Annotated in this window: 64 protein-coding genes and 1 tRNA gene (1 of these 65 running past the window's edge); 43 read left to right on the forward strand and 22 right to left on the reverse strand. The window is 34.7% G+C overall.

What is annotated here, in order from left to right:
• The 8 genes from P178_RS23335 to P178_RS0100040 form a co-directional block, all read left to right on the forward strand.
• Positions 1–234: hypothetical protein (locus P178_RS23335; protein WP_036145380.1), on the forward strand; the 234-nt coding region annotated here is incomplete at its 5' end.
• Between the two features lie 99 nt (positions 235–333).
• The gene (locus tag P178_RS23085) at positions 334–480 is read left to right on the forward strand and encodes a hypothetical protein (protein WP_155941548.1); all 147 of its coding nucleotides are present in this window, start codon (positions 334–336) and stop codon (positions 478–480) included.
• An 80-nt stretch (positions 481–560) separates the two neighbouring features.
• Positions 561–995, forward strand: coding sequence for a phage tail tape measure protein (locus tag P178_RS0100015; RefSeq protein ID WP_081819365.1), 435 nt, complete (start codon positions 561–563; stop codon positions 993–995).
• Entirely contained in the window at positions 917–2,656 is a 1,740-nt protein-coding gene (locus P178_RS0100020; RefSeq protein ID WP_155941549.1) for a hypothetical protein, read from the forward strand. The genes P178_RS0100015 and P178_RS0100020 overlap by 79 nt, the downstream gene beginning before the upstream one ends.
• On the forward strand, positions 2,623–3,504 hold the full coding sequence (locus P178_RS0100025) for a hypothetical protein (RefSeq protein ID WP_027064301.1): 882 nt from the start codon (positions 2,623–2,625) through the stop codon (positions 3,502–3,504). Before P178_RS0100020 ends, P178_RS0100025 begins: the two co-directional genes overlap by 34 nt.
• On the forward strand, positions 3,504–4,367 hold the full coding sequence (locus P178_RS0100030) for a hypothetical protein (RefSeq protein ID WP_027064302.1): 864 nt from the start codon (positions 3,504–3,506) through the stop codon (positions 4,365–4,367). Before P178_RS0100025 ends, P178_RS0100030 begins: the two co-directional genes overlap by 1 nt.
• Entirely contained in the window at positions 4,367–6,103 is a 1,737-nt protein-coding gene (locus P178_RS0100035; RefSeq protein WP_027064303.1) for a BACON domain-containing protein, read from the forward strand. Before P178_RS0100030 ends, P178_RS0100035 begins: the two co-directional genes overlap by 1 nt.
• Complete coding sequence (locus P178_RS0100040) at positions 6,081–7,958, forward strand: hypothetical protein (RefSeq protein ID WP_197026764.1); 1,878 nt, start codon at positions 6,081–6,083, stop codon at positions 7,956–7,958. Before P178_RS0100035 ends, P178_RS0100040 begins: the two co-directional genes overlap by 23 nt.
• On the opposite strand, the gene P178_RS0100045 is transcribed toward P178_RS0100040, so the two are convergent.
• Positions 7,950–9,083, reverse strand: a complete 1,134-nt coding sequence (locus P178_RS0100045; protein WP_197026765.1) for a tyrosine-type recombinase/integrase — start codon at positions 9,081–9,083, stop codon at positions 7,950–7,952. The two genes, P178_RS0100040 and P178_RS0100045, sit on opposite strands and share 9 nt — an antisense overlap.
• A 132-nt stretch (positions 9,084–9,215) precedes the next feature.
• Positions 9,216–9,289: transfer RNA gene (locus P178_RS0100050), tRNA-Arg, on the reverse strand.
• Between the two features lie 75 nt (positions 9,290–9,364).
• On the opposite strand from P178_RS0100050, the gene P178_RS0100055 reads away from it, so the two are divergent.
• Positions 9,365–9,877 (forward strand): adenine phosphoribosyltransferase, encoded by a 513-nt coding sequence (locus tag P178_RS0100055; protein ID WP_027064306.1) that lies wholly within the window; start codon positions 9,365–9,367, stop codon positions 9,875–9,877.
• Here the strand turns inward: P178_RS0100055 and P178_RS0100060 are convergent.
• Entirely contained in the window at positions 9,874–10,026 is a 153-nt protein-coding gene (locus tag P178_RS0100060; protein ID WP_027064307.1) for a hypothetical protein, read from the reverse strand. The genes P178_RS0100055 and P178_RS0100060 overlap by 4 nt on opposite strands.
• Before the next feature lie 583 nt (positions 10,027–10,609).
• On the opposite strand from P178_RS0100060, the gene P178_RS0100065 reads away from it, so the two are divergent.
• Positions 10,610–11,548: a calcium/sodium antiporter gene (locus P178_RS0100065; protein WP_027064308.1), complete on the forward strand. Its 939-nt coding sequence runs from the start codon at positions 10,610–10,612 to the stop codon at positions 11,546–11,548.
• A gap of 86 nt (positions 11,549–11,634) precedes the next feature.
• On the opposite strand, the gene P178_RS0100070 is transcribed toward P178_RS0100065, so the two are convergent.
• Positions 11,635–12,657, reverse strand: coding sequence for a glutamine synthetase beta-grasp domain-containing protein (locus P178_RS0100070; RefSeq protein WP_027064309.1), 1,023 nt, complete (start codon positions 12,655–12,657; stop codon positions 11,635–11,637).
• 187 nt (positions 12,658–12,844) lie between these two features.
• Between P178_RS0100070 and P178_RS0100075 the strand changes: the two genes are divergently transcribed.
• From P178_RS0100075 to pyrF, 6 genes are all read left to right on the forward strand, one after another.
• Positions 12,845–15,031, forward strand: a complete 2,187-nt coding sequence (locus P178_RS0100075) for a glutamine synthetase III (protein WP_027064310.1) — start codon at positions 12,845–12,847, stop codon at positions 15,029–15,031.
• Between the two features lie 94 nt (positions 15,032–15,125).
• Positions 15,126–16,304 (forward strand): AIR synthase related protein, encoded by a 1,179-nt coding sequence (locus P178_RS0100080; protein WP_027064311.1) that lies wholly within the window; start codon positions 15,126–15,128, stop codon positions 16,302–16,304.
• 52 nt (positions 16,305–16,356) lie between these two features.
• Positions 16,357–16,800, forward strand: coding sequence for a ubiquinol-cytochrome c reductase iron-sulfur subunit (locus P178_RS0100085; RefSeq protein ID WP_027064312.1), 444 nt, complete (start codon positions 16,357–16,359; stop codon positions 16,798–16,800).
• Positions 16,801–16,915: 115 nt separating this feature from the next.
• Positions 16,916–17,872, forward strand: coding sequence for an FAD:protein FMN transferase (locus P178_RS0100090; RefSeq protein ID WP_027064313.1), 957 nt, complete (start codon positions 16,916–16,918; stop codon positions 17,870–17,872).
• Positions 17,873–17,984: 112 nt separating this feature from the next.
• A complete protein-coding gene (gene prfA, locus P178_RS0100095) occupies positions 17,985–19,061 on the forward strand; it encodes a peptide chain release factor 1 (protein WP_027064314.1) in 1,077 nt (358 codons plus the stop codon).
• Between the two features lie 3 nt (positions 19,062–19,064).
• Complete coding sequence (gene pyrF / locus P178_RS0100100) at positions 19,065–19,886, forward strand: orotidine-5'-phosphate decarboxylase (RefSeq protein ID WP_027064315.1); 822 nt, start codon at positions 19,065–19,067, stop codon at positions 19,884–19,886.
• Here the strand turns inward: pyrF and P178_RS0100105 are convergent.
• Positions 19,878–20,072 carry a hypothetical protein gene (locus P178_RS0100105; RefSeq protein ID WP_231500491.1) on the reverse strand — a complete coding sequence of 65 codons (195 nt, stop codon included), beginning with the start codon at positions 20,070–20,072 and terminating at the stop codon, positions 19,878–19,880. The two genes, pyrF and P178_RS0100105, sit on opposite strands and share 9 nt — an antisense overlap.
• 223 nt (positions 20,073–20,295) lie before the next feature.
• Between P178_RS0100105 and P178_RS0100110 the strand changes: the two genes are divergently transcribed.
• Positions 20,296–21,078 (forward strand): alpha/beta fold hydrolase, encoded by a 783-nt coding sequence (locus P178_RS0100110; protein ID WP_027064317.1) that lies wholly within the window; start codon positions 20,296–20,298, stop codon positions 21,076–21,078.
• A gap of 211 nt (positions 21,079–21,289) precedes the next feature.
• Here the strand turns inward: P178_RS0100110 and P178_RS0100115 are convergent, their stop codons facing one another.
• From P178_RS0100115 to P178_RS0100125, 3 genes are all read right to left on the reverse strand, one after another.
• The gene (locus tag P178_RS0100115; RefSeq protein WP_027064318.1) at positions 21,290–22,006 is read right to left on the reverse strand and encodes a DUF4197 domain-containing protein; all 717 of its coding nucleotides are present in this window, start codon (positions 22,004–22,006) and stop codon (positions 21,290–21,292) included.
• A gap of 31 nt (positions 22,007–22,037) precedes the next feature.
• Positions 22,038–22,889: a formyltetrahydrofolate deformylase gene (gene purU / locus P178_RS0100120; RefSeq protein WP_027064319.1), complete on the reverse strand. Its 852-nt coding sequence runs from the start codon at positions 22,887–22,889 to the stop codon at positions 22,038–22,040.
• Positions 22,890–22,974: 85 nt separating this feature from the next.
• Entirely contained in the window at positions 22,975–23,364 is a 390-nt protein-coding gene (locus tag P178_RS0100125) for a hypothetical protein (RefSeq protein WP_027064320.1), read from the reverse strand.
• Positions 23,365–23,482: 118 nt separating this feature from the next.
• Between P178_RS0100125 and P178_RS0100130 the strand changes: the two genes are divergently transcribed.
• Positions 23,483–23,932 (forward strand): Lrp/AsnC family transcriptional regulator, encoded by a 450-nt coding sequence (locus P178_RS0100130; RefSeq protein ID WP_027064321.1) that lies wholly within the window; start codon positions 23,483–23,485, stop codon positions 23,930–23,932.
• Between the two features lie 131 nt (positions 23,933–24,063).
• Positions 24,064–25,476: a hypothetical protein gene (locus P178_RS0100135; protein WP_027064322.1), complete on the forward strand. Its 1,413-nt coding sequence runs from the start codon at positions 24,064–24,066 to the stop codon at positions 25,474–25,476.
• Here the strand turns inward: P178_RS0100135 and P178_RS0100140 are convergent.
• The gene (locus P178_RS0100140; protein ID WP_027064323.1) at positions 25,463–26,203 is read right to left on the reverse strand and encodes a DJ-1/PfpI family protein; all 741 of its coding nucleotides are present in this window, start codon (positions 26,201–26,203) and stop codon (positions 25,463–25,465) included. The two genes, P178_RS0100135 and P178_RS0100140, sit on opposite strands and share 14 nt — an antisense overlap.
• A gap of 88 nt (positions 26,204–26,291) precedes the next feature.
• Between P178_RS0100140 and P178_RS0100145 the strand changes: the two genes are divergently transcribed.
• Positions 26,292–26,936, forward strand: coding sequence for a DUF1684 domain-containing protein (locus tag P178_RS0100145; protein WP_027064324.1), 645 nt, complete (start codon positions 26,292–26,294; stop codon positions 26,934–26,936).
• Positions 26,937–27,020: 84 nt separating this feature from the next.
• Here the strand turns inward: P178_RS0100145 and P178_RS0100150 are convergent, their stop codons facing one another.
• The 5 genes from P178_RS0100150 to P178_RS0100170 all read right to left on the reverse strand — a co-directional run bounded on the left by P178_RS0100150 (position 27,021) and on the right by P178_RS0100170 (position 30,668).
• Complete coding sequence (locus tag P178_RS0100150; protein ID WP_027064325.1) at positions 27,021–28,094, reverse strand: outer membrane beta-barrel protein; 1,074 nt, start codon at positions 28,092–28,094, stop codon at positions 27,021–27,023.
• Positions 28,095–28,194: 100 nt separating this feature from the next.
• Positions 28,195–29,439, reverse strand: a complete 1,245-nt coding sequence (locus P178_RS0100155; protein WP_027064326.1) for an ammonium transporter — start codon at positions 29,437–29,439, stop codon at positions 28,195–28,197.
• 29 nt (positions 29,440–29,468) lie between these two features.
• The gene (locus P178_RS0100160; RefSeq protein WP_027064327.1) at positions 29,469–29,807 is read right to left on the reverse strand and encodes a P-II family nitrogen regulator; all 339 of its coding nucleotides are present in this window, start codon (positions 29,805–29,807) and stop codon (positions 29,469–29,471) included.
• Positions 29,808–30,098: 291 nt separating this feature from the next.
• Complete coding sequence (gene crcB / locus P178_RS0100165; protein ID WP_027064328.1) at positions 30,099–30,470, reverse strand: fluoride efflux transporter CrcB; 372 nt, start codon at positions 30,468–30,470, stop codon at positions 30,099–30,101.
• An 18-nt stretch (positions 30,471–30,488) separates the two neighbouring features.
• Complete coding sequence (locus tag P178_RS0100170; protein ID WP_027064329.1) at positions 30,489–30,668, reverse strand: hypothetical protein; 180 nt, start codon at positions 30,666–30,668, stop codon at positions 30,489–30,491.
• A gap of 351 nt (positions 30,669–31,019) precedes the next feature.
• Between P178_RS0100170 and P178_RS0100180 the strand changes: the two genes are divergently transcribed.
• Positions 31,020–31,406: a nucleoside triphosphate pyrophosphohydrolase family protein gene (locus tag P178_RS0100180; RefSeq protein WP_027064331.1), complete on the forward strand. Its 387-nt coding sequence runs from the start codon at positions 31,020–31,022 to the stop codon at positions 31,404–31,406.
• A 25-nt stretch (positions 31,407–31,431) separates the two neighbouring features.
• On the opposite strand, the gene P178_RS0100185 is transcribed toward P178_RS0100180, so the two are convergent.
• The gene (locus P178_RS0100185) at positions 31,432–32,502 is read right to left on the reverse strand and encodes a branched-chain amino acid aminotransferase (RefSeq protein ID WP_027064332.1); all 1,071 of its coding nucleotides are present in this window, start codon (positions 32,500–32,502) and stop codon (positions 31,432–31,434) included.
• 108 nt (positions 32,503–32,610) lie between these two features.
• Here P178_RS0100185 and P178_RS0100190 point away from each other — a divergent pair, with 108 nt between their 5' ends.
• The 10 genes from P178_RS0100190 (at position 32,611) to P178_RS0100235 (ending at position 42,143) form a co-directional block, all read left to right on the forward strand.
• Positions 32,611–33,090, forward strand: coding sequence for a DUF4920 domain-containing protein (locus tag P178_RS0100190; protein ID WP_027064333.1), 480 nt, complete (start codon positions 32,611–32,613; stop codon positions 33,088–33,090).
• A 1-nt stretch (position 33,091) separates the two neighbouring features.
• Entirely contained in the window at positions 33,092–33,754 is a 663-nt protein-coding gene (mnmD, locus tag P178_RS0100195) for a tRNA (5-methylaminomethyl-2-thiouridine)(34)-methyltransferase MnmD (RefSeq protein ID WP_027064334.1), read from the forward strand.
• A gap of 113 nt (positions 33,755–33,867) precedes the next feature.
• The gene (locus P178_RS0100200) at positions 33,868–34,830 is read left to right on the forward strand and encodes a TIGR01777 family oxidoreductase (protein ID WP_027064335.1); all 963 of its coding nucleotides are present in this window, start codon (positions 33,868–33,870) and stop codon (positions 34,828–34,830) included.
• A gap of 138 nt (positions 34,831–34,968) precedes the next feature.
• Positions 34,969–35,526 carry a nucleotide exchange factor GrpE gene (locus P178_RS0100205; RefSeq protein WP_027064336.1) on the forward strand — a complete coding sequence of 186 codons (558 nt, stop codon included), beginning with the start codon at positions 34,969–34,971 and terminating at the stop codon, positions 35,524–35,526.
• Between the two features lie 9 nt (positions 35,527–35,535).
• A complete protein-coding gene (dnaJ, locus tag P178_RS0100210) occupies positions 35,536–36,654 on the forward strand; it encodes a molecular chaperone DnaJ (RefSeq protein ID WP_027064337.1) in 1,119 nt (372 codons plus the stop codon).
• 238 nt (positions 36,655–36,892) lie between these two features.
• Complete coding sequence (locus tag P178_RS0100215) at positions 36,893–37,831, forward strand: ABC transporter ATP-binding protein (RefSeq protein ID WP_027064338.1); 939 nt, start codon at positions 36,893–36,895, stop codon at positions 37,829–37,831.
• A complete protein-coding gene (locus P178_RS0100220) occupies positions 37,824–39,167 on the forward strand; it encodes an ABC transporter permease (protein ID WP_027064339.1) in 1,344 nt (447 codons plus the stop codon). The genes P178_RS0100215 and P178_RS0100220 overlap by 8 nt, the downstream gene beginning before the upstream one ends.
• Positions 39,167–40,102 (forward strand): mechanosensitive ion channel family protein, encoded by a 936-nt coding sequence (locus P178_RS0100225; protein WP_027064340.1) that lies wholly within the window; start codon positions 39,167–39,169, stop codon positions 40,100–40,102. Before P178_RS0100220 ends, P178_RS0100225 begins: the two co-directional genes overlap by 1 nt.
• The gene (locus P178_RS0100230; RefSeq protein WP_051638126.1) at positions 40,077–40,970 is read left to right on the forward strand and encodes a DUF6268 family outer membrane beta-barrel protein; all 894 of its coding nucleotides are present in this window, start codon (positions 40,077–40,079) and stop codon (positions 40,968–40,970) included. Before P178_RS0100225 ends, P178_RS0100230 begins: the two co-directional genes overlap by 26 nt.
• A gap of 9 nt (positions 40,971–40,979) precedes the next feature.
• Entirely contained in the window at positions 40,980–42,143 is a 1,164-nt protein-coding gene (locus P178_RS0100235; protein WP_027064342.1) for a sigma-54-dependent transcriptional regulator, read from the forward strand.
• A gap of 10 nt (positions 42,144–42,153) precedes the next feature.
• Here P178_RS0100235 and P178_RS0100240 read toward each other — a convergent pair whose 3' ends face one another.
• On the reverse strand, positions 42,154–42,846 hold the full coding sequence (locus P178_RS0100240) for a hypothetical protein (RefSeq protein WP_027064343.1): 693 nt from the start codon (positions 42,844–42,846) through the stop codon (positions 42,154–42,156).
• Positions 42,847–43,030: 184 nt separating this feature from the next.
• Between P178_RS0100240 and P178_RS0100250 the strand changes: the two genes are divergently transcribed.
• The 3 genes from P178_RS0100250 to P178_RS0100260 all read left to right on the forward strand — a co-directional run bounded on the left by P178_RS0100250 (position 43,031) and on the right by P178_RS0100260 (position 46,352).
• Positions 43,031–43,912, forward strand: coding sequence for a PPK2 family polyphosphate kinase (locus P178_RS0100250; protein WP_027064344.1), 882 nt, complete (start codon positions 43,031–43,033; stop codon positions 43,910–43,912).
• Positions 43,884–45,278, forward strand: coding sequence for a M20/M25/M40 family metallo-hydrolase (locus tag P178_RS0100255; RefSeq protein ID WP_027064345.1), 1,395 nt, complete (start codon positions 43,884–43,886; stop codon positions 45,276–45,278). The genes P178_RS0100250 and P178_RS0100255 overlap by 29 nt, the downstream gene beginning before the upstream one ends.
• Before the next feature lie 141 nt (positions 45,279–45,419).
• Positions 45,420–46,352 carry a peptidylprolyl isomerase gene (locus tag P178_RS0100260; RefSeq protein ID WP_027064346.1) on the forward strand — a complete coding sequence of 311 codons (933 nt, stop codon included), beginning with the start codon at positions 45,420–45,422 and terminating at the stop codon, positions 46,350–46,352.
• Positions 46,353–46,664: 312 nt separating this feature from the next.
• Here the strand turns inward: P178_RS0100260 and P178_RS0100265 are convergent, their stop codons facing one another.
• Together P178_RS0100265 and P178_RS0100270 are read right to left on the reverse strand one after the other, a co-directional pair.
• On the reverse strand, positions 46,665–46,859 hold the full coding sequence (locus P178_RS0100265; RefSeq protein ID WP_027064347.1) for a cold-shock protein: 195 nt from the start codon (positions 46,857–46,859) through the stop codon (positions 46,665–46,667).
• Between the two features lie 129 nt (positions 46,860–46,988).
• A complete protein-coding gene (locus P178_RS0100270) occupies positions 46,989–47,627 on the reverse strand; it encodes a peroxiredoxin (RefSeq protein ID WP_027064348.1) in 639 nt (212 codons plus the stop codon).
• A gap of 110 nt (positions 47,628–47,737) precedes the next feature.
• Between P178_RS0100270 and P178_RS0100275 the strand changes: the two genes are divergently transcribed.
• A complete protein-coding gene (locus P178_RS0100275) occupies positions 47,738–48,274 on the forward strand; it encodes a YfiT family bacillithiol transferase (protein ID WP_027064349.1) in 537 nt (178 codons plus the stop codon).
• A gap of 5 nt (positions 48,275–48,279) precedes the next feature.
• Here the strand turns inward: P178_RS0100275 and P178_RS0100280 are convergent, their stop codons facing one another.
• Entirely contained in the window at positions 48,280–48,807 is a 528-nt protein-coding gene (locus P178_RS0100280) for a GNAT family N-acetyltransferase (protein WP_027064350.1), read from the reverse strand.
• A gap of 25 nt (positions 48,808–48,832) precedes the next feature.
• The gene (locus P178_RS0100285; protein WP_027064351.1) at positions 48,833–49,396 is read right to left on the reverse strand and encodes a thioredoxin family protein; all 564 of its coding nucleotides are present in this window, start codon (positions 49,394–49,396) and stop codon (positions 48,833–48,835) included.
• A gap of 98 nt (positions 49,397–49,494) precedes the next feature.
• Between P178_RS0100285 and P178_RS0100290 the strand changes: the two genes are divergently transcribed.
• The 4 genes from P178_RS0100290 to P178_RS0100305 are packed head-to-tail and all read left to right on the forward strand — an operon-like array spanning position 49,495 to position 52,109.
• Positions 49,495–49,797, forward strand: coding sequence for a hypothetical protein (locus P178_RS0100290; protein ID WP_027064352.1), 303 nt, complete (start codon positions 49,495–49,497; stop codon positions 49,795–49,797).
• Positions 49,797–50,135 carry a tRNA-binding protein gene (locus P178_RS0100295; RefSeq protein WP_027064353.1) on the forward strand — a complete coding sequence of 113 codons (339 nt, stop codon included), beginning with the start codon at positions 49,797–49,799 and terminating at the stop codon, positions 50,133–50,135. Before P178_RS0100290 ends, P178_RS0100295 begins: the two co-directional genes overlap by 1 nt.
• Before the next feature lie 4 nt (positions 50,136–50,139).
• A complete protein-coding gene (locus P178_RS0100300; RefSeq protein WP_027064354.1) occupies positions 50,140–51,060 on the forward strand; it encodes a bile acid:sodium symporter family protein in 921 nt (306 codons plus the stop codon).
• Complete coding sequence (locus tag P178_RS0100305) at positions 51,057–52,109, forward strand: lysophospholipid acyltransferase family protein (RefSeq protein ID WP_051638127.1); 1,053 nt, start codon at positions 51,057–51,059, stop codon at positions 52,107–52,109. Before P178_RS0100300 ends, P178_RS0100305 begins: the two co-directional genes overlap by 4 nt.
• 80 nt (positions 52,110–52,189) lie before the next feature.
• Here P178_RS0100305 and P178_RS0100310 read toward each other — a convergent pair whose 3' ends face one another.
• Positions 52,190–52,573 carry a PUR family DNA/RNA-binding protein gene (locus P178_RS0100310; protein WP_027064356.1) on the reverse strand — a complete coding sequence of 128 codons (384 nt, stop codon included), beginning with the start codon at positions 52,571–52,573 and terminating at the stop codon, positions 52,190–52,192.
• A 65-nt stretch (positions 52,574–52,638) separates the two neighbouring features.
• Complete coding sequence (locus P178_RS0100315; protein ID WP_027064357.1) at positions 52,639–54,390, reverse strand: ABC transporter ATP-binding protein; 1,752 nt, start codon at positions 54,388–54,390, stop codon at positions 52,639–52,641.
• 171 nt (positions 54,391–54,561) lie between these two features.
• Here P178_RS0100315 and nusB point away from each other — a divergent pair, with 171 nt between their 5' ends.
• The 4 genes from nusB to P178_RS0100335 all read left to right on the forward strand — a co-directional run.
• Positions 54,562–55,509: a transcription antitermination factor NusB gene (gene nusB, locus P178_RS0100320; RefSeq protein WP_027064358.1), complete on the forward strand. Its 948-nt coding sequence runs from the start codon at positions 54,562–54,564 to the stop codon at positions 55,507–55,509.
• A gap of 43 nt (positions 55,510–55,552) precedes the next feature.
• Positions 55,553–56,023, forward strand: coding sequence for a DUF1573 domain-containing protein (locus tag P178_RS0100325; protein ID WP_027064359.1), 471 nt, complete (start codon positions 55,553–55,555; stop codon positions 56,021–56,023).
• Positions 56,024–56,047: 24 nt separating this feature from the next.
• On the forward strand, positions 56,048–56,335 hold the full coding sequence (gene yajC, locus P178_RS0100330) for a preprotein translocase subunit YajC (RefSeq protein ID WP_027064360.1): 288 nt from the start codon (positions 56,048–56,050) through the stop codon (positions 56,333–56,335).
• Between the two features lie 95 nt (positions 56,336–56,430).
• Positions 56,431–57,671 carry the 5' portion of a Gfo/Idh/MocA family protein gene (locus tag P178_RS0100335; protein WP_027064361.1) on the forward strand. Its footprint extends 109 nt past the window's final position, so the window shows 1,241 of its 1,350 coding nt (coding positions 1–1,241); its start codon is at positions 56,431–56,433; its stop codon lies beyond the right edge, outside the window.

Here is a 57,671-nt window from a genome sequence, read left to right on the forward strand (position 1 = left end):
AAAGCTGCAGAACTTCGGTTGCAGTTGCATAACATGGTGCCGGGCTCCGCTCAATTTAAAAAGTTCAATACTGAATTAGGGGCGGTCAATACCAGATTATCTGAGCTTCGTAATCAAAGCAAGGCATCTCAGTTCTCTTTGGGCAGTCTCGCCAACGGCTTCAATAAATACGCTGCACTTGGTGCATCTGCCATTGCTACGGTTACCGTTTGGTATTCAGTATGCAAAAGTTGATAGCATCAACGGTAAACTGTCAGATGCCCAGTCAGATGTGCAAAAAACTACGGGGCTTAACAAAGAAGAAGTAGACGAACTTACCAAGTCCTTTGGGCTTTGGATAGCCGTACCAGTCGTATCAACAAATTAAAGATTGCCGAAGAGGGTGGTCGTATCGGTATCGCCAAAGATGAAATTGAAGATTTTGTCGAAGTTATGGATAAAGCGGTTGTTGCTTTGGGCGATTCTTTCCCTGGTGGGTAGAAGAAACGGCTTCAAACTCGGTAAACTAAAGTGCTGTTCAAGGAGACAAAGAACAAAGTGTCGATGAAGCTTACAATGCCATAGGTAGTGCCATTAATGAGCTTGGTGCAAATGGTGTGGCTACAGAGAGTAATATTGCCAATTTTGCTACCCGTGTAGGTTCGTTGCCAGATGCGCTAAAACCGAGCATTGCAGATGCGCTGGCATTGGGTGCAGGTTTTGAGGAAAGCGGTATTCAAGCGGAAATTGCCGGGCGTGCCTATAGTATTCTCTTGAACCAAGCGGCTACCAATACCGAAAAGTTTGGCGAGGTAATGGGTATTACTGCAGATGAAGTGGCAAGACTCATTAACGATGACCCGTTGGAGTTCATGATCAAATTTGCAGAGGGGCTAGATGGTATGAACGCTACCGATACCGCCGAGACCTTAATTATTTGGGCGTACAGGCAGACGGTGCCAATAAAGTGTTGGGTGCCCTGTCCAGTAATACAGATAGGTTCAGGGGTTTGCTAAACCTTAGTAACGATGCTATGCGCGAGGGTACTTCGCTCGTTAATGAATACAATATTAAGAATACCAATTTTGCCGCTACCTTAGATAAGTTGCAGAAATATTTCATGGGTATTTTTGTTAGCGGTCCCATAGTTGGGGGCGTGAAAGGTCTCATCATGAGCCTTGCTGATTTATTAGGTATTGCCGATGATTTGAACGAAGCTTTTGATAAAGAAAGCAAACAGCTTTTTGAGAATACCAAGGCGAACAGGGCATTGGCTGAATCTAGTTCCGATTTATTAGAAGAGTATGAAGCTTTGATGGATGAAGGTGTGGACCCCACCACCGAATCGAAGAAAAGATTGGACGAAATTACCTTGATATTGTCCGATAACCTGGGCGATTCGGTTATTGCCATCGATAAAGAGACAGGTGCGCTTACCTTAAATACCGAGGCGGTACGGGAACAGATAAAATTAAAGCGCTTTGCTGCAGATGAAGATGCCGCTACCATTGCCAGTCGTTTAAAAGGTGCTCAAGATGAGATTAAACTTTTAGAGCAAAGACAAAAAGCATTGCAGCCTACATTAGAAGGTAGAACCAGGTTGGCTAGAAAAGCATTGGCACCGTTCGGCACTACCGTTCCTCAAGATGATTTTCAAAGAGGGTTGCCAGAAGTACAAGAACTCAATAAAGTTTCTACTGCTTATATCAAATTATCCGATGATATCGAAACACAGAAAGAACGTGTTGCCGAATTCTTGGTACAATTAAAAGAACTTAATTTCTCTGAAGCCGATGTAGATAACCTCTTCAAGACCAATAACGGAGATGAAGCTGCAGCGGGTCCGTTATTAGGCACGTTCAATGCAGGCGGGTTGGATAATGGCGATAAGTTTAAAACACCCTCAGGTGGTACACCTGCCCAAAAAGAAGCCCGAAAGTCATTACTTGATTTTCAGCGCGAGACAGAAGATGCTCGTCTTGAACTCATATCAGATAGCTATTTAAAAGAACTGGAGCTACAGCGTATTGCCCATGAGCGTAAAATTGCCGATCTGCAGTCGCAAAAACAGACAGGGACCGCAGGCGCTACAGAGGTCAATGCCGAAATCAATAGGCAGATTGCCGTACAGAACGAAATCAACAACCTAAAGGTTGGTACCATTGTAGAGAACGGCATACAGGATCGTATTGAAAAACTGGGCGATGGCTATGAGCGCGAAAAGCAATTGCGATTGGTACAGCACAACCAACAGCTTGCCGCCTTGGGCGATAACGAGAAAAAGAAACTTGCCCTTCAAGAAGATTACAACAAGCGAGAGCTGGTCGAAGAAGAAAAGCAGTTGCAAGAGCTCTTGCGCATTGTCGATGAGATTAAGGATAGTGGTTATTTTGGCGGTGTAAATCTAGATTTGTTGACGCCTGAGCAAATACAGGTGTTTGAGTCGCTTGCCGATGACCTTATCTTAAAGCTTTCTGAAATTGGAGTTGCCAAGGCAGCGCTGGGTAAACCCAGTGCAGGCTCTGAAAGTGATGTTGATGCCGTAATTCGTTGGCGCAAAGTTTTGAAAGTACCGATATATTTGGCTTTACGCCCCAACAATGGAGCGAAACCTTTGATAGTCTCGATACCGTTAACGAAAAAATGCAGGCTGCAGTTGTGGTTGCTACAGCAATGAGCAATGCCTTTGGACAGTATAACGATTTTGTAAATAACAAAACACAGATAGAGCTTGCCAATTTCGAAAAGGCACAGCAAAAAAAGAAAGATGCCCTAGAGCGTAATCTAGAATCGGGCTATGTAAACCAACGCCAGTATAATGAAAGTGTACGTGCTATAGAACAGGAAACTGAGGCTCGTAGGGCAGAGGCAGAATATCAACAGGCGAAAAGAAACAAGGTGCAGGCTCTGGCGAATATTGCGATCAATACCGCAGCTGCTATTATGGGTATATGGGCACAGGTACCGAAATTCGATTTTGGTATTTCTGCAGGTCTTATGACGGCGTTCGTTGGCGGACTCGGACTCTTACAGGCGGGTATGGTAGCTGCTACACCGTTACCCGCTAAAGGCTATGAAATGGGGTATTATGGCAATATGCCCGTGCAACGTGAACAAGATGGTAAAGTATTCAATGCCGGTTACGGTGGCAAGCCTTCTACCCAGTTGGTAGACCAGCCAAAATATTTCTTGGCAGGTGAGGGCGGTAAAGATTTCCCGGAAATGATTATCGACGGTAGGGCGTTCAAAAATTTCAATCCAGAATTTAAAAATTCATTGTACAGAGAAATCGCCCGTGTAAAAGGGTATGAAGGTGGGTATTATCAAAATGAAGGATCTCAGGCATCGTCTTCTGGTAGCAACGATGTAATGCTAATGGCAACATTGGCACGTACCAATGAGGTGTTGGACAGGATTCAGAGAGAAGGTATTGAGGCGTTCTTGGTACGTAGTTTCCGTACCGCCAAAGATTTACAGGAAGATATAAACGATTACAACAAACTCAGAAATAAAAACAAAAAGTAATGGGGTATAACGCATATAATAATTCAATTTTTGAATCTGCAGCGGCTACAACTGCTTGTAATAAGATAATAGAAGCGTTGCAAGTTAAATTTGGTTTGGTTACAACAAACGAAGCTTTTGTGTTATCTGGTGCAGCGGCTTCATATTTGCAAGTGCCCACCGAAAATAAGAATATTAGAAATATTTCTTTTGTAACTACAGATGAAGATATGTATGCTTTTTTGGTGGGTAGGTTGTCAAGTTTGTTGTCTCCTTCAGGTATTATCGCCTATAAAGAAGTAATTCAGGTAGTGCTTACCGGTAATGTATATATAGAAATATGGTTGATTACCACTGTTTTAAATAGAGAGGTGCGTTATGGTATAGAAATGCAAGAGCGAGATGAAATACCAGCAAACCTGTTAACGTATTATCAACCATCGGGAGATTTGGCAATTGGTACACCGCCAATGGTGCATAACTATGATCAAATATTTAATCCGGGCAGTACGGTGCTATACAACCAATCGTGGCTGTTTAGTCCAAATAAGGTAAATGTGAGATGGACACAAGGTGAGGCGGTTCCTGCCGACATAGATGTCGCTACCATTATTAAAAATTATAAGACCGATGATAAATTTTCGAATTATTCCGATTATCAGGTTGAAGTTATAAGCAATATTGGTAAAGGTAACGGATTGATTTCTCCTTTTTTTAGTGCAGATATTGGTGGCAATACAGTGCATCAAATTAGTGGTAATCCATTAGATCAGACACTTAATATTTCTTTTGTCAATTTTCAGTTGATCGATCCCGGTAAGTATAGCGCCAATGTCGGTTTTCAAGTTTCGGGCATAGATGCTCGTACAGGTAGTAGGGGTTAATGGATAGAATTGTATTACCCATTGAACTTACGGTGGTAGCACCTAGTGCTGTTTACGTGAAACCTACTGAGCTTTATTTTGAACATGTTATTGGTGAGGCGTTGCCGGCAACCCAAGAGGTGGTGATAAACGATACGGGTAATTATACCATAAAATATGCCAAAGAGTTGATTGTAAATGGCAGCGGACTCATTGATCGTAGTACGCGAGATATTAATATTAAAAGTGGCTCGGGCATAAAAACGATAAACGTTGGTTTAGATCGATCTATTGAGAACAACGGTGCCCGTAATCAGAGTTATGCCATTTCGGTAGTTACTTTTGATGGTACTAAAATAGTGGAAACGGTCGTTTCGGTGTTAGATAGTAGAGAAATAAAGGTGGTGCCATCTTCTTTTAGTTTTGAGGCTATTCAAGGCGTGGAGGAATCGCCGTCTCAGGCAATACGTATCAGTTCGCCATTGCCGTACACGTACGAGATATCGGGTTGGTTAACCATCAATAGGGTGTCGGGTGTGTTGGGCAGTTCCTTTTCGGGTTTGATAGACCCTGCAGATTCAGAAAACTTTTCGCCTGGTGTGTATTCCGGTGAAATTAAACTGACATCAGATGAAGGTACGGTAGTTGTTCCGGTTACCTACACCATCAAGGCAAATTCATTCACGGAGCTGCAGCCCAACAAAATTAACTTTACCAAAGATCAGCTATTCGTTAATTTGGCTACGAAAAATACCGGGGTGTATCTTCGTGCCGTGCTAGGGCTTACCTGGTATAATTTTAAGGATGTGGCAACGGTGACCGAATATCCGCAGCATATACCAATTTTTAACGGTCAGGCAGAATTCCATCCGGGGGAATTTATTCATAGTATTATGGATAGCCTTACCGATATTGAACAGTTTATACCTGCCGATTTAGAAAGTAGGGTAGATAAACCTTTTGATTATTATACACCTGCAAGTTTGGATATCTCAATGGAGCAACGCAACTATTCAGATGGCGGTTTAGTGGAGACAAAGGAAATCAATAACCTTTTGTTTGTAAAAGGTACCAAGCCCAATCAATTTGCCAATGATGCAGGGGTTATGCTCAGTGATTATCCAGTGCGTGTTACGCCTAATAGTTATGGCATCATAAACTTTATAAAACGTAGCGGTGTACATAATATAGAGGTGCATGTTAACGGAGTGCTGAAAAGAAACATAGTTCACGATACCGTTAATGATAGTGTATTTGGCATGATATTCAGCTTTCATACCTATAAGCCTGGCGATTTGGTCTACTTGAAAATTGAAAATGAGAATGAAGGATTCTTTGAACGCCGTTTCTATGTATTTCCCGAAAACAAAGAATCGTATCATCTCGCTTGGGTTACGGAACATGAACAGTTGGATCTGTTGGAATTTACGGGCGGGTATTCGATTGAAACGGAATATGAACGTATAGAGAATAACGTTTATAAAAATCTGGTGAACGTAAAAGAAATACTGCAGACGGATAAATCACAACCATTGGTAGCGAATACCGGCTGGATATTAAAGGACAACCATGTGTTGCTCGATAGTCTTATGCGTAGTAAACGGGTGTGGCTGTTCTTGCCGAATACCGATTACAAGATTGCTCTGGTACCACAAGGTAAAAAGCTGTCAAATTATGATAGCGACCAGGCAACCTATGCTTATGATATAGAATTCACTATTAACCCAGACAATGATGCAAAAGTTTATCCACGATAATTTTATGCTGGACCTAACCAGTTATCAAATAGATAGGGTAGAGGAGAACCAATGGTTTTCAGATGATTTCTTTACCAAATATACCTTTCCGTTCGAGCTAAAGATAACCGATGAAATCAATCGTTATTTTGGCGGCATTTTAGATTATAATATTGAATCGCCGGTGACTGTATACAACGGATATTTCTTTATTGACGGCGGTCATGAAGAGGCTGTGTTGGAGATTAAAGATGTAAAAGGTAAAACCGCTACTATAGAAATTAGCTACGGCTTGGATGAGTTTCCTAATTGGGATACCAGGCTAAGCGAATTGCCGTTACAGAAGCAAGAGCTTGGCGAATCGTTATTTGACCATGCAGAGGGTATTATAACGCAGACCTATCCGGCGGTCAACTATAATTTTGTACAAGTGCATACAGATAGTTTCAATGCGGAGGAAGATAGGTGGTTAGGTTTTGAAGGTATCATCAACAATAGAAAAGCAGGGGTGTTTTTATTGAACGAATTTGATGTTGCCGAAGACCTTACCTACAACAGAAATATCATGATACCCTTTCCCTATCTCATGCATGTATTGATAGCAGGTTTTCAAGATGCTGGTTATGAACTGAAGGGTGATGTATTGACCGATCCAGAATTGTTGAAAATTGTTTTCGTCAAAGAAGCTGAAGAATATATCAATGCTAGAATAGAGGGTGAAGAGTATGTAACCACTACAGATGAATACCAAAACTTGTATCAACAGCGTTATACCTTCGGTTTTTTAAGTGCTAGTTCAATTACTACTACTTTGGGCAGGTACGAGCATGAATATACTTTTCCGAAAAGAGGTAGATATAAAATTACCGGTAATATTTATTTACGTAGAGATGATTCTGAGGCAGAAGCAAAAATATATTTTAAAAATGCTCAGATGTGGCGGGCGTATGAAGGATTGTTGCGGTCGGGGTTTTCAGAGAAAATAAAATATGTGGATCTGGTAATCGATGTCGATAATTTAAATGATAAGTTAATCATAGAATCGAACCAAATTAATTACGGATTCACCAATGATCAGGTAGACCGCCAATTGAATATGGTAGACTTAACAATTACACCATTGGCTATTTACGATGAGAACGGTGATTTGATTCCACCATTGATTACGACCGAAAAGCTCGACCTTACCCATTGTGTTCCTGATAAAACGTTTGGTGAGCTGGTGAAAATGGTAAAGAATTGGAAGAATATGGATTTCCGCATCTATGGTAATGAGGTGCATATGAATTACATAGAACCTCAATTGAATGTCAGTGAGGCAATTGATTTCGGTAATTTCAATTTGCGTGAGCCGCGTAGAAGATATGATCAGGGAGATTCTTTTTTGTTGCAATTTAAAGATGTGGACAATGAAAATTATACCAGGGGACAATTGTTCGTAGATATCGATGGTGTACAGACTTCAGGTTTTACTACAGATGATAAGACCAACGAAATTGATATAGATGCAATACCATTGCCATTGGTGTATAGGGGCGATGTTACCACGGCATTGGCGGTGAACGACGGTAAGAGCGATTTCTGTACCGTGTTATATAATGGTGCTACAGGTATCGATAATATTGCACAAGAAGATACCGATGTCATGTTACCTGCTGTTTATGAGAATCATTGGAGCAAATGGCTATCGTTCCGTTTGCGTTCACAAGGGTTCACCACACAATTTAATGTAGCTAAACAACGAATGCAGGGAGTTACCACTTATGATAAGGTGTTCATGTACAACAATTTTCACCTTATTAAAACGCTTAATAAGGTGAATTTGCCGGGTAAAGATGTGTTTCAAGTGGAGTTGGAACTGGAGAGCCTAAAATAGTTTATCCATCAAAGCCATGTCTTCATTGGCTTCTTGTTCTACAATATGTACGTAGATCATGGTGGTCTTTATATCTGAATGCCCCATAATTTCTTTGAGCTTCATTAAACCGCCCTTCATGCGAATAAAATTGGTAGCAAAAGTATGTCGGGCAACATGGAAGCTTATCTTATGGTTATAGCCTAAATGTTTGGCAATTTTTTTGATTTCTCGGTTCATATGAACATCACTTATTTCATTCACGAACAATTGAGGATGGTGAGAAACAATATTGAGTGCCTTTTCATTTATGATAATTGTCTGTAAATTGTTCGTTTTGCTTACGTGAAAGCGAACAAAGCGATGCTCGATAATATCTTGCCGTTTTAAATCCATGATATTGCCCCATCTAATACTGGTAAAGCATGAAAATAAAAAGTAACCGAGTATCAATTTCCATTCATCTGTGATGAATTCAGAAAAATAATACTTGTAAAATCGCTCAAGCTCATGCGGTTTTAGGTCCATGCGGTTGCCGTGGGTTCTACCAACTTTAACATCTGTAGCTTCTATTGGTAATTTAATACCTGCTTTCTGGGCTTTTAAGAGAAACTTTTTAATTGTTGCTAGATTCGAGTTAACGGTTGTCGAAATATTTCCTTTCGATGCCAGATATATTCTGTACTTGTTTTCGAATTCAGGAGTAATATCAGAGAACATTATCTCATGGGGGTACTTCTGAAGTTTATTAAGAACCGTATTCATCCGTTTCAAATAGCCTTTGCTATATAATTTAGCTTCTTTCGCTAGTTGTTTTTTAAAGAATATCTTGAAATCTACACGTTCGGTGGTCTCTTTTAGTTCTTCTGCAAGTTTTGTGGCTGTCAGCGGTTTTTCATTTAGTAAGTACACCGTTTTAATTTTAGAAACCTTGGCTTCTAAATTTTCAAGAATAAGATTATAGGTCTCGGAATTATGAGCGGTAGATTTTACCCGTTCAGTTTTCTGGTCCCAGTCTTTAGGGTAGAATTCAAGCTCTGTTTTAGGTCTTTTGCGGTCTCCAGGGGAGCTAATGAACATATATAGCGGACTTTTACCGCTTTGGTTTACGTAATCCCTAAGGATAAATTTGGTTTTGATTGTCACAAAGATTTTTTTTGTGTCCAATTCTGTGTCAAAACTCGTCGAAAAGTGGCTCATAATAGAAAAAATAAAGGCGTGTGATACCAGTTAGTTAACTGTTGCACACGCCTTTAACTATTATACAATAGATTTTTGTGACCTCGACAGGATTCAAACCTGTAACCTCTTGAGCCGTAATCAAGTGCGCTATTCAGTTGCGCCACGAGGCCATTATTTGTTTCCCTTAACGGGGTGCAAATATATTTCTTTTTACATTTACCACAAAATTAAGGAGATAATATTAAATGGATTTTAAAAGTTTTATTAGAGATGTGCCCAATTTCCCTAAAGAGGGAGTCATTTTTAAGGACATAACGTTGTTATTGCAAAACCCAAATGCATTAAAAGAAACTACTAGTGCTTTATTTGAGTTGTTAGAAGGGCAAAAAATTGATAAAGTTGTGGGTATGGAAAGCAGGGGATTCATTTTTGGTCCTTTACTAGCACAAAAGCTAAATGCTGGTTTTGTACCAATTCGTAAGCCAGGCAAACTACCATCAGAAACTTTAAGTGAAACCTATGACCTGGAATATGGCACAGATACACTAGAAATACATTTTGATGCAATAAAGAAGGGGGATAAGGTTCTAGTGCACGATGATGTTTTAGCAACTGGTGGCACAGCGAATGCCGCTTGTAAATTGATTGAAAGGTTAGGTGGTGTAATAGTGCAATGCAACTTTTTGATAGAACTAATTTTTCTTAACGGAGTTTCTAAGGTTGAAGATTACCCGGTAAAATCTTTAATGAAGTATTAATCTAATGCTTTAGTGGTAATAAAATAGCGCCAACCTATAAGTGCCATTTGTAATTTACTTGCCTTGGCTAAATCTAATCGTTGTTTGCTGAAAGAAGGCAAAATTGCCTTATTAAGTTTTGCTAGTAGTTTATAGAATGATTTTTTCAAGATAAATTTTTGGTAAAAATACATAAATAATAAAGCGATTGATCAAGTCGCAGTATTTGTATGTATTGTATCTGTTGAAAAAATAATTTAATTATATAAGGGTAATGACAATACTTATGAGCATGTAAATTAAAAGTTCTAATAAAGCTATCATATGTTCGATTTAGTTGGTTAAAAGTTTTTTTTCTTGCTTGTTGATGAAAGGTAGAATGCTAGTTGTATTTCTGCAAATGTAATTTGTTAAAACAATGTATTTGAATATGGTTGTATAAGTAAAAACATGAGTTGTATTATAATTTGTAACAATAACTCTACAGAAGTGTTTTAATCTATAAGTGAAGTATTAGATTGAGTTACATTTGAAAAGAAGTGTAGCGGGTTTTTAGATGCTTTTCAGAAATCGTAGGCTCGGAATCCATTAAAATAGTAGAAAAAGAACTGTTTCATCCTTTAACTAAAAAATTATCTGATGTTTTAGATGTATCTGGGTAACATAAAAATTGAATTGTTTTAAGTTTTTATAACACATCAATTGTCATATGCTAAGAGATTTCTTCTATTTATATTTGTACAAATTCATTTAATGCTAAACTTTTTATTTATTCTGGGGGGGCTAGTTTTATTGATAGCCGGTGGTAATTGGCTGTTAAAAGCTGCGGTCGATTTATCTTTAAAATTGAAAATCCCAAAAATTGTTATAGGAATGACGGTAGTATCTTTTGCTACATCTGCACCAGAGCTTATTGTAAGCATTAATGCTGCTTTAGATGGTTTTCCAGATTTGGCACTAGGAAATGTAGTGGGGTCAAATATTGCCAATTTAGGCTTGGTACTTGCTATAACTATTTTGTTGAGTCCTATAGATGTCAGTAAAAGCTTTTATACGACTGATTGGCCTGTAATGATGATTGCCTCTTTACTATTCTTCATCTTTATTTACTTTGATGGTGTATTGGAGCAATATGAAGGTATTGTAATGGTAGTGTTCCTATTTCTGTTTTTAGTGTACTTACTCCGTTTTCAAAAACCAGCGGTTATAGATGAAGAAGACGAACCAGATGTGATGTTGCCAACATATAAAACAGCATTATTTTTAGGATTAGGTGGTGGTGCTCTTTGGGGTGGGTCTGAATTATTGATTAGTGGTGCTGTTGGTATGGCAACCGTATTTGGAGTAAGCGAACGTGTAATAGCAATTACTATAGTTTCTGTAGGGACTAGTATACCTGAATTGGCGGCATCTATTATTGCAGTGATCAAAAAGGAAAAAGCGATATCTTTAGGAAACCTAATAGGTTCCAACATTTTTAATTTGTTAGCGGTTTTAGGTATTACTTCTATAATTACCCCTATCACCGTTATGGATCAAGGTCTATTGACGAATGATATTTTTTGGATGCTAGGTATCTCTTTCCTTATTCTACCTCTAGTATTTATACCAAAAGGATTGCGATTGGGGTGGAGAGATGGTTTGGTGCTAATTAGTATATACTTAGCATTTATATACGTTACTATCGGATAATTAAAAGAATATAAAAATTAAACCAATAAAAAACGCCTTGGATATTTTCCAAGGCGTTTTTAGTATAATCGACAATTAATTTGCTATTAAAACTTAGCTGTTTTCACAGTTTTGATAATTCTCGCTGCAATCTTGTATGGATCACCATTAGAAGCTGGTCTTCTATCTTCTAACCAACCTTTATAACCTTTTTCAACAGCAATAATTGGAATACGTATTGATGCACCTCTGTCAGAAACACCCCAAGAGAAATCATTTATTGAAGCAGTTTCGTGTAAACCAGTTAAACGCTGGTCGTTAAACTCACCGTAAACGGCAATATGTTCTTTTACAAATGGTCTAAAAGACTCACAGATTGCTGCGTAAACTTCTTTGCTACCACTAGTTCTTAATGCAGTATTTGAGAAGTTAGCATGCATACCTGATCCATTCCAATCCATATCTTTTCCTAATGGTTTTGGGTGGTACTCTATATAGTATCCGTATTTTTCGGTTAATCTGTCAAGAAGGTATCTTGCAATCCAGATTTCATCACCTGCTTTTTTAGCGCCTTTTGCAAACAATTGAAATTCCCATTGTCCAGAAGCAACTTCTTGGTTAATTCCCTCAAAGTTCAAACCTGCTTCGATACATAAATCAGCATGTTCTTCAACTAGATCTCTACCATGAGTATGTAGACCACCAACTGAACAGTAGTACATACCCTGTGGTGCAGGATATCCTCCAATAGGGAAACCTAATGGCAATTGAGTTTTGGTATCCATAATGAAATACTCTTGCTCAAAACCGAACCAGAAATCATCATCCTCATCGTCAATTGTTGCTCTTCCATTAGAAACATGAGGTGTTCCATCGGCATTCATTACTTCGGTCATTACTAAATAACCGTTGATTCTGTCTGGGTCAGGGTAAATTGCTACAGGCACTAATAAACAATCAGAAGCTCCACCTGAAGCTTGTCTAGTAGAAGATCCGTCAAAAGACCAATTACCTAACTCTTCAATAGTTCCTTTAAAATCTTCATGCTCTTCAACTTTCGTTTTGCTTCGCATGTTTTGTGTTGGAAAGTATCCATCTAACCAGATGTATTCTAATTTAATTTTGGCCATAATATGTTCGTTATTTTTTAATAAAAGACAAACAAAAATATGTTTTTTATCAATCTGTACGAATTTTTGAGGGGGTTAATCTTTAAAAATTAAATTTTTTGTTATCTACCCCTATTTTTTATTGGGTATTTTATCATATTTCTATTTATAGAACGTAATTTTGTCAAATTAACAATGTATTTATATTATGATGTCATCAAGATTTGCTGCAATTGCCGAAAGTCAGAAGAGAGCCAGTATCGCCATAGAAGAAAAAGGTAGGCGGTCTGAGTTGTTCGGTATCAATGTGTTTAATGAAAGTAAGATGTTGCAATATCTTACTAAAGATGCATTGGAAAGTTTGAAAGGTGCAATGGTTTCGGGTTCTAAAATTGACAGGAAAATTGCTGATCAAGTAGCTGAGGCTATTAAAGGTTGGGCCATTACTATGGGTGCTACACATTACACACATTGGTTTCAGCCATTAACAGGTGCTACGGCAGAAAAACACGATGCCTTTTTTGATCTATTACCTGATGGTAGGGCTTTAGAGAAGTTTGGTGGCGGACAATTAGTTCAGCAAGAACCAGACGCTTCTAGTTTTCCAAGTGGTGGTATCAGAAACACCTTTGAAGCAAGAGGTTATACCGCATGGGATCCTTCTTCACCGGCATTTATATATGGTACTACCTTATGCATACCTACTATTTTTGTTTCCTATACGGGAGAGGCTTTAGATAATAAGGCTCCGTTATTAAGGGCCTTAAGTGCTGTTGATGATGCAGCTACCGCTGTTGCAAAGTACTTTGATAAAACTGTATCCAAGGTCAATGCAACTTTAGGATGGGAGCAAGAATATTTTTTGATAGATAAGGCTCTTGCACATTCTAGACCAGATATTATGATGACTGGGCGTACCTTAGTTGGTGAGACACCTGCAAAAGGACAACAGTTAGATGATCATTATTTTGGAGTAATTCCGAGTCGCGTTCTTAGTTTTATGAGCGATTTGGAAAAGGAGTGTACCAAGTTGGGAATTCCTGTTAAAACCAGACATAATGAGGTTGCTCCTAATCAATTTGAGCTTGCACCGGTTTTTGAGGAAGCAAACTTAGCAATAGACCATAACCTACTTTTAATGGATGTGATGGATAAAATTGCTGACAAACATCATTTTAAGGTTTTGTTTCATGAAAAACCATTTGCAGGTATAAATGGTTCTGGCAAGCATAACAACTGGTCATTGGCAACAGATACGGGTGTTAATCTTCTTAGTCCTGGTTCTACGCCAATGAAAAATTTACAATTTCTAACTTTTTTTATAAACACAATTAAAGCGGTTGATACTTATGAGGAGCTATTACGTTCTTCAATTGCATCGGCAGGTAACGATTATCGTTTAGGGGCAAATGAAGCTCCGCCGGCAATATTTTCAATATTCGTAGGTACACAATTAAGTAATGTTTTAGATGAATTAGAGGGTGTTTCAAAAGGAAAATTATCTCCAGAGGAAAAAACGGAATTGAAATTAAATGTGGTTGGTAAGATTCCAGAAATTTTAATGGATAACACCGATCGTAATAGAACATCACCTTTTGCATTTACCGGAAATAAATTTGAAATGCGCGGCGTTGGGGCAAAAACAAATTGTGCCAAGCCAATGACCATTTTAAATACTATAGTTGCTAAGCAATTACGAGATTTTAAAAAGGAGGTAGATTTATTGGTCGATAAGAAAAGCTTGAAAAAGGATGAGGCCGTTTTTAATGTACTTCGTGAATATATAAAAACATCTAAACGTATTCGATTTGATGGTGACGGGTATAGTGCAGAATGGGAAAATGAAGCTAAGAGAAGAAAACTTAGCAATAACCGCAATACCCCAGAAGCTCTTGAAGTATTGACATCAAAAAATAGTATTGAACTTTTTGAGTCAATGAACGTAATGAGCAAGATTGAGGTAAGCGCTCGCCAAGAAGTAGATTTAGAGAATTATATATTACGTGTGCAAATTGAGGGTAGGGTGTATAATGAATTGGTATATGGGTATATAATGCCTTCAGCATTAGAATATCAGAATATGTTGATCAAGAACGTATCTGGACTAAAGGAAATTTACGGAGCTGCCCATAAGAAATTCTCAGAAGGTCAATTGACCATGATCGAGGAAATTGCAGAGCACATAGTAGGTATCAAAAAAATGGTGGATGCTATGGCAGATGCACGTAAAAAAGCAAATGCATTAAAAGATACTAAGAAGAAGGCCGAAGCTTACTGCTATAATGTAAAGCCATATTTTTCTGATATTAGATTGCATAGCGATAAGTTAGAAAAGCTCATGGATAACAATCTATGGCCGTTAACAAAATATCGAGAATTGCTATTTATTGAGTAAGTCTTAATAAGTAATTGAAAAAATGAGGGAATATTAAGCTGTTCTAAGGTTACAGTTTTAATGATTCCCTTATTTTTGCCACAAATTTTTAATTATGTCCACATCAAGCAGTGAAAGATATCAGCAACGCGGAGTGTCTGCCTCAAAGGAAGATGTACACAATGCTATAAAGAATATTGATAAAGGTCTTTTTCCAAAGGCATTTTGTAAAATAGTTCCTGATTATTTGACGGGAAATGAAGAGTATTGCTTGGTAATGCATGCAGATGGAGCTGGAACCAAATCTTCTTTGGCATACATGTATTGGAAAGAAACCGGAGATATATCTGTTTGGAAAGGTATTGCTCAAGATGCTTTGATCATGAATATAGATGATTTAATCTGTGTTGGGGCTACTGATAATATTATGCTTTCTTCTACCATAGGTAGGAATAAGAATAAAATTCCGGGTGAAGTTCTTTCGGCAATAATTAATGGTACAGAAGAACTGATTAACGATTTAGGTGAGTTTGGTATTACTATACACTCAACGGGTGGCGAAACTGCAGATGTTGGAGATTTAGTAAGGACTATAATTGTAGATTCTACTGTTACGGCTCGTTTAAGAAGGAGTGATGTTATTGACAATGCCAATATAAAAGCTGGTGATGTAATTGTTGGTTTAGAGTCTTTTGGTCAAGCTAACTATGAAAAGGAATATAATGGTGGTATGGGAAGTAACGGACTTACTTCTGCTAGACATGATGTGTTTTCGAATTATTTAGCTGAAAAATTTCCTGAAAGTTTTGATGCAGAAGTGCCTCAAGATTTAGTGTATTCTGGTAATGTGAAATTAACCGATAAGGTTGAAAATTCACCAATCGATGCAGGTAAATTGGTGCTTTCACCAACAAGAACATATGCACCAATCGTTAAAAAAATACTTTCAAAATATAGCTCAAACGAAATTCACGGAATGATACACTGTAGTGGTGGGGCGCAAACTAAAATTCTTCATTTTATTGATGAATTACATGTAGTTAAAGATAATTTATTTGATGTGCCGCCATTGTTTAAACTCATTCAAGAACAGTCTGGTACAGATTGGAAGGAGATGTATAAGGTGTTTAATTGTGGTCATAGATTAGAATTTTATCTACCTGAGGAAATAGCAAACGACATTATTGAAATTTCTAAAAGTTTTGGTGTAAATGCTCAAATTATAGGCAGGGTAGAGGCATCAGATTCAAAAAAACTAACAATTTCAAGTAAGTATGGAACCTTTGTATATTAAGATATACGATTAGAGTAAATAAATCGTTCTTTTTGTATAAACCTATCTTGCTATGGAAAGAAAAGAATTTTTACGAACGTTGGGTGCAGGTGCTGCCTTTGCAATTACTTTTCCTTGTTTAGGAAGCTGTTCAAAAGATAGTACTGTTGAAGGTGATATTGTTACGCCGCCAACAGATGTAGATTTCACTATCGATTTAGAGTCTGCGGAAGCTGCAAAACTTGCTAACAATGGCGGATTCATTCTTAAAAATCTCGTAGTTGTCGTTAAGAATTTAGAGGGCGAGTTTGTTGCCGCAACCCAAATTTGTAGTCACGAACAATACGATCAGGTTAGATTTATTAATCAAGACGGAGGCTTTTTCTATTGTGATGTTCATGGTTCAAAATTTTCACAGACCGGTACTCCTTTAAATGAAATCCCTAACAGCACTTCAAAAGCATTAAAAATATATAATACAGCATTAGAAGGGTCTATATTAAGGGTCTACGAGTAGCTATTGTATTTTAATTAAATCAAATCACCACCAACCTAACTTATTATTCTTTATGTCAATGTCTATCTTTAATTAGAGAAAGTAAGTGAGAAAAATTTGTGCCTTAATATTCTGTATGTTGACCTGCTATATGTATGGTCAAGATGAGAAGTACGTGACTGTAAAAAAATCCTACGAAGTAATGGGTGGCGATTTTGATATCACCGTAATTTCTGAAGATGAAGAGTTAGGGTTTATTTATATACAAGAAGCTCTAGCAGAGGTTCAGAGAATTGAAAAATTAATATCATCTTGGGATGAAAATTCTGAAACTAGTTTAATTAATAGAAATGCAGGAATTAAACCTGTACCCGTAAGTTGGGAGCTATTTAAATTAATTGAACGTTCTATTCAAATATCAGAAATAACAAATGGTGCTTTTGATATCACTTTTACCGCTCTTAATGATATCTGGAAATTAGACGGTTCTATGGAGGCTATGCCTGCAAAAAACGATGTTGAGGTTCATAAGTCTAAGATAGGATACAAAAACATTATACTAAATAGTAAAGATCAAACTGTCTATCTAAGCAAAAAAGGTATGCGTATTTCTTTTGGAGGAATAGGTAAAGGGTTCGCAGCCGATAAGGCAAAAGCTTTGTTGGTTTCTAATGAAGTAAAAGCAGGGATTATTAATATAGATGGCGACATCACTACTTGGGGTACAAAAATTACGGGAGATAAATGGTTAATTGGTGTAGTTAATCCAGATTTAAAAGGAGGTATATCCTCGTGGATACCCATTTTAGAATCTTCGGTGGCCACAACAGGTGGTGATGGTAATTTTATTATTTCAGAGAATAAAAAATACACCCATATTTTAAATCCTAAAACAGGCTACCCGGCAACGGGAATAAATAGTGTGTCCGTTTTTGCCAAAAGTGCAGAATTATCGGATGCTTTGGCAACCGCTATTTTTGTAATGGGGTTGGATCGCGGTTTGGCGCTAATTAATCAACTTGGAGATACTGAGGTGATTATTGTTGATAGCACTAATAAAATGTATAAGAGCAATGGAGTCTTACTTAAATAGATTCAAAATTTCAGGTTTTACCTCTCAAATATAATTTTAATTCTTACCCTAATAATCGCTTTAGTGTGTCTGTAAATTTATTGTAAATTTGCCATACAAGTGAAGTAAGCATATGATAGACAAGTTAAACATCGTAAAACAACGTTTTGATGAGGTTTCAGACCTTATAATTCAACCGGATATTATTACCGATCAGGAAAGATATGTGAAACTCACAAAAGAGTATAAGGATCTTAAAGATTTAATGGAAAAACGAGAGGAATACCTTGAGTTGACCAATAATATCGCGGAGGCTGAAGAAATTATTGCTGATGGTAGTGATGCAGAAATGCTAGAGATGGCAAAAATGCAAATGGAGGAAGCTAAAGGTGCGATTCCAAAACTTGAAGAGGATATAAAGCTCATGTTGATTCCTAAAGATCCGGAAGATGCAAAAGATGTAGTTGTTGAGATAAGAGCAGGAACTGGTGGAGATGAAGCTAGTATTTTTGCTGGTGATCTTTTTAGAATGTATACCAAATACTGTGAGTCTAGAGGATGGAAAACTAATGTAATTGACCTTAGTGAAGGTACTAATGGTGGTTATAAAGAAATTCAGTTCGAAGTGACGGGTACAGATGTATACGGTACTTTAAAATTTGAAGCAGGCGTTCACCGTGTGCAACGTGTGCCACAAACAGAAACTCAGGGTAGAGTGCATACCAGTGCGGCTACTGTTATGGTTTTGCCTGAGGCAGAAGATTTTGACGTTCAAATAGACCCTAAAGATGTACGTATAGATTTTTTCTGTTCTTCTGGTCCTGGTGGTCAGTCGGTGAATACAACGTATTCGGCTGTGCGTTTAACGCATATCCCTACCGGATTGGTAGCGCAATGTCAAGATCAAAAATCTCAGCATAAAAATAAAGACAAGGCATTTAGAGTATTGCGTTCCAGATTATATGATATGGAATTGGCAAAGAAACAAGAAGAAGATGCTGCTAAGAGAAATTCACAAGTAAGTAGTGGTGACCGTTCTGCGAAAATTAGAACTTATAATTACCCACAAGGTAGGGTTACGGATCACCGTGTTGGTTTAACTTTATATGATTTATCTAATATTATTGATGGTGATATTCAGAGAATTATAGATGAATTAAGTTTTGTAGAAAATACAGAGAAATTGAGGGAAGCCTCAGAGATTTTTTAGCATATGACTACCCAAGAGTTAGTTGCCCAAATTCATAAAAAACAGTCCTTTTTATGTATTGGTTTGGATACCGATTTAGAGAAGATTCCTGCATTTTTGTTGGAAGAGGAAGATCCAATTTTTGCATTTAACAAAGCTATTATTGATGCAACGCATGATTTGTGCGTTTCCTATAAACCAAACATAGCTTTTTATGAAGCATATGGTGTGCAGGGTTGGTCAGCTTTGCGTAAAACGATTAAGTATTTAAATAAGGAATATCCTGAGATTTTTACGATTGCAGATGCTAAACGTGGAGATATAGGTAATACCTCTACAAGATATGCAAAGGCATTTTTTGAAGATTTAAATTTTGACTCCATAACAATTGCACCCTATATGGGTCGTGATTCTGTGGAGCCATTTTTACAATTTAAGGATAAACACACTATTTTGCTTGCCTTAACATCTAACCAAGGTGCATTTGATTTTCAAATAAAAAAAGTTGATGGAAATGAGCTTTATAAAGAAGTACTATCTGTATCTACTACTTATGAAGGGGCAGAGAATTTGATGTACGTGGTTGGTGCAACCAAGGCTGAATATCTTAAAGAAATTAGAGAAATTGTTCCTGAAAGCTTCTTGTTAGTTCCTGGTGTAGGTGCGCAAGGTGGAAGTTTAGAAGACGTTTGTAAGTATGGAATGACCAAAGGTGTTGGTCTACTTATAAATTCTTCACGTGGAATAATATATGCGTCAAATCAGGAGGATTTTGCAAGTGCCGCCAGAATCAATGCAAAAAAATTGCAAGTTTCAATGGAGAAAGAATTAGAAAGGTTAAACTAAACCTTCTAAAGTTCTTTTAATTTTCTGTGCTTTTTGTTCAAAGAAATCTCCAAATTGAGCATTGGATTGCATGCTTGAAGCTTTCTCTAAAAATGTTTGATATTGATATTCCAATAAGCTAATAATGTCTGTGTTAGCATCCATTGGTGTTACTGATCCTACTTTGCAATATTGTTTGTTCATCATTCTGATATTATGTTCTTACAAATATACGTTCAGATTTAAGTTTTGGATGTCGACATGTGGAGCCATACATCTAATTATTAGGTAATATGTCTTTTTTTTAACATTTATGTAGGTGATTATCTAAAAGACCGCTCTTTTTTGGTGAATTCCATTTATCGTAAAGGGTATATCAAAAAGAATTGATACATTGTAAATTAACTGAATTTTAAAAGAAGAATATAAATTGCTTCATTATATAACGTATCGTCATAAATCTTCTACTAAATGGGTGACATTTGTGCATGGCGCAGGTGGCAGCTCGTCAATTTGGTATAAGCAAATACGCGAGTTCAAAAAACATTTTAATGTATTGCTTTTAGATTTAAGGGGGCATGGTAATTCTAAACCTAGTCTAAAAAATGTTTTTGACGATAAATATACCTTTGATGTAATAACTAACGATATCGTTGAGGTAATTGATTTTGAGCACATCAAAAAATCTCACTTTGTAGGTATTTCATTAGGTACTATTCTTATTAGAAATTTAGCGGAGAATTATCCAGAAAGGGTAGAGAGTATGGTTATGGGAGGTGCAATTATGAAATTGAATCTGCGTTCTCAAATTTTAATGAAGCTTGGTATTATATTTAAAACTGTTATTCCATATCTATGGTTATATAAGTTTTTTGCATTTATTATTATGCCAAATAAAAATCATAAAGAGTCTAGATTGCTTTTTGTTCGTGAAGCTAAAAAGTTATATCAAAAAGAATTTATTAGATGGTTTAAGCTTACTTCAGAGATAAATCCTTTGCTTCGTTTTTTTAGATCGGCAGATATAAAAATACCAACCTTATATATAATGGGTGAAGAAGATTATTTGTTTTTACCCAGTATTCGTAAAATTGTAAAATTTCATCAAAATTCAGAACTCTTGGTAGTTGAAGATTGTGGTCATGTAGTTAATGTGGAACAACCTAGGTATTTTAATGAAAAAGTAATTGATTATTTAGCACAACAGAATTGATGCTTAATAGAATTATATTCCTATAATTCAAGTTTCTGCTTGTATGTAGTTTCGTGTTAAAACAAAAAAAAACCGATGCTCCCACCGGTTTTAACTAACTAACTAACTCAAAAAATAACTAACTCAAAAAATTGAAAATGAATGCTTTAATACTGTTCTGTTTAGTTTTTAACGCATAACTTTTTAAGATATTGTTGTTGTTTGTAAAAATCTACTTTTTATCTTGAAGTGCGAATACCTTTTTAAGGACATCTGTTGTTCTTGAAGATAATTTTGTTCTAATATCTTCCTCTTCTACAGCTATCATTTTATAGACACCAGACAAAGCTTCTTCAGTAACATAATCAGTTAAATCTGGATTAATATTATTGGTAAGTGGAATTGCGTTGTATTTAGTAATGATGGAACTCCAAATTTTATCAGCACCAACTTTTTTGAAAGAGTTGCTAATTACCGGATTAAATTTTGCGTATAATTCAGTATTAGTTTTTGTTTCTAAATACGTTGTAGCCGCATTATTACTTCCTAAAAGAATATCCTTGGCATCTGTAAAAGACATTTCTTTTACTGCATTAACAAAAATAGGTGTCGCCTCAGATACTGCATCTTCAGCTGCACGATTTAAAACTTTTAAGCCTTCATCTGCTAAATTACCCAATCCTATATCGCGTAATGTTTTGTCTACCTTCTGTAAATCTTCAGGTAATAAAATTTTCACTAATTCATTTTTATAAAAGCCGTCGGTTTGTGTTAATTTACTAACCTGCTTTTCAATACCTTGATCAAGAGCTTCTTTAAGTCCGTTTGCAATGGCTTCGTTACTTAAAACTGAATTTGTAGATCCAGGTAATTGATTTACTACTTGTTGTAATTCATTACATGAAATAGCTAAGAACATGCAAAGGACTAAACTTATTTTTTTTATCATTATAATTTAATTTATAAGGGGTTTACTTATGTTACGAGAATATTACCGTTTTATTGTTGTAGACCATAGTTTTACGAGCAATATGAAGTTTTACACCTCTAGATAATACGATTTTCTCCAAATCTCTGCCCTTGGTAATAAAATCCTCAATAGAATGAGAATGTGTTACTGTGGTAACATCCTGCTCTATTATAGGACCTGCATCTAGCTCTTCGGTTACGTAATGACTTGTTGCTCCAATGATTTTTACACCTCTCTTAAATGCCGCGTGATATGGTTTTGCACCAGCAAATGCGGGTAAAAAAGAATGATGGATATTAATTATCTTATTTGGAAATTTATTGATTAGCGTTCCGCTAACAATTTGCATGTACCTTGCCAATACTATAAAGTCAACGTTGTATTTTTTAAGTAAAGTCAATTGTTCCTTTTCAGCTTCAGTTATATTCTCTTTAGTGAAAGGAACGTGAAAAAATGGAATATTAAATTGATCAGCAATGTATTTTAAGTCATTGTGATTACTTAGAATAAAAGGTATTTCAACCGCTAACTCGCCAGAACGATATCTGCTGAGCAAGTCATAAAGACAATGATTGTATTTAGATACGAAAATTGCCATTTTTGGTAATTTATCATCAGTATGTAGGCTCCATTTCATGCTATAGGAAGTAGCTAGTTCTTCTTGAAATAAATGTTTAAAGTGATTTAAATCAGAAAAATCATCAGCAAATTCAACAACGGTTCGCATAAAAAAAACGTTTGCCGGTTTGTCTACGTGTTGATCTAGATAAACAATGTTACCTTTATTTTTATGAATAAATCCGGTTACGGTGCTTATAATACCAGCTTGATCCGGACAGTGAATTAGAATAGTTGTTTTCAATTTTTTGGTATTTTGTATGCCAAAAATAGTTCTTAATTCTTAAAATGATAGTTATTCTATTTAATTAAGGAAGATAAAAGTGTAATTAAGAATGTTCAGATTTCCAGGCTTTATAAGATTTTCTAAAGCTTTTAATCTCTTTTCTAAGTAAATTAATATATTCAGTTTCTTTAACACCGTGTTTTTCTAATCCCATGCAATAAGAGTTGATGTTTCTTATAATAATATTAATATAAGATATTGTTTCTAAGCGCTCATTATTACAATTCGAATATTCTACTTGCGCAATTTTTTGAGGTATTAAAATTGAATCTGTTAATATGGAATTCGCCATTATATCTCGAAGACTTTTTGACTCGCAAAGGCGCATTAAATCTTTATTAAATGAAACGTACGAAGCAATCTCTCTACTCATTGTACAGAGTTCCAATGCTTTTCTATAAATAGGCAAGTGTTTAAGACTTCGATATGCCATTGTGTGGGGTATTGTTAGTGTTATATAAAATTACGTTAGTTATTTGATAATTTTCTATTGAATACAAACGTTATTTGTATTTTTACCTTCGATAACAAATAATTAAACACAATAACTTTTGAATCCAAAGATAGACGAGCTTAATTGGAAAATACTGAAACAATTGCAAGATAATGCTAGGGAATCTTTTGCAAATATTGGGCGTACCGTTGGGTTAACGGCGCCTGCTGTAGCGGAGAGAGTAAAGAAAATGGAAGACCTTGGTATTATTCTTGGATATAAAGCCACAGTGTCTCATGCTTTAACCGGTCATCAGCTAAAAGCAATTATCACTTTAAGGGCTTTTATGGGTAAATTAAAACCATTTTTAGCGGTTGTGCCTTCGTTGCAAGAGGTAATAAATTGTTATCGAATTACTGGTAATGAGAATATAGTTATGGAGGTAGTTTTAAAAGATCAATTTCATTTAGAAAAATTTATAGACCAACTTATTCAATACGGTGAAACTAGAACGCATATTGTTCTTTCTCAGGTTATTTCTAATGCGCCAATGCATAAGATTAAATAGCACTATATTAAAATTCTTTTAATTAGCTTTATAATAGGATTTTTGATTTTCATCAATATCCTTTAATACTATTTTTTAAAACACTAATTCTGAAATGTAATTTTGGCTAGATTTTTGATGAAAAATACTTGATGAAAAAAATACTACTCTTTCTTTTTATTTTAATCTCGGCCAGTGCACTTTCGCAAGAACTTAGACTTTTAAGAGGTGCAATTACAGAGAATTTAATTGTTAATGATTCTGTAAGCGAGACTTATTCTCTTTATTTGCCCACTAATTTTAATGTTAATGAGACTTGGCCCGTAGTCTTTGTCATGGATTTAGATGGTAAGGGAAAAGCAGCTGTCTCTATGCTTATGCATGCTGCGGAGCAAGAAGGGTATGTATTGGCTAGTTCTAATAATATTAGTGATTCATTATCTATATCTAATAATGTTCTTGTAGCAAATAGAATGTTTAACGCTGTTTTTCAAATCATACCTACAGCTAAAAACCGAACATATACTGCCGGTTTTGGTAGTGGAGGAATGTTCGCTTCTATTTTGCCAACTTTTGTTAAGGAAATAAAAGGTGTTGTTTCAATAGGTGCATCTGTTGGAAATGTTGAAATTTTAAACGCTAAACAACCTTTTCAATTTATAGGTATCGTAAATAGAAACGATTTTAATTTTAGGTCTATGTACGTTAATAAACAAATCCTAAATAAATTGAAATTCCCTAATGAATTATTGGTTTATGATGATGAGCGTAATCTTCCTGAAAAAGATATTATATCAAGTGCTTTTAGAATACTCACATTAACTGGTATGGCAAAAAGTTATTTAAATCGTAATGATAGTTTGGTACGAGTTTCGTATAATGAGTTTTTGACAAAATCTAATTCCCTGATGTCCAATCAAAAACCATTATTGGCAGCCTACTTAATGACAGATATGGAAAAAGTATTTTATCCATTGATGAAATTAGATTCATTGAAAGAATCTCAAAAAATATTAAAACGTAGTCCTAGTTTTAGAAAAGCAAATAGAAGTCAGAACAGTTATTTTCTTAAGGAATCTTTTACCAAAGAAGATTATAGTTACTATTTAGAGGAAGATATTATTACATATAATTATGCGAATTTAGGCTGGTGGAACTTTCAGATGGAAGAGTTAAATAAGCTGGATAAAAGTGCTGTACTATTTGAGCGACAAATGTCAACAAGACTTAGGGGTTATATTAATGCATTGATTTCTGATAATATAGATTATATTTCTGCTGATGAGGAATTGGATTTGGAAGCTTTAAACTTATTGTATATGATAAAGACAATTACTTCGCCTGCGGAGTATGATGCTTATTTAAAAGTGATTTCTACTAGTTCTAAGATGGAAGATTACGGTACGGCCCTGTTTTATCTCGAAGAGCTTTTAAAGAATGGTTATACGAATACACAAGAGCTGTATTCATTAGAGCACACAGCACTATTTAGGATTATGCCAGAATTTAACGAAGTCGTTGAAAAGTATTTAAAAGGGGCCCGATACGATATTATTGAGCAGTAAGATGGGGTACTTTACTTAAATCCCAATCAATTACCAATCCTTTGGCAAGAGATTTAGCTATTTCTTTACCATATAAAACTTCGCATAAATATAATGCGGCTTCAAAGCTTTTAGCGCCACCGGCAGAGGTTATGTATTTACCGTCATGAACAAATAATATGTTATCCTTTATATTGAGATTTGGAAACATCTTTCTATAATTTTCGACGTCACTTGGAAAGGTGGTAGATGCTACTGAATCTAATATTCCAGATTTCGCTAAGAGAAAAGCACCATCGCAATGACTGGTCATGTATAATGCGTTTTTATCTGTCTCTTTTATAAAGTTAAGCATTATTGAATCTTTTAAATCTTTATCCATGGAATGCTCTGCGCTTGGTACGACCAGAATATCTATTTGAGGTAAATCATCTTTAGTATAGTCAAAATCTGGTAGTATACGAACTCCTTCAAAAGTAGTGATAGGCTCTAAAGTATTGGCAACGGTAAAAGTGTTCATCGCCTTTATACCTTCTCTAAATTTTGTATGCTGAAAAATGTCAAAAGGTGCAGTGAATTCTGTATTGAAAGTGCCATGCATAATTAGAAATGCAACGTTGTAACTATCTGGGTTTAGCTCTGGCATTGTTCTGACATTTTCAGCTATTTCTGTTGCTGCAGTAGTTTTTTTTTGTTCGCAGCTTATTAGTAAAAATGGTATAACAAGTAAAAGTTTTCTAAAATTCATAGTAGAATGTATTTGACTCGAAAGTACGATTATAAGTAAATAAACTTACAATGAATATATTGTATTTTTGAAGTGTAAACGAAGAGCAATGAGAGTATATATTTTAATTATGGTTTTGAGTGTATTTGTTTCATGTGGACAAGAAAAGAAATATCATGATGCTAAACCCGATGTAAAATCAATAACCACATCAGATAAGCTAGCAGATATTTTACTGTTTCAACAGGAATTGAATGCTGAATTTAAAGACCCGGAAACCTCGCCATTGGCAGATCGATTCCGAATAAATTTTGAGACTTTAGATTTTTATGCACCAGATACGAGTTATGTAATAGAGGCAGAGTTTGTTAGAACTCCTGAAGCATTACCATTTTCAATGCCAACAACTACAGATAGAGAATCAACTGAAGTACTTTATGGCATTGCAAAATTTACATTAAACGGAAAACAACAGCAATTAGAAATATACCAAACACCTGAATTAATAACGCAAGAGAAGTATAAAGATTATCTTTTCTTGCCATTTACAGATGCAACAAATGGGGAGGAAACATATGGTGGTGGACGTTATTTAGATTTAAGAATACCTGAAGGGAACACTATTGTGCTGGATTTTAATAAAGCATATAATCCATATTGTGCTTATAATAAAAAGTTTAGTTGTCCATTAGTGCCTGCTGTAAATAATGTAGATGCTGAAATTAGGGTAGGGGTAAAAGCTTTTGAGCATTAGATAATGCGAATAAAAAAACTCGGCAGTAAATGCCGAGTTTTTTAAACTTAAACTATAAAATCAACAATTAATTATATCAACAACTTAGAAAGAGTAGATAGCTGCAAGTACAAAAGATGATAAACTTTTTTGTGGATTTAAATCGCTGTCAGCAAAATAAAATGAATCATCAGAAGCTGAATCTAATCTTAATTCTGGTTTAATAGTCAAATTATCAACTGAATAGCTACCGGTTAACGTAACCGCAAATACGCTTGATTCTTCAACACCAGTTCCTATTGCTCCAAATTCGCCATCTAGCTCAGTAAAGTATTCGCCTCTAAGACCAATTGTAAAGTCTTCGGAAGTAGCTAATTGAGGATATAAGGCAACACCTGCAAATCCTGCAGCATCATCTCCACCATCAAAATATGCAGCGTTCAGTCCTAAAAAGAAATCATCAGATAAATCAAATCCACCTGTATAGTCAATTTCAAATGCACCATTATCTGCTAAAAAGTTAAGGTATTGTCCACTGTATCCTAGTTGTGCTCCATATGCATATTTTCCATCCATATTTAACTCGGTAATATCAGTACGATTCATAACAGCTAACATTAAGCTAAAGTCATCAGACAAAGCAAAATCAGCTTTTAAACCTGTATGAGAAAAAGGTCCGTAAGAAAATAAATAAGAAGTACTGTAGTTGAAGTTAGCTGTTGGAGAAATTACTTCGTAACCTAAAAAAGTATTAAAATTACCAAAGGTTAATGTTACATCATCACTAACATTCCAGTAAGCATAAAGTTGGTTGACAATGTTACCGGTAGCAGAATAAATAGGAGAGGCAAAAATAGCATCAGTTCCTCTAGGGCCAAAAACTAAATCAGCAACAAAACCTACTTTTTCTCCTTCGTAGCCAGCAACAACATTTGCCATACCTAAGGCGAAGCCAGGTAAATTAGCAAAAGATGAACCTGGTGCTGCATTTGGTACACCACCTGGTGCAGAGTTATCACCATTTAAATTTGCTCTATAATATGCATCTATTGATCCGCTTAAAGTAAAACTAGGAGTTGTTTCTTCCTCTTCTTGAGCAACTACACCAGCTGCTGCAAAAAGCATAAGACCTGTTGCAAAAATATTTTTTACGTATTTTGTGTAAATAATCGTTTTCATAAGTTTTGATTTAATCCCTAATGGGATGAATTAATTTTGAGAAATTTATATATCGAAAAGGTTATGTAACGGAGCGTTCTGCAAAACGCTCCGTATTTTTTTAGTGTTGATTCATTCTAAAATCAGCATAAGCATCCATACCGTGCTCATGAAGATCTAAGCCTTCAACTTCTTCTTCTTTAGAAACCCTAAGACCCATTGTTGCTTTAAGAACTCCTAAGATTAAACCGGATGTAACGATACAGAACCCGCCTACGATCAATACACCGTATAATTGAGTCATGAATTGTGCTCCACTTGCTAGGTTACCGAAGATACCTACAACTAATGTTCCCCAGATACCACAGATCAAGTGAACTGCTACAGCACCTACAGGGTCATCTAATTTTAATTTGTCAACCAAGGCAACACCACCTACAATGATAATACCGGCAATGAATCCTATGATTACGGCTTCGTTTGGTGACATTAAATCCGCTCCGGCGGTAATACCTACCAATCCACCAAGAATACCGTTTAAGAACATAGTTAAATCTAAGTTCTTATAAAGAATAGTAGAGGTGATCATTGCCCCAAAACCACCAGCTGCTGCTGCTAAACTTGTTGTAACCAATACTAATGAAGTTAATTCTGGATCTGCGGATAATACTGAACCACCGTTAAAACCGAACCAACCTAACCATAATATCAATACACCTGCAGTAGCCATTGGTATACTGTGACCTGGTATAGCATTTGGTTTACCATCTTTACCGAATTTTCCAATTCTAGAGCCTAATAAAAAGATTGCTACTAAAGCAGCCCACCCACCTACAGAGTGTACTAATGTTGAACCTGCAAAATCATAGAATCCCCATGAATCCAAGAATCCGCCACCCCATTTCCAAGCACCTACTATAGGGTATACTAAACCTACATAGATTACTGTAAATATCATGAACGCACCAATTTTCATACGCTCAGCAACTGCTCCAGATACTATAGTAGCTGCTGTTGCCGCGAACATTCCTTGAAAAAGAAAATCTGTCCACCAAGTGTAACCACCATCTGCATATTCAGCTGTCATTCCGCCTTCTGGGGCAGCAATACCAAAGCTGTCCATGCTGAACTTTAAAATTCCCATATCCCCATCTTCAAAGCCTGGATACATTAAATTAAAGCCCCATGCGTAATAAAGTAATAAGCCACCTGTTATGATAAAGATGTTCTTAAATAATATGTTTATTGTATTTTTTTGTCTGGTCAAGCCAATCTCTAAAAAAGCAAACCCTGTATGCATGAAGAATACCAGTGCGGTAGCCAACATCATCCATATGTTATTTGCTGTAAATAATCCTGCGTCCATTTCGTTTAGTTTTTAGTTAGTTATTTTATTTAGTTGATACCGGCCAAACCGTCTTCCTTAGTTCTTATTCTATAAGCCTCAATTACTTCTGAAACAAATATTTTACCATCACCTACATTACCTGAGTATGCAGATTCAAGAATAGCATTCACTGTCTTTTCAAGAAAGTCGTCAGATACTACTATGGTTAAGTATCTACGTTGAATATCTGTAGTGCTATAAGAGATACCACGATATACGTGACCTTCTTTTTCATTACCAACTCCTGTTACATCCCAGTAACTGAAGAAGTTTACTTCGATGTTATGCAACGCCTCTTTGACATCGTCAAACTTTGATTTTCTGATAATTGCCTCGATTTTTTTCATTTGAATAAGTTTTTGATATTGCCAAATATATGTTAATATGAGTATCCCCCTAAAAATAATAGGGGTTGAATGGATATTTTTATGAGTATCATAATATATACCCTATAAATTTTAGGGTATTGTTATTTTTAGAAGATAATATTGAGGATTAAGAGAATACCAAATAACAATTTGCCTATAATCATAGAATAATCGTCAGGAAATTGTGTAATAATCTGACGATTGTTTAATAAATCGGCAAATACCTGAAAAAATGTATAAAAATAAAAATGTAGATGGGTAATGTTATTTCTATAACATTTTGCAAATCCAGAGTCCCAATGAAATAGCTAGAGTTCCAATTGCAACACTTAGTCCCATATATAGGGATGTTTGAAATAGTGTAGATTCCTTTAATAGGATGTTACTTTCTAATGCGAATGTTGAGAAAGTAGTAAAGCCTCCGCAGAAACCGGTGGCTAATAATAAAGTTTGATTTTCGGAAATGTAATTGTTCTTTAGGGAGAGACCTATTAGTATACCTATTAAAAGGCAGCCAATAATGTTTACTAGAAAAGTACCTAGATAAAAATTTGAGTAATATGCATTGAGGTTTTTGGAAATGTAGTATCTTAATATACTACCAAAACCTCCTCCCAAGAAAACTAGTAGAAATTGTTTCATACCTTATAAAGGTGTAAACTAAACTGCTTTCTTGTAGCTCGTAGTAAGTAAATCTAATGGATAAATTGCTGTAGGTCGTTGGTCTGATAATTTTTGCGAAGATGTCTTCGGTTTTTGTGAAACACTTAACAAACTAACTACCACTAAAGCAATGTTAATACCTACTAATACTAAAAAAATTGTAAGAAATGTCGTCATAATATTTTACATCTTATAGATGAATAACGCAAAATTACGTTATTTGGTATATTAAACGACGATATTCAGTGTTTTGTTGTGAAAACGTTAATTTTTGTAGTGTAGGTAAAAAATTAACTATTCTTTTAGAAAAAACTTTATACAAAGGAGTAGGATTAGGAATAATGTAAAGAATATGCCAATCCATCTAACGCCTTTGAAATTTTTTTGGTGTAATTTAAAGTCTTTTCTGTAAGTAATGACGATTACTATTGCAAAAACCACCGCAAATGCGATTGCAAAAATGATTTGTCCGGTGCTAAACATATTTCATATTTTTACGCAAAGCTAACGGAAAACGGTATAATAAAGATGAAAAACAAAATCAAAGCAGTAGCAGAATTTCATAATTCTTTTGGACTAGGTGTTTCTGAGGAAATGATAGCTGATTTAGGAGAGGCAAAAAACACTTTGCGTTTTAATTTAATGGATGAGGAGAATAAGGAATATTTAGAGGCTGCTCAAAACAATGATCTTGTAGAAGTTGCAGATGCTCTTGGTGATATGTTGTATATTTTATGTGGTACAATCCTAGAGCATGGTATGCAATATAAAATTGAAGAGGTATTCAATGAAATACAACGTAGTAATATGAGTAAGCTTGGTGAAGATGGAAAACCTATTTACCGTGAAGACGGTAAAGTTTTAAAAGGGCCTAATTATTCTAAACCTAATATTGAGGTGATTTTAGATAAATAAAAAAGGGGGCAATTTGCCCCTTTTTTTATGCCTTTAATTTATATCTCCAACCAAATTTGTCTTCAGACTTATTGTACTGTATATCTGTAATTGTTTTCTTAAGTAGTTGACCATAACTATTTTCTAACTCCGGTAAGTCATAATCTGTGTCTCTATAACCAAATCCTGCAATTGGTGAAATTACTGCAGCTGTACCAGCACCAAACATTTCTTTTAAAGAACCATCTTTTGCCGCCTCAACAACTTCTTTTACCGTTATTTTTCTAACCTCTGTTTTAATACCTAGGTCTTTGGCAATTTCCAAAATACTTTTTCTAGTAATACCATCAAGGATACGATCACTAGTTGGTCCAGTTAAAAGAGTGTCATTGATTCTAACAAATATGTTCATTGCACCTGCCTCTTCAATAAATTCGTGGTTGGTATCATCTGTCCATATTACCTGATTGTATCCTTTTGCAACAGCTAATTGTGTTGGGTAAAACTGACCTGCGTAATTACCACCGGCTTTAGCGTAACCAACACCACCATTAGCTGATCTAGAATACTTCTCTTCAATAAGTACTTTTACTTTTCCTGAAAAATAAGCTCCAGACGGCGCGCAAGCGATAATGAATTTATATTCGTTGGCTGGTGATGCATGAAAGCCATTACCTGAAGCGAACATAAATGGTCTTATATATAATGAACTACCATCTTTTGTTGGTATAAAATCTTTATCAAGATTTATTAATGCATTTAATCCTTCCATGAAATAATCTTCAGGAATTTGCGGTATACACATTCTTTCCGCAGAAATGTTAAATCGCTTATGGTTGTCTAATGGTCTAAATAAAAAGACATCATTATTTTTATCCTTATAAGCTTTCATTCCTTCAAAAATGGATTGTCCATAATGGAAAATTTTTGATGAAGGGTCGAGTGTAATTGGTTGATAAGGTGTAATCTTGGGAGTTTCCCATGCACCATCTTTATACGTACAGACTAACATATGGTCTGTAAATACCGATCCAAAAGCTAGATTATCAAAATCTACTTGATCAATTTTAGAAGTTTTTACCTTTTCTACTATGATATCTTTTGTTGCAATACTCATGAAATATGTAACTTTAGTTGATTAAAATTAAACAAATATCCCTACTACCCCTTCTTTTTTAGTTTTAAATTGATCAGTTTTGTAGGTTAATCAACATTTTTAGGATTTATGAAAGGATTTAACATATTACTTGTCTTTTTGTTTGGAATTTTCACATGTCTTGCGCAGCAGAATTCTGAAATAAGTTCATCTCAATTTTATGGGAAAGAGTTTGAAGCTACTTCATTAAGTAATAAGGATGAAGTTTGGCAGACATTTTCATCAATGCCGGTTTCAGATTCTTTAAATCTTCAATTTAAATCAAAAGTAAAAGAAGTTTGTAAGGTAAAAGGTTGTTGGATGATTGTTGAATTACCTAAAGGTGAGCAAGCAATGGTTCGCTTTAAGGATTACGGATTTTTTATGCCTGCAGATATTTTAGAAAAAGAAGTTGTTTTAAATGGATTGGCTTTTGTGGAAGAAATGAGTGTTGAAGATCAACAACATTATGCAAAAGATGCAGGAAAAACAGACATTGAAATAGCAAAAATAACTGCTCCTAAAAGAACATTTAGTTTTGAAGCAACTGGAGTCTTAGTCCCAAATTAATTTGAAAAGAGAAATAATTACAACTGGCGATGGTTCAAAGACTATCCAAATTATGGATTGGCAAGAGCAGTACCATTCTAAGCATGGTGCTATTCAAGAAGCTTATCATGTTTTTATAAAATCTGGATTAGATTTATTCGAAAATCAAGAAATCAATATTATTGAAATTGGTTTTGGTACAGGTCTCAATGCCTTTATAACACTTATTGAGTTTGATAAGCGAAATTTAAAAGTTAATTATACTGGTGTAGAAGCTTATCCTGTCTCAATAGAGGAGCTGAATCAACTAAATTATTTAGAAGAATTAAAGTCACTTTCTAGAAAAGATGACTTTGATTTAATGCATATATCTCCTTGGGGCGATAAAGTTGAAATAGTTGAAAATTTCAATTTAAAAAAAGAACAGATACTTTTTAAAGAAATCAGTGCAATAGCTGAATATGATTTAATTTATTTTGACGCTTTTGGTGCCAGGGTGCAACCAGAATTATGGACTGTTGAAATTTTTCAAATTATGTTCAATGCAATGAAGAGTAATGGTTATTTAGTTACCTATGCTGCAAAAGGTAGTGTAAGAAGAGCTATGCAAGAAGTTGGTTTTTTAGTGGAGCGCTTACCTGGACCTCCTGGTAAACGCGAAATGTTAAGAGCAAAAAAGCAATAATATTTCGGGTATTAATATAACTTTAACGCCTTGTACGTCAATAGGTTTGGCAACTATGTTAAATCGAAATTAAATAGTGTATCGGGGAGCATCAAAAATAATATCTTTAGTCCATGAAAGTATTGATAACAGGTGCAACGGGTTTAGTAGGTAGCGAGTTGGTATCTCAATGCCATGAAAAAGGATACGCCGTTAACTACCTAACTACTCGGAAAAATAAAATTGTTTCAGAAGATAAATACCAAGGGTTTTTCTGGAACCCTACTGCTGGTGAAATTGATTCTAAATGTCTTGATGGTGTTTCGGTCATTATTAACTTGGCAGGTGCAAGTATTTCTAAGAGATGGACACCTAGTTATAGGAAAGAGATTATTGATAGTAGAGTAAATACATTAGAATTATTGAGGAATACTCTTTTGAATAATGAAAACCATTCTGTTAAGTCTCTTATTTCAGCCTCCGCAATTGGTATATACCCTAATTCTTTAAGTAATTTATATACTGAAAATGAAGATTCGGTAGATGATAGTTTTTTAGGTGAAGTTGTAAGTGTATGGGAGAAAAAAATCAATGAATTTAAATCTTTAGGGCTAACAGTTGCCAAAGTACGTATTGGTCTTGTAATGTCTAAAGATGGTGGTGCTTTGCCAGAAATGGCCAAACCTGTCAGAAATTACGTTGGCGCAGCATTCGGTTCAGGTGAGCAATGGCAATCATGGGTTCATGTTACCGACCTTGCAGCTATATTTCTTCATATTGCAATGTATAAATTAAAAGGTACTTATAATGGAGTAGGGCCAAATCCTGTCACTAATTCTAAATTGGTGAAAGAAATCGCAAAAGCATTAGATCAGCCTTTGTTTTTGCCAAATATCCCTAAGTTTATAATGTATACTGTGTTAGGTAAAATGGCATATATATTGTTTGCTAGCCAGCGAGTAAGTAGTAAAAAGATAGAGGAAGAGGGCTTTATATTCCAATACGCTAATATTTGTCAGGCTTTAGGTGCTATATATGACAATAATGCTGAATGTTTAGAATCTAAAACTAATGTGACAAAGCAATTTGTCAATTAAAATATATCTGTTGATCAGATGAAATTAAATCCGCCATTCGGCGGATTTTTTTTTAAACTTTTGTGACATTTTGACATTTTTAAAGAATTGGCAGTACTTTTGCCTGCTTTTAATCAGCGATTTAAATTACAATAAATTATGAGTAATAAAGAAAACACTTTGGATGATGAATTCTTGGAAGATGCGCTATTAGACAGCGAGGATCAAGAACAAAAGCTAGAGAATGAAAATGAAGAGGAAGAAATGTCGGTTGAAGAGACACTTAACGATGAACTAGCAAAAGAAAAAGATAAGTTTTTAAGACTATTTGCAGAATTTGAGAATTATAAAAGACGTACTTCTAAAGAGCGTATGGAGTTGTTTAAAACTGCAGGGCAAGAGGTAATCGTTTCTTTATTACCAGTCTTAGATGATTTTGATAGAGCTATTAAAGAATTGGCAAAATCAGATGATAAAGAGGCTTTTAAAGGTGTTGAATTAATCAATGTTAAACTTAGGGAGACTCTTAAAAATAAAGGGTTAGAGATGTTAGATGTCAATGCTGGCGATGTGTTCGATGCAGATATTCATGAGGCAATAACTCAAATACCAGCTCCAGATAAGAAGATGAAAGGTAAGGTTATTGACGTCATTGAGAAAGGATTTAAGTTGGGTGACCGTATAATTAGGCATCCTAAAGTTGTAGTAGGAAATTAAAAGATTGGAATGAAGGAAGATTATTATGAAGTATTGGGCATCAGTAAAAGTGCAACTGCTGCAGAAATAAAGAAAGCATACCGTAAAAAGGCATTGCAATATCACCCAGACAAAAATCCGGGAGATACTTCTGCAGAAGAGCAGTTTAAAAAATCTGCTGAGGCGTATGAAATCTTAAGTGACCCAGATAAGAAAGCTCGTTATGATCAGTTTGGTCATGGTGCTTTTGAAGGCGGTTCCGGTGGTTTTGGCGGCGGCGGTATGAATATGGATGATATCTTCAGCCAATTTGGTGATATTTTCGGCGGCGGTGGCGGCTTTGGAGGCTTTAGTGGTTTCGGCGGTGGCGGTGGTCAAAGAAGGGTTAAAGGAAGTAATCTACGTATTAGAGTTTCATTGACACTTGAGGAGATTGCAAATGGTGTTGAGAAAAAAGTTAAGGTAAAAAGAAAGGTTCAGGCAGAAGGTGTTACCTATAAAACGTGTACTACTTGTAATGGTAGAGGACAGGTGACAAAAATTCAGAACACTATTCTTGGTAGAATGCAAACAGCTGCTGTTTGTAGTACTTGTGGCGGTAGTGGTCAAATTTTAGACGGTAAGCCTAGTGATGCAGATGCTCAAGGTCTTAAAGTTGCAGAAGAAACCGTTTCTATTAATATTCCTGCCGGTGTTGAAGAAGGTATGCAGTTGAAAGTACCTAATAAAGGTAACGATGCTCCTGGAAACGGAGTGCCTGGAGATTTATTGGTAGCTATTGAAACACAAGAACACAGCACGTTAAAGAGAGAGGGTGATAATTTACATTATGATCTTTATGTTAGTATTTCAGAAGCTGTATTAGGAACCTCAAAAGAGATCGATGCGGTAAGTGGTAAGGTTCGTATAAAACTAGAGCCAGGTATTCAGTCAGGTAAAATATTAAGACTAAGAGGAAAAGGAATTACAAGTTTAAACGGATATGGTGCTGGTGATATATTAGTGCATGTAAATGTTTGGACGCCTAAAGAATTGAATAAAGAGCAGAGAGAGTTCTTTGAGAAAATGCAAGGCAATGATAATTTTGAACCTAAACCAGAGAAATCTGATAAGTCATTTTTTGAAAAAGTAAAAGATATGTTCTCCTAAAGGCGAAACATTTTGTTTTTAAATAAAAAACGTATATTTGAGATAATATTGGGCGACCAATATTAATTTTCTTTTTCATAGCAATTTTTTTCCCATCCTTGATTTATTAAGGGTGGGTTTTGCTTTTTAGGGCAAAAGCATTTTAAGTTTTCATATATTGATAATCGGTATTTTGTAAAGGATAAATAAAGAGTGTAGCTAGTCAAAACAATTCAATATCTTTGTAGAAATTGAGTCCATGAGTCATATTTTGGTAGCTAATGAGGTCACCAAACAGTTTGGGAGCCATACGGCATTGAAAAACGTTTCCCTAGAAATTCCTAAGAATAGCATTTACGGTTTGTTGGGTCCTAATGGAGCTGGTAAAACCACGCTAATACGTATTATAAATCAAATTACTTTTCCTGATAAAGGTTCCGTCTATTTTGACGGTGAACTTTTAAAACCAGAACATATTTCGCAAATAGGTTATTTGCCTGAAGAACGCGGACTTTACAAGAGTATGAAAGTTGGCGAGCAGGCACTTTATTTGGCGCAGTTAAAAGGACTGTCTAAAGCGGAGGCTAAAAAGCGATTGAAATATTGGTTTGAGAGGTTAGAAATAGGAGACTGGTGGAATAAAAAAATACAAGAACTTTCTAAAGGTATGGCGCAAAAGATACAGTTTGTGGTTACTGTACTTCATGAGCCCAAGTTGTTGATTTTTGATGAGCCTTTTAGTGGGTTTGATCCTATAAACGCTAATATTATAAAAGAACAAATTTTAAGTTTAAAGGAAAATGGTACTTCAATCATTTTTTCTACACATAGAATGGAATCGGTTGAAGAATTGTGCGAGTATATAGCCTTGATTCATAAATCTGAAAAAATATTGGACGGTAAACTATCTGATATTAAAAAAGCCTATAAAAACAATATTTTTAAAATAGGTTTAGAGACAGATAATCAGCAGTCTTTACTAAATGAAATGGAAGGAAAATTTCAAATTCTATCTCAAGAATATGATCGTATAGAAAATCAGTTGAACCTTAGTGTTCAATTACCTTCAAATGAATCTCGCGAAATTTTATCTTTCTTAAGTTCAAGGGGTAACGTAAATGGTTTTATAGAAACTATACCATCTGCAAATGATATTTTTATTAAGACCATTCAAAATAAAAATATCGACAATGAGTAAATTACTACTGATAATAAAAAGAGAATATATTGCAAAGGTGCGTAATAAGTCATTTGTTGTTATGACTTTTTTAAGCCCTTTTTTGATGGTGGGTATGATATTGTTGATAGCATATCTAACTCAATTGAACGACAATGAAAAAAAAGTAATTGGTGTTTTAAATGAAAGTGGTTATTTCGCAAATGAATTTGTGACCTCAGACGCTACTTCTTACATCAATTTCAAAGATATATCATTAGCGAAAGCAAAAGATTCCACGGTAAGTTTAGGCTTCTATGGGCTTATTTATTTACCTAACGAATCTAATTTAGAACAAGTAGCGCAACGGGCATTTTTTTATAGTAAAGATGCGCCAAGCGCAACCGTATTAGATAAGTTAGAGAACTCTATTACTAGTAGATTACGTCAAGAAAGATTACGAGAGCTTGGCTTATCGCCAAAAGAGTATGCCGAAATGGATCGTAGTTACAATATAAATATTGAAACTTTTGATGGACTTCAGAATATTAAAGGAATCAATGAGATTAAGGCTATAATCGGGGGTGCATTCGGGTATCTTATAATGATGTTTATTATTATTTACGGAGGTTTTGTAATGCGTAGTGTCATTGAGGAAAAAACAAGTAGAATTATTGAAGTTATTATATCATCGGTAAAGCCTTTTCATTTAATGATGGGTAAAATTATTGGTACTTCACTTGCGGGTATTACACAATTTGCAATTTGGATTGTATCAGGAGCTATCTTACTTTTTATAGGTCTGGCTATTTTTGATATTGATCCAGCTAGTTTAACCAAAGGTGGCGGTATGGCACCAGGTATGGCTAGTGGTGCTAACGTAGATGTAGACGCATTGACTCAGAACATACAATTGTATGCGCAAGAAATATTTGAAATACCCATTATTGCTATGCTGGTATTTTTTATTATTTATTTTGTCTTGGGCTATTTAATTTACAGTTCTATTTATGCGGCTATAGGTGCTGCGGTAGATAATGAAACTGATACTCAGCAATTTATTTTTCCAGTAATTTTGCCGTTAATGTTAGCTATTTATGTCGGTTTCTTTTCCGTATTCAGTAACCCTAACGGACCCATAGCTGTTGCTTTTTCTCTTTTTCCTTTAACATCACCAATTGTAATGTTAATGCGATTACCTTGGGGTATAGGTGAAGGTGGGGTACCGCTGTGGCAATTGATTACATCAATTTTAATATTAATAGGTACTTTTATAGGTATTGTATGGGTAGCAGCAAAAATTTATCGTGTTGGTATACTTATGTACGGTAAAAAACCTAGCTATAAAGAATTGTATAAGTGGCTTAAATATTCATGATGATTCAGGAGGGCACAGAAAAAATCAAAGAAATAATTGAAGACGATGTTTGGGGGACTATTAAGAAATTTTTAGACCTAGGATATCAATTCGGTGATGGTGAAAAATCTATTCACATTACTGTAGGTCTTCTTTTGTTATTAACATTAGCTTTTCTATTGACCAGTACTGTCCTGCAAGCTATTCGTAGGTTTTTCACCAGAAAAATGGAGGCTGAAGATAAACTTAAGTTTATTAGCATATTTAAGTTTATTAAGTATTTAGTTTATGTAGTGGTCATACTTTTTACAATGAGCGCGGCCGGTATAAATATTACTATTCTAATTACGGCATCTGCAGCATTATTTGTTGGTCTTGGTTTAGCTTTACAAGATATTTTTCAAGATATCATTGGTGGAGTTTTTATTATAGTGGATAAGTCTTTAAGAGTAGGTGATATCATAGAAATAGATAATAGGGTAGGTAAGGTGTTTGAAATTAAATTGCGCACTACTAGGGCAATTACTAGAGATGACAAAGTGATTATAATTCCTAACCATAAGTTTATTAGTGACATCGTTTATAATTATACGCAAAATCATAAAACAACTAGGGAGTTAGTACGTATTGGTGTAGCTTATGGAAGCGATATAGAATTGGTGACCAAGTTGCTTTTAGAAGTAGTTGGTACGCAAAGAAGTATATTAAAAAGTCCAAAACCGTTTGTCATCTTTGAAGATTTTGGAGATTCGGCATTAATATTTACAGTAAATTTTTATTTGACCGATAGTTTTACGGACCCAAAAATAAAAAGTGAAGTAAGATATAAGATTGATGCTGCTTTTAGAAAGAACAATATTTCCATCCCTTTTCCTCAAAGAGATATTCATTTATATCAACAAGGACCTTTTCAACATAGCAATGTTTCTAATGCAGAGAATAATAAAAAAACTTAGGGGTACTTTTCTTTTCGTTGGTTTGGTGCTTTCTGCTATTAATATAGTCGTTGGGCAAACTCCAGATGTTTTTAGGTTAGAATATATGTTGATGCCAGAGAATAGTGGTGAAGTAGAAACATCGCGCATAAAGCTGGTTTTAAATGTGCCATTGGCAGTACGAGAGAAAAAGGATTACTTGGTATTAGGCGCGGAGTACAATAGGTATAACTTTGAAGTGCCAGATGATTTGTTTCCTAATTCTGACGATTTAAGTAAGTTTCATGTATTGGATGTCAACTTAGCATATATGTATAAGCTAACTGAGAAATGGCGCTTAATAGCAGTGGTAACTCCACGGTGGTCTACTAACTTTGTGGAAGAGTTACAGGAAGATGATTTTAACATGAACTATACCGCAGGTGCATACAAAAATGTAAAAGATGTTGAGAAACCATATATGCTGGTTTTAGGTATTTCTTATAATGGTACCTCACCAATAGATATTCCTTTGCCTTTTGTGTACTATGAGAAAAGATTTCACCCTAATTGGTCATATATACTTGGCGCACCTAAGTCTGGTATGAAATACTTCACTAAAAAGGGACATTTTTTTCAGACCGAAATATTTTTAGATGGATATTACGTTAATATTCAAAACGATATTTTATTACCTGGTAATAATTTATCTACCGATGTTTCTTCTACGGCATTATTATTGACATTAGGGTATCAGTATAAAATAACTAAAGATATGTCCGTTTACTTTATAGGTGGCCGTTCTATTTATCAAAACAGTGCACTAAGAAATGAAGAAAGAGATGATATTTTCACGTTGAACGATGCATCAGGACTTTATTTTAGAACAGGAATAAGAATAGGAATTTAAAAAGCAGTTATGTCAAAAATATTAGTAATCGAAGATGAAGCGGCAATTAGAAGAGTTTTGGTTAAAATTCTATCTGAAGAGAATGATGCGTATTCTGTGGAGGAAGCTGAAGATGGATTGAAAGGAATTGAAACCATAAAGAATAATGATTACGACTTGGTGCTTTGCGATATAAAAATGCCAAAAATGGATGGTGTAGAGGTTCTAGAGGCTGCTCGAAAAATTAAGCCAGAAATTCCTTTTATCATGATTTCTGGGCATGGAGATTTAGATACTGCAGTTAATACCATGAGATTAGGTGCCTTTGATTATATATCAAAACCGCCAGATTTAAATAGATTACTTACCACGGTTAGAAATGCCTTAGATAGAAAAGTTCTGGTTGTAGAGAATAAGAACTTGAAGAAAAAGGTGAGCAAGAACTATGAGATGATCGGTGAAAGCGGCGAAATTAATACAATCAAGGAAATGATTGAGAAAGTAGCTCCTACAGATGCCCGTGTATTAATTACAGGGTCTAATGGTACCGGTAAAGAGCTTGTAGCACATTGGTTACATGAAAAAAGTGCAAGAAGCTCAGGTTCGTTTATAGAGGTAAACTGTGCTGCTATTCCTTCAGAATTAATAGAAAGTGAACTATTTGGACACGTTAAAGGTGCATTTACATCTGCAGTAAAAGATAGGGCGGGTAAATTTGAAGCGGCTAATAAAGGAACAATTTTTTTGGATGAGATTGGTGATATGAGTCTTTCCGCGCAAGCAAAAGTTCTAAGAGCACTTCAAGAAAGTAAGATTTCTCGTGTTGGAACGGATAAAGACATAAAGGTTGATGTTCGTGTAATTGCTGCAACCAATAAAGATTTAAAAAAGGAAATTGAGGAGGGTAACTTTAGAGAAGATTTATACCATAGATTGGCAGTTATTCTAATTCAAGTGCCTAGTTTAAACGATAGACGTGATGATATACCATTACTGATTGAGCATTTTTCTAAGAAAATTACAGAAGAGCAAGGCATGGCTGCTAAAACGTTTTCAGATACCGCTATAAAACTGCTTAAAGCCTATGATTGGACCGGTAATATTCGTGAACTAAGAAATGTTGTAGAACGACTAATTATTCTTGGAGGACAAGATGTATCGGAAGATGATGTAAAACTATTTGCCAGTAAATAACTTGGCCAACTTATTTTTTTGCACAGTCACCTATTTTGTTCAAAGCTTCTTGGGTAATTTCTTTGGTACGTAAATTGTAATATTTGCTTCCTTCTGAGATGTTAGGTTTTAGCAATTGAGCTTCGCTTTCATTGAAAATTCTTGTAGCAAAAGCAGTAGCATCTTTACAGTTGACAGTTTGAACAACTTTATCTAATGAAACTCGATATTTTTCTAGTGAAATATCAATATTTTCAAATATGTTTTTATCAAATTTTACTTTTTTTCCTGTTTTAACTTCCGTGGATGAATTTGTATTTACCGACAGTTCATTATTAGAGTATATACTATCATGAGTATCATGAGATTCTAATACTAAAATTGTGTTATCCGTAAGTTCAATAGATTCGTTCAAATAACTAATTGTCCCTTCTAGTGTAGTTGATTTTGTTGCAAGTGTTAAAACCTCAATGTTCTCGTATACACTTGTTTTGGCATACGTACATCCACAAACCTTTAATTGATCTTTTGATTTTTCTAAGGCGTTTAACGCTTTGTAAGCATAAAACCTAGCTTGGTTTATATCTTGGGTACTTAATGCAGCAGTTATCTGTGATTTTGCGTATCCCATGTTAGAATTTGCATATTCACATTCTACATTAGCTGTAAATGAGGACAAGGATACTAGTGCAATAACGCAGAAAAAATAGATATTTTTCTTCATAAGTAGGTGTATTAGCTGTAAAATTTGGGGTCTTACACAGGTAAATTTATATGCTTTACCTTGTTGAAAATATTATTTTCGATACAATACCTATCAATTTCGATAAACGGAATTTAAATGGTTTTGGTTATGTAGGATATTTTATAGAATTAGTATTCATAAATATTATATTTTATATTTCGGTATGGATAAGATAAAAGTAGACAATTATAGAACCAATAAAAATTTCAAAATAACTGATAATGAGACTTTTGAAGATTTTGGAAAATCTGATAAAGAACTTAAAAAAGAATTATCAAGTATTAGAAGAGAGCTGGGAGAGTTTCAAGATACCATATATGCACATGGAAAATACAGTATTCTAGTTTGTTTACAGGGTATGGATACCGCAGGAAAAGATAGTTTAATACGTGAAGTGTTTAAAGATTTTAATGTTAGTGGTGTTGAAGTACATAGTTTTAAGGTGCCAACAGAATTAGAATTGAGTCATAACTATTTATGGCGTCACTATTTGGTTTTACCGGCAAAAGGAAAATTCGGAGTTTTCAATAGAACTCATTATGAGAATGTATTGGTAACAAGGGTACACCCAGAGTATATATTAAGTGAGCATATACCTGGTATACATACTGTAGATGATATAGACCAAAATTTCTGGGAAAAAAGATTTGAACAAATCAACGATTTTGAGCGTCATTTAGCAGAAAATGGCACATTGATATTTAAGTTTTTTCTAAACCTATCTAAAGAAGAGCAAAGACAACGATTATTAAGAAGGCTTGCAATTAAAGAGAAACATTGGAAATTTTCTCCAGGCGATTTAAAAGAGCGAAAGCTTTGGGATGTTTACCAAAAGTGCTATGAGGAAGCTATTTCTAAAACAACTCATGATCATGCACCATGGTTTGCTATTCCTGCGGATAATAAAAAAGCTACACGTATAATAGTTGCTTCAATTTTGCTTCAATCGTTAAAAAAATACAAAGATATTAAGGAGCCTATGTTGAGCGATAAAATAAAGGCTAATTTAGACAGCTATGAAGAACAATTACAAGGTGAACAGTAAACTGGTACTATTATTTGTTATTGCTTGCACATCTTTCGGGTTTTCGCAAAGTACAGACCAAGAACAGATTAAGAAGCTTTATGATACTGCCTTAACAGAGGGTAAGGGGTATGATTGGTTAAATTACCTATCTAATCAAATAGGTGGTAGGTTATCTGGATCAATACAAGCACAGCAGGCAGTTAATTATACCAAATCTCAGTTAGATTCTTTAGGGGTCGATAAGGTTTGGCTACAACCAGTTATGGTACCAAAATGGGTTAGAGGTACGCCAGAATTTGCATATTTTGAAACGTCTCCTGGAGCCACTACAAATGTGCCCATTTGTGCATTAGGAGGTTCTGTGCCTACACCACCAAGAGGAATAAAAGCAAATATTATAGAGGTAGAGGGCATTGAGCAACTGGCAATTTTAGGTAAAGAAAAGATAGAAGGTAAGATTGTGTTTTTTAATAAACCAATGGATGCTACACAGATAGATACTTTTACAGCCTATTCTAATTGCGTTGATCAACGATATGCGGGTGCTTTGGAAGCATCTAAATATGGTGCATTTGGTGTAATTGTCAGATCAATGAATCTTCGATTAGATGATTATCCACATACGGGTTCAATGGGTTATGGTGATCAGGTTGAATCGGAAAGAATACCTGCAGCGGCAATTAGTACTAATGCTGCCGAATTGTTAAGCACTTCCTTGAAATTGAATCCTGAAATTAAATTCTTTTTTAAGCAGAATTGTAAGCAGTTTAATGATGTTGAATCTTATAATGTTATTGCTGAAATTAAAGGAAGTACTACCCCAGAAGAGGTTATAGTAGTTGGTGGGCATTTAGATTCTTGGGATCTAGGCGATGGTTCTCATGATGACGGTGCAGGTTGTGTTCAAAGTATGGAGGTCTTAAACCTTTTTAAGAAAACAGGTTATAAACCAAAACGAACAATAAGAGTGGTTCTATTTATGAATGAAGAAAATGGTTTAAGGGGAGGAAATAAATATGCAGAAGTTGCTGCGACCAATAATGAAAAACACATATTCGCTTTAGAAAGTGATTCTGGTGGGTTTACTCCACGTGGTTTTACTTTTGACAGTTCAGATAAAGACTTTGAGAAAGTGTTGGAGTGGAAAAGCCTTTTTGAACCATATTTAATACATTCTTTTAAAAAAGGATTTAGTGGTGCAGATATTGGTCCGTTGAAAAAAGAGGGTTTAGTACTTGCGGGATTAAGACCAGATTCTCAACGGTATTTTGATCACCACCATGCTGAAAACGATACGTTTGAACATGTGAATAGACGCGAACTTCAGTTAGGAGCAGCATCAATGGCAAGTTTAATTTATTTAGTAGATACGTACGGGTTTTAATTAACTATGTTCTTCTATCTACATTTGATGCATAGTGTAGATTTAAAATTATTAGGGTATTAATTATTTGTCATTTGAAATTGTTAAAATGATCAAATCGTTAAATTTCTTTACCTTTGCGGCATACTTAAAAAAACTAAAATGGAAGAAGGAATTTACGCCAAGTTTAATACAAATAAAGGCGAAATACTAGTTAAATTAACTCATGACAAAACTCCGGGAACAGTTGGTAATTTTGTTGCTTTAGCAGAGGGTAATAAAGAAAATAGCGCCAAAGGTAAAGGTGAGCCTTATTATAATGGTTTAAAATTTCATAGGGTTATTCCAGATTTTATGATTCAAGGTGGTTGTCCTCAAGGTAGAGGTACTGGCGATGCTGGTTACAAGTTTGATGATGAATTTCACCCAGAATTAAAGCATGATGCTCCAGGTGTACTATCTATGGCTAATTCTGGTCCTGGAACTAATGGTAGTCAGTTCTTTATTACACATGTACCAACACCATGGTTAGATAACAAGCATACTATTTTTGGACATGTTGCTGCAGGGCAAGAAGTTGTAGATGACATAGCACAAGATGATGTTATTGAGTCTTTGGAAATTGTAAGAGTTGGCGATGTAGCCGAAAAATGGGATGCATTAAAAGCTTTTGAAGATTTCAATGCTTCTGGAGAGCTTAGATTAGCAGCAGAAAAAGCAAAAAAAGAAGCAGAACTTGATAAAGTTGCTGCAGGTTTTGAATCTACGGCTTCTGGATTACGTTACAAAATGATTCAGAAAGGTGACGGAGCTAAAGCTGAAAAAGGGCAAAAGGTCTCTGTACATTATGAAGGGTCTCTTTTAGACGGTCAGGTTTTTGATTCGTCTTACAAGCGTAATTCTCCTATAGATTTTCAATTGGGAATTGGTCAAGTAATCCCAGGTTGGGATGAAGGTATCTCTTTATTACAAGTTGGTGATAAGGCACGTTTTGTAATTCCATCAGACTTAGCTTATGGATCTGCAGGTGCAGGTGGTGTTATACCACCAGATGCCACATTAATATTTGATGTAGAATTAATGAAAGTTGGTTAAGTAGCTTACTTTTTAAATACTATTAAAACACCTGTATTGTAATGATATAGGTGTTTTTTTGATGCTTATTTTTTTCGGGTAATAAAACTTCCTAAAAGCAATATTACATTAACAATCATTAAAACTAAAAATACGGTCAAAAATGTGGTCATAACTATAGGTATAAGGTCGGGGAACCGTTCTTGTTTAATCTATAGATAGGTATTTATATAAAAGGTTGCGTTTAAGTTGAACAAATTTTAAAATAAAGCGCATAAAAAAACCCAAACCAATTGGTTCGGGTTTTATACTATAAAAAAGTTAAATCGTTACCTAGTCAATTACTTTCACATTAACGGCGTTTAATCCTTTTTTACCTTGTTGTAGTTCAAATTCTACAACATCACCTTCACGAACTTCATCGATTAAGCCAGAAATGTGTACAAAATGATCTTCGTTTGAACCATCTTCAGTGATAAATCCGTAACCTTTAGAATCATTGAAGAATTTTACTGTTCCTTTACTCATAATAGAAAAATTAAATATTAATTAAAGTGCGAAGATAGTTTTTTTTTGTTTAAATACTTAAAAACTTACGCGTTATCTTAATGTTAATAATAATAGTCTAAAGTATTGAGAATGAACTTGTTTTTAAGCCTATGCAGTAGGGTCTGGCGTCATTCTTAAATATGGTTTTACTTCGGTAACTCCCTTAGAAAATATGTCCTTTGCATCTGCTGTAGATATAGCAGGACTAACTACTACATCCTTTCCATGTTCCCAATTTGCTGGTGTTGCAACTTTATGATTAGCTGTAAGTTGCAAGGAATCTATTACTCTTAAAAGTTCGTAGAAATTTCTTCCCGTAGATGCTGGGTACGTCAATGTCAACTTAACGGACTTATCTGGAGCAATTATAAAAACAGAACGAACGGTAAGATTGTTGTCTGCATTTGGGTGAATCATGTCATATAAATCTGAAACTTTTTTGTCTTCATCAGCTATAATAGGAAAATTAACTACCGTATCCTGAACTTCGTTAATGTCTTTGATCCATTCTGCATGTGATGCTGCGCCGTCAACACTCAAAGCAATCATTTTTACATTTCTCTTATCAAATTCTCCCTTAAATTTTGCAGCTGTACCTAACTCTGTAGTACATACTGGTGTGAAATCTGCTGGGTGAGAAAATAATATTCCCCAGCTATCACCAAGGTAATCGTATAAATTTATAGTTCCTACTGAGCTATCTGCTGTGAAATTAGGAGCTTTATCTCCTAAGCGTATTGTTGCCATAATGGTATGATTTTGTATAATTAATATTATATCCTATAAAATTAGTAGATTATATAACCTTGGCTAAAGGTTTTAGGTTAAAAGTCTATTAAAATTTCTACTTTTAAATTATGGAAGAATTAGAAAAATTAAAATACCCGATTGGACATTTTGAATGCCCAAAGGATATCTCAAAAGATGATATTGAAATATGGATTAAGGTATTGGAAACCCTACCTGAACGTTTGTCAAATCTTGTAAATAATTTTTCTGAAAATCAACTCAATACCCCTTATAGAAAAGATGGTTGGACGGTAAGACAGGTAATACACCATATGGCAGATAGTCATCACCATAGTTACACACGTTTTAAATGGGCATTGACAGAGAATAGACCATTGATTAAGGTTTATGAAGAAAAAAAATGGAGTGAGCTGATTGATGCTAGAACGGCCCCAATTTCTTTATCCTTATCCTATCTGACGGCCTTGCATGCCAAATTGGTTTATTTGTTAACCAGACTTTCGTCAGAAGATTTAAAGGTAAGTTACATACACCCAGATGGAAATGTAAATGTTTCTGTGGCAGAGAATATTGGTAAATATGCTTGGCATAGTAATCATCATTTTGCTCACATTGAAAATTTAGCTTTGAGACAAAATTGGTAAGATTTTTAAATATCCTTTTTTAATAAATACATTGGTTTTTCTTCTTCAATAACATTGCTGAAAGGTACTTTGGTAGTGCCTACAATTGAGAAATTATTATTTATGTAGAATTGTAGTGCAGGTCCTTTTTGCATAGATTCTAGAAAAATGGCCTTTTTTAAATGCTTCTTGGCTATATTTTCTACAAAATGCAAGCTTTTGGTGCCTATACCTTTGCCAGAGAATTCTTTGAGAATATAAATCTTATCTAGGTAAAGAGCATCAAGCTTATTGTAGGTTTGTAATTCTTTGTGAAGCGTAATTTTAAGTATTCCTATATATTCAATATTTACTTTAATCAAATACAGAACAGTATTCTCATCTTGTTCTTCATTCAATAAAACTTGATGTGTAAAACTGCTTTCAATATAGGTGTCAGTAACTCCATTGGGCCATAAATGTCTATAATGTTGGTTATAAGCTTTTGTGCCTATTTCTATATACGTTTGGTAATGAGATGGCTGTAGTACTTCAAATTTAATAGTATCATCCATAAACTAAACTGATATACAAATTTTATTAGCTGTTTTTCTTCCACTTAATATTACAGCCAATGCTGGGCTTTTGCAGAGGGTCAATTTCTTTTCCGGTGATTAAATTGTCAATCGCATTTCTAAGATCCTTACCATTTAAAGGTAATTCGTTTCCAGGTCTAGAATCGTCTAACTGCCCTCTATAGACTAGCTTAAGCTTATCATCAAAAAGATAGAAATCTGGGGTGCAAGCCGCATCGTATTTTTTAGCTACACTCTGGTCTTCATCATATAAATATGGAAAAGTGTAATTTTCAGCTTTTGCCTTAATTCGCATGAATTGCGGAGCGTCTTCAGGATAATTTTCGACATCATTACTAGAGATAGCAATAAAATGAATACCCTTTTTCCTGTATTCTATAGCCATTTTAGTGATTTCTGGATTTACATGAATAACAAATGGGCAATGATTACAAATGAACATTATTACGGTGCCCTTTTCTCCATTTAAAGCATGTAGGTTCAACGTCTGTTTGCTAATAGTATCTAACAAACTAAATTCTGGAGCCAGTGTGCCTAGTGCCAACATTTTGCTTTCCGTTCTTGCCATATCAACTAAAATTTTAGTGTACTAAGTTAACAAATTAATACCCCTTGCTTTTACTTTATACTATTCTTAAATTCATTAATCCATTAAAAATTATAGTTATGGAAAAATCATATGTATCATTGTCTATTGCAATTAAAGCGTTACAAGAAGAAGGCTATACCGAAGATTTTAACCTTTGTGACGCTGGGGTTGAAAATAAAAACAAAAAGAAGATTCATTCGGCAACCGAATTGGATGTTGTGAAATTTTATCGTTTTGAGGGTATGAGCAACCCAGATGATAACACCATTCTGTATGTTATAGAAACCAATACAGGAGAGAAGGGGTTGTTAGTAGATGCTTATGGCATGTATTCAGGAAATGTGCCAAAAGAATTAATAGAAAAACTCAGAATTACATAATGGAAGAAACTATTACATGGGGTGATTTTAGTAAAATTGATATGAGGGTAGGTACTGTAATTGCAGTTTATGACTTTCCGGAAGCTAGAAATCCATCTTACAAATTAGAAATAGATTTTGGTTCGGAAATAGGCGTTAGAAAAACATCTGCCCAAATAACCGAAAAGTATAAAAAAGAGGAAATTATAGGTAATCAAGTTATAGCGGTGGTAAATTTTCCTAAGAAACAAATTGCGAATTTCATGAGCGAATGTCTTATATTAGGTGCTGTAGAAAAAAGTTCGGTGGTGCTAATTCAGCCTCAAATGAAAGTGCCTAACGGATTAAAAATTTCCTAAATTTTTGACAGAAAGTATTTTAGATAAGGTTCTTATTAATTTTGATTCTGGTTCATTATGGGTTATGAACTTAGTTTTAGGTTTAGTGATGTTTGGGGTTGCATTAGAGATATCAATTTCAGATTTTAAACCTCTATGGTCAAAACCAAAAGCACTATTGGTTGGGTTAACTAGTCAATTCATTTTACTGCCTGCAATTACTTTTTTACTGGTTTTGATTATTGAGCCCTTCCCAAGCATTGCGTTAGGAATGTTTATGGTTGCAGCCTGCCCTGGTGGTAATATTTCTAATTTTATTTCTTATCTGTCAAAGGCTAATACTGCATTATCTGTAAGCCTAACGGCAATTGCAACTATTTTGGCAATAGTAATGACACCATTGAATTTTCATTTCTGGTCTATGTTGTATGAACCCAGTTCAAGTCTAATAAATGAAATTTCTATATCACCTTTAGAGATGGTCAAACTGGTCTTTTTGTTGTTAGGTCTTCCGTTAGTATTGGGTATGTATTTAAATTATAGTAACCCTGTGCTAGCTTTAAAAATAGCTAAGAAGCTGAAAATAGTTTCACTAGTATTCTTTATTTGCTTAGTGTTTATAGCACTGTATAATAACCGAGTAATTTTCATGGATTATATTCTTTATGTTTTTTGGATTGTTCTAATTCATAATCTGGTAGCTTTTTCTACAGGATATAGTTTGGGGAGATTATTTCATTTACCAGAAGATAGTTTACGATCGATTACCATAGAAACCGGAATACAAAATTCTGGACTTGGGTTGTTATTAATTTTTACCTTCTTTGATGGTTTAGGAGGTATGGCATTACTTGCTGCATTTTGGGGGATTTGGCATATAATTTCTGGTTTAATTTTAGCTGCTTTTTGGAATAGAAAGTCGGTTGTTAAAGAGACTGTAGCTTGAGCGGATTTATTTATTCCATAGTGAAAGTAATAGTGAAAACCGGACTTTACGGTTATCATAAAAAAACTACTATTTCAGGGCTAGAAAATATACCACTAGATAAACCGGTAATGTTCCTGCCTAACCATCAAAGTGCCTTAATAGATGTGTTGTTGATTGCAACAGATTGTAATCGTAAACCTTATTTTTTAACCAGATCAGATGTTTTTAAAGGAAAATTTTTAAAACGTGTTTTTAACTATTTTCAAATGTTACCCATTTATAGAATGCGTGATGGTAGGGGCACACTTTCTAATAATGATGCGATTTTTAATTCTTGTGCAGAAATTTTAAATAGGAGTGAGGCATTGCTTTTATTTCCGGAGGCAAATCATAGTTTGCAGCGAAGGGTTAGGCCGTTAAGTAAAGGGTTCACTAGAATATTATTCAGGGCTTTTGAGCTTTACCCAGATTTAGATGTTCAATTAATTCCTGTAGGGTTTAATTATAAAAATGCAACACATTTTCCAGATGAGGTTTCTATTTATTATGGTAACCCTATATCGGCTAAGAGGCTATTTAATGCAGCGGATTTAAATTCCTCTAGTCTTACTATCAAAAATAAGATTACAAGCAATTTACGGCAATTGACAACTCATATACCAAATGAAGAGCAATACGATGCTATAAACAATAGGCTGATAAATGAAAAAGCAGATTTTTTGAATCCTATTGCTATAAATAAGAAAGTTAAGGCTTATTCAAAGCAGTATTTAGGCGATTCTAATGAAGTGGTTATTCCGAATCAAAATACTGATTTCTACAAATCAGTATTTAGTATTTTAAATTTTCCCGTTGTTATTGTCTGGCGATTATGGCTAAAGCCGAAGGTGCCAGAAGATGAGTTTATGGGAACTTTTAGATTCGCATTTGGCTTACTATCATATCCTATTTACCTACTGTTACTTTTTATACTGTTATCAATATTTTCTACACTTAGTATTGCACTATTGATTACTGTAGTTTTAACTATGATAAACATTCTGCTGGTTAAATATGCTTTACGGTAAAGTATGAAATGAAAAGCCGTAAAATAAAAACGACCCTTATACTTAAGGGTCGTTTTTGATATTTTAGTAAAAGATTTTAATTAAATATCCTCGAAGCTTACATCTGTAAAACTAGAAGTGTTGGTAGATGTATTTTCTACTGGTACTTCAATTTCAGCTTCTTCTTTTTTAAAGTCTTTTTGGTGTCTCTCAGAGATAACTTCAGAACCTTTTTCGTTAATTATAAAATCCATCATTTCTTCAACGTTCTCTTTAAAAGCATCAAAGTCTTCTTTGTATAAATAAATTTTATGCTTTTTGTAATGGAACGATCCATCGTCATGTGTAAATTTCTTACTTTCTGTAATTGTCAAATAATAATCCCCAGCCTTAGTACTTCTTACATCGAAAAAGTACGTTCTTCTACCTGCCCGTAAAACTTTGGAGTGAATTTCTTCCTGATCTGATAAATCTCTTTCGCTCATTTCTAATGTTTAGTGTCGTTATACTATCAAAAATGAAAAAAAAAACGCTATCCGACAACAATTTTCTAATTTTCTTTCTCGGAGAGCTGTTTGTGATAGAGGTCTTTATAATACCCTTCTTGGGTATTTAATTCATCGTGGGTACCCTCTTGAATGAGTCTGCCATCATCTAAAACCAAAATTTTATCAGCATTTTTAGCCGATGATACTCTATGACTTACAATTAATGTAGTTCTATTCTTAGAAGCTTTTTTAAGATTATTTAAAATTTCTTCTTCGGTTTCGGTATCAACAGCAGAAAGGCAATCATCGAATAAATAGATTTGTGGTTTTTTAATTAAAGCTCTTGCAATTGAAACTCTTTGCTTTTGTCCTCCACTTAATGTAATGCCTCTTTCGCCAAGAACAGTATCGTACTTTTTAGAGAAGCCCATAATATTTTCATGAACTACAGCATCTTTAGCTATATCTATAATTTCTTGGTCTGTTGCATTTTCTTTCCCAAACTTAATGTTGTTCTTAATACTGTCAGAGAATAAGAATGCATCTTGCGGTACTGCACCAATAGATTCTCTTAAACTAGTAAGGTCTATGCTCTTTATTGGCTCGTTATCAATTAAGATTTCTCCAGAAGTAGTGTCGTATAATCGTGCTACCAAATCAAGAATAGTAGATTTTCCAGAACCTGTTTTGCCAATAATAGCTGTAGTCTCGCCTTCATTTATAGTGAACGATAAATGTTTTAGGGCATTTATGTTAGTGTCTTGGTAAGTGAAATCTACATCTTTAAATTCAATTTTGCCTTTTACCTTGTGCTCATGAGTAGGAGTGTTTTTTAATTCAGATTCTTGATTTAAAAATTCATTGATACGCTCTTGACTTGCTGCTGCTCTTTGTACAATAGAAGTTAGCCACCCAACAATAGCAACTGGCCATGTTAACATATTTACATATAATATGAATTCAGCTATAAGCCCAACTTCAATTTCACCCGCTAAATATTGTTTGCCTCCAATATATATGACCAAAATATTACTGATTCCTATTAAAAGAATCATTAAAGGAAAAAACCAAGCGTTTACTTTTGCTAGACTTACACTTTTTTCTTTTCCCTCGATGGCAAGATTTACTAAGTCATTATTTGTTTGTGGTTCTAATGCGTACGCCTTAATAACAGATACCCCAGAAAATATTTCTTGTGTAAACGTGGATAAAGTTGATAGGTATTGTTGTACTATAGTGCTTCTTTTATGGATTACTTTACTTATTTGATAAATTAAAACAGATAAGATTGGTAAAGGCAATAGGGTGTAAGCAGCCAATGTTGGTGCTTTAATAAACATTAATGGTATTAAACATGCAAACAAGGTTAAGGTCTGTATACCATACATAATTGCAGGTCCTGCGTACATTCTAACTTCATTAACATCTTCACTAATTCTATTCATTAAATCTCCTGTTCTATTTTTTTTGTAGAAGTTGAGACTTAGTTTTTGGTAGTGATCAAATATTTCATTTTTAAGATCATATTCAATATACCTAGATATGTTGATAATTAGTTGACGCATTAAAAATGTAAAAAAACCAGATAATAAAGCAGCGCCAACAATAATTAAAATATATTCCATTAATAATTCTTGCGCAGTAGATTTTTCTATTTCTGCCTTTATATATTGCTCTACTACGGTAATAGAGTTATTTACATATGAGGGCATAATCAGTTGAAAAAGCCTGGCTACCACGGTAATAATGATTCCGAGAAAAAGCTTAAGCCAATATTTTTTAAAGTATTTATTAAGGTGCTTAAGTTCTTTCATAGGTAGTAAAAAAGAGAATAATATAGATTTCTGAGGTCAAAGATAGTTTTTTGACCTAAAACCATATGTTATAAATAAGCTAAGATAAATACGATTGCTATTGTGACCCTTTAAATAGATACTTACCTTTGCGGCTTTAATTAATAATTTATTAAAAAAAGTTCTTTAAAAATGCTTACAAGAAGGCACATTAGGGTTAAGGTAATGCAGAGTATATATGCTCTTATCCAATCTAAGGATGATTCATTACAGAAACAAGAGAAGTTTTTAAAAGTAAGCATAGAGAATACATATACCCTGTATTTGTTGTGGCTTAGTCTTTTCGTAGAAATACAAAAAAGGGCTGCAGACCAAATTTCTCTTTCTGCTAACAAATATATTAGCGATAAAAAGAATGAATTTCCAAATCCTAAAAAGTTTATTCAAAACAGATTGTTATTACAAATTGTAGAGAATAAAACCCTAGAGGAAGAAATTACCCATAGAAAATTAGACAACTGGTACTTGAACGAAGAGTATGTAAAACTTATCTATAAAGAAATTATAGAGAGCGAAGTATACCAAGAATACATGTCTACACCAGAAAGCGATTATGCTGCAGATAAAGAATTGGTATTAAACTTGTTCAAAAACATCATAGCGCCTAACGAGAAAATCTACGATTATTTCGAAGATGATAAATTAACATGGGTAGATGATATTCCTATTGTTAACACATTTGTTTTAAAGCATCTTAAAAAAGTAAAGCAAGTTCATCCAGAATCATACTTTTTGCCAAGTCTTTTAAAAGATGATGAGGATATGACTTTTGCTATGCAATTACTTTCTAGAACATTATTGAAAAATGATGCTTTAGAAAAGGAAATTGAAGGCAAAACACCAAATTGGGATAAAGATCGTATTGCAGGTATTGATAGTATACTATTGAAAATGGCAATTTGTGAGTTATTACATTTCCCATCTATACCAGAAAGGGTAACAATAAACGAGTATTTAGAAATTGCTAAAGAATATTCTACGCCAAAAAGTAGCATCTTTATAAACGGAATTTTGGATAAGCTTACTAAAGAATACAAGTCAGAAGGAAAGCTTAACAAAATGGGTAGGGGTCTATTATAAAAATATTTTATAATTTTACAATTAATTGATAAATCTAAATAGTATGAAAAAATTAGTTCTAATTGTTGGTCTTGTATCAATGGTAGCTTTTACTTCTTGTAAAGATAATGCGTCTAGCAAGATAAAAACGGATAACGTAGCAGAGGCTGCAGTAAGAGATGAGGCAGCAAAAGCAGTACCTGTAATGTCTTTTGAAAAGGCAGAACATGATTTTGGTACAATTGAGCAAGGAACACCTCAAGAAACAGTTTTTACATTTACCAATACAGGTAATGCGCCACTTATTATTACTGATGCAAAAAGTAGCTGTGGTTGTACTGTACCTAACCCACCAAAAGACCCTATAGCACCAGGTGAAACTGGTGAGTTGAAAGTTAATTTTAACGGTTCAGGTCAAAACCAAGTAACTAAAACTATTACGGTTACTGCAAATACAGAAAAAGGTTCAGAGCTTTTAAGAATCAAAGCTTTTGTTAACCCAAAAGGAGCAGCTCCATTAGGACCTGTTAAATAATTATAAATTACAGATATACCAAAAATGGGTGATATAGGGCAGTTTCTTCCGATGATTTTAATATTTGTGGTCGCATATTTTTTTATGATCAGACCTCAAATGAAAAGACAAAAGGATGAAAAGAAGTTTTCGGCAGAATTAAAACGTGGTGATCGTGTTATTACCAAAAGTGGTCTGCACGGAAAAGTAGTGGATTTGAATGATAAAGATTTTTCATGTGTAATTGAAACAATGGCTGGAAAATTAAAGTTTGATAGATCTGCCATCTCCATGGAAATGAGCACTAAATTAAATGCTCCAGAAAAAAAATAGATTTTTTTCAAAATTCTTATAAAAAACACCGATGTAAACATCGGTGTTTTTTTTTGCTCAAATGTGGTATATTTAAATACACTTAAATCAACAACATGCCACATAACAGAAGAAATTTTATTAGAAAAAGTACTGCAGGATTAGTAATGACAGGTGCCTCATTTATGTTTCCAATGGAACTCCTGTCAATGATGCGAAAAAAAGTAGGAGCAAATGACACTATAAATGTTGGCTTGGTTGGTTGTAAAGGAATGGGATTTTCCGATTTAACTTCATTTCTTAAAATAAGTGAAATTAATGTCATTGCCTTATGTGATGTAGATGAAAATGTATTGCGAGAAAGAACAAACGATTTGGAAAAGGCAGGTATTAAAAAGCCAAAATGGTATGGAGATTATAGAAAGTTATTAGAGAATAAAGATATTGATGTGGTGATTATTGGTACGCCAGATCATTGGCACTGTCTGCAATTAACCGATGCATTACAGGCAGGTAAAGATGTATACTGTGAGAAGCCTATAGCCAATTCCGTACAAGAGGCAAATATAATGCTAGACTTTGTGCAGTCTAGAGATAGAATGGTGCAAATAGGACAGTGGCAACGTAGTCAGCCACATTTTGTAGATGCTATTAAATATGTCCATTCCGGTGCCCTAGGTGAAATTCGATTGGCAAAAGCATGGGCGTACCAAGGCTGGATGAAACCAGTACCTGTTGTACCAGATACCGCTGTGCCTGCAGGTGTGGATTATAAAATGTGGCTAGGTCCAGCTCCAGAAAGAGCGTTCAATAAAAATAGATTTCATTTCGATTTTAGGTGGTTTTGGGATTATGCTGGCGGATTAATGACAGATTGGGGAGTTCATTTAATGGACTATGCTTTATATGGTATGAAAGCAGAAACTCCAAAATCGGTAATGGCACTTGGCGGAAAATTTGCTTACCCAAACGATGCCTCTGAAACTCCAGATACATTACAGACCGTTTACGAATATGATGGATTTTCCATTTTATGGGAGCATGCAACAGGTATTGATGGTGGTAATTATGGAAGAAACCATGGCATAGCCTTTATAGGTAATAATGGTACTCTGGTTTTGGATAGAGGAGGTTGGGAAGTAATTCCCGAAAAAGAGTTTCAGGGTTGGGGCAAGGAAGGTATTCCTAAGATGGAAGCCATGTCTAACGATAATGGTGGTTTGAGTGGCTTGGACCTACACACCCAAAATTTTATAGAAGCTGTAAAAAGCAGAGATAATTCTAAATTAAATGCACCTATTAAAGTGGGGTATGATGCTGCATTAGTTTCACATATGGGGAATGTGGCTTTTAAAAC

Source organism: Maribacter sp. Hel_I_7, from assembly GCF_000688315.1.
Classification (GTDB): Bacteria; Bacteroidota; Bacteroidia; order Flavobacteriales; family Flavobacteriaceae; genus Maribacter; species Maribacter stanieri.

Bases quoted from the DNA above. Each gene is read 5' to 3' on its own strand.
- P178_RS0100275 (WP_027064349.1), top strand. From the start codon at position 47,738: ATGGAAGAATTAGAAAAATTAAAATACCCGATTGGACATTTTGAATGC.
- P178_RS0100150 (WP_027064325.1), bottom strand. From the start codon at position 28,094: ATGAAAACGATTATTTACACAAAATACGTAAAAAATATTTTTGCAACA.
- dnaJ (WP_027064337.1), top strand. From the start codon at position 35,536: ATGAAGGAAGATTATTATGAAGTATTGGGCATCAGTAAAAGTGCAACT.
- P178_RS0100240 (WP_027064343.1), bottom strand. From the start codon at position 42,846: ATGAAGAAAAATATCTATTTTTTCTGCGTTATTGCACTAGTATCCTTG.
- P178_RS0100270 (WP_027064348.1), bottom strand. From the start codon at position 47,627: ATGGCAACAATACGCTTAGGAGATAAAGCTCCTAATTTCACAGCAGAT.
- pyrF (WP_027064315.1), top strand. From the start codon at position 19,065: ATGACTACCCAAGAGTTAGTTGCCCAAATTCATAAAAAACAGTCCTTT.
- P178_RS0100325 (WP_027064359.1), top strand. From the start codon at position 55,553: ATGAAAAAATTAGTTCTAATTGTTGGTCTTGTATCAATGGTAGCTTTT.
- P178_RS0100280 (WP_027064350.1), bottom strand. From the start codon at position 48,807: ATGGATGATACTATTAAATTTGAAGTACTACAGCCATCTCATTACCAA.
- P178_RS0100185 (WP_027064332.1), bottom strand. From the start codon at position 32,502: ATGAGTATTGCAACAAAAGATATCATAGTAGAAAAGGTAAAAACTTCT.
- P178_RS0100140 (WP_027064323.1), bottom strand. From the start codon at position 26,203: ATGAATTTTAGAAAACTTTTACTTGTTATACCATTTTTACTAATAAGC.
- P178_RS0100310 (WP_027064356.1), bottom strand. From the start codon at position 52,573: ATGAGCGAAAGAGATTTATCAGATCAGGAAGAAATTCACTCCAAAGTT.
- P178_RS0100055 (WP_027064306.1), top strand. From the start codon at position 9,365: ATGGATTTTAAAAGTTTTATTAGAGATGTGCCCAATTTCCCTAAAGAG.
- P178_RS0100290 (WP_027064352.1), top strand. From the start codon at position 49,495: ATGGAAAAATCATATGTATCATTGTCTATTGCAATTAAAGCGTTACAA.
- P178_RS0100040 (WP_197026764.1), top strand. From the start codon at position 6,081: ATGCAAAAGTTTATCCACGATAATTTTATGCTGGACCTAACCAGTTAT.
- P178_RS0100215 (WP_027064338.1), top strand. From the start codon at position 36,893: ATGAGTCATATTTTGGTAGCTAATGAGGTCACCAAACAGTTTGGGAGC.
- P178_RS0100155 (WP_027064326.1), bottom strand. From the start codon at position 29,439: ATGGACGCAGGATTATTTACAGCAAATAACATATGGATGATGTTGGCT.
- P178_RS0100315 (WP_027064357.1), bottom strand. From the start codon at position 54,390: ATGAAAGAACTTAAGCACCTTAATAAATACTTTAAAAAATATTGGCTT.
- P178_RS0100080 (WP_027064311.1), top strand. From the start codon at position 15,126: ATGTCCACATCAAGCAGTGAAAGATATCAGCAACGCGGAGTGTCTGCC.
- crcB (WP_027064328.1), bottom strand. From the start codon at position 30,470: ATGAAACAATTTCTACTAGTTTTCTTGGGAGGAGGTTTTGGTAGTATA.
- P178_RS0100070 (WP_027064309.1), bottom strand. From the start codon at position 12,657: ATGGCCAAAATTAAATTAGAATACATCTGGTTAGATGGATACTTTCCA.
- P178_RS0100235 (WP_027064342.1), top strand. From the start codon at position 40,980: ATGTCAAAAATATTAGTAATCGAAGATGAAGCGGCAATTAGAAGAGTT.
- P178_RS0100170 (WP_027064329.1), bottom strand. From the start codon at position 30,668: ATGACGACATTTCTTACAATTTTTTTAGTATTAGTAGGTATTAACATT.
- P178_RS0100115 (WP_027064318.1), bottom strand. From the start codon at position 22,006: ATGATAAAAAAAATAAGTTTAGTCCTTTGCATGTTCTTAGCTATTTCA.
- P178_RS0100025 (WP_027064301.1), top strand. From the start codon at position 2,623: ATGCAGGCTGCAGTTGTGGTTGCTACAGCAATGAGCAATGCCTTTGGA.
- P178_RS0100205 (WP_027064336.1), top strand. From the start codon at position 34,969: ATGAGTAATAAAGAAAACACTTTGGATGATGAATTCTTGGAAGATGCG.
- P178_RS0100035 (WP_027064303.1), top strand. From the start codon at position 4,367: ATGGATAGAATTGTATTACCCATTGAACTTACGGTGGTAGCACCTAGT.
- P178_RS0100030 (WP_027064302.1), top strand. From the start codon at position 3,504: ATGGGGTATAACGCATATAATAATTCAATTTTTGAATCTGCAGCGGCT.
- P178_RS0100180 (WP_027064331.1), top strand. From the start codon at position 31,020: ATGAAAAACAAAATCAAAGCAGTAGCAGAATTTCATAATTCTTTTGGA.
- P178_RS0100190 (WP_027064333.1), top strand. From the start codon at position 32,611: ATGAAAGGATTTAACATATTACTTGTCTTTTTGTTTGGAATTTTCACA.
- P178_RS0100265 (WP_027064347.1), bottom strand. From the start codon at position 46,859: ATGAGTAAAGGAACAGTAAAATTCTTCAATGATTCTAAAGGTTACGGA.
- P178_RS0100160 (WP_027064327.1), bottom strand. From the start codon at position 29,807: ATGAAAAAAATCGAGGCAATTATCAGAAAATCAAAGTTTGACGATGTC.
- P178_RS0100085 (WP_027064312.1), top strand. From the start codon at position 16,357: ATGGAAAGAAAAGAATTTTTACGAACGTTGGGTGCAGGTGCTGCCTTT.
- nusB (WP_027064358.1), top strand. From the start codon at position 54,562: ATGCTTACAAGAAGGCACATTAGGGTTAAGGTAATGCAGAGTATATAT.
- P178_RS0100230 (WP_051638126.1), top strand. From the start codon at position 40,077: ATGCAGAGAATAATAAAAAAACTTAGGGGTACTTTTCTTTTCGTTGGT.
- P178_RS0100255 (WP_027064345.1), top strand. From the start codon at position 43,884: ATGAAGAACAATTACAAGGTGAACAGTAAACTGGTACTATTATTTGTT.
- P178_RS0100125 (WP_027064320.1), bottom strand. From the start codon at position 23,364: ATGGCATATCGAAGTCTTAAACACTTGCCTATTTATAGAAAAGCATTG.
- P178_RS0100225 (WP_027064340.1), top strand. From the start codon at position 39,167: ATGATTCAGGAGGGCACAGAAAAAATCAAAGAAATAATTGAAGACGAT.
- P178_RS0100260 (WP_027064346.1), top strand. From the start codon at position 45,420: ATGGAAGAAGGAATTTACGCCAAGTTTAATACAAATAAAGGCGAAATA.
- P178_RS0100295 (WP_027064353.1), top strand. From the start codon at position 49,797: ATGGAAGAAACTATTACATGGGGTGATTTTAGTAAAATTGATATGAGG.
- P178_RS0100250 (WP_027064344.1), top strand. From the start codon at position 43,031: ATGGATAAGATAAAAGTAGACAATTATAGAACCAATAAAAATTTCAAA.
- yajC (WP_027064360.1), top strand. From the start codon at position 56,048: ATGGGTGATATAGGGCAGTTTCTTCCGATGATTTTAATATTTGTGGTC.
- P178_RS0100090 (WP_027064313.1), top strand. From the start codon at position 16,916: ATGTTGACCTGCTATATGTATGGTCAAGATGAGAAGTACGTGACTGTA.
- P178_RS0100285 (WP_027064351.1), bottom strand. From the start codon at position 49,396: ATGGCAAGAACGGAAAGCAAAATGTTGGCACTAGGCACACTGGCTCCA.
- P178_RS0100220 (WP_027064339.1), top strand. From the start codon at position 37,824: ATGAGTAAATTACTACTGATAATAAAAAGAGAATATATTGCAAAGGTG.
- P178_RS0100105 (WP_231500491.1), bottom strand. From the start codon at position 20,072: ATGATGAACAAACAATATTGCAAAGTAGGATCAGTAACACCAATGGAT.
- P178_RS0100135 (WP_027064322.1), top strand. From the start codon at position 24,064: ATGAAAAAAATACTACTCTTTCTTTTTATTTTAATCTCGGCCAGTGCA.
- P178_RS0100200 (WP_027064335.1), top strand. From the start codon at position 33,868: ATGAAAGTATTGATAACAGGTGCAACGGGTTTAGTAGGTAGCGAGTTG.
- P178_RS0100145 (WP_027064324.1), top strand. From the start codon at position 26,292: ATGAGAGTATATATTTTAATTATGGTTTTGAGTGTATTTGTTTCATGT.
- P178_RS0100065 (WP_027064308.1), top strand. From the start codon at position 10,610: ATGCTAAACTTTTTATTTATTCTGGGGGGGCTAGTTTTATTGATAGCC.
- P178_RS0100075 (WP_027064310.1), top strand. From the start codon at position 12,845: ATGATGTCATCAAGATTTGCTGCAATTGCCGAAAGTCAGAAGAGAGCC.
- prfA (WP_027064314.1), top strand. From the start codon at position 17,985: ATGATAGACAAGTTAAACATCGTAAAACAACGTTTTGATGAGGTTTCA.